We start from the raw sequence: 56,556 nt of genomic DNA, 5'->3' as shown, positions 1-56,556 counted from the left end.
ACACAGCAGTTAAGCCCTTATACGCCGAAAGTACTCGACTGGAAACGGTCCGGGAGGATAGGGAGCTGCCGGTTAGGAAAATTCCGCATCTGATGGATGCGGAATTTTTTTTGTCACTGGTCAACGGTCACTGGTCACTGGCCGTTGGAAAGAACCCGTGGCTGACGGGTTCTTTTAAATAAAAAAATGGAGGAAACCTGCTCCTGGTGGGTTTCTCCGAAGGGAAACGCAGCCTGTGGGCTGCTAACCCACCACCATTGCACAGGCGCAACGGTCCCCCGCCCTTGAAAAGGGCGGATATACGCTGGGGCTTACGCCCTTGCTTTCAGGCACAAGGGCACTGCCCGCGTGCCTGTTATCCGCCCTTTTCAAGGGCGGGGGTATCCATGCACAGCATGGGTGGTGGGTTAGCAGCACCGGCTGCGTCCTGAATCGAAGAAACTCGCCATTCGGCGGGTTTATGCCTTTGACCAACAGAGGGTCTGCTGCATCCGCAGCAGACCCTCTGTTACGTCCGTTATGCACTTTCTTACAGGAACAGTCCGGCTCCCGGCCCTACAGGCAGGCCCAGGAGGATCCAGACGCTCATGAGCAGGCTCCAGGTGATCAGGAAGGTGATGGAATAGGGGAGCATCATGGAGATCAGGGTTCCCAGTCCGGCGTCTTCCTTGTACTTCTGCATGAACACCACAATCATGGCGAAATAGCTCATGAGAGGGGTGATGATGTTGGTGGAGGAGTCCCCGATCCGGTAGGCTACCTGGGTAAGAGCCGGGGACAGGCCCAGCCGGTACATCATGGGCACGAAGATGGGCGCCATAATGGCCCATTTGGCAGAGGCGGATCCCATGAACAGGTTCAGGAAGGCGGACAGAAAGATGAACAGGATAATGAGAGGCAGACCGGTAAGGCCGGCGGCTTCCAGGGCATCGGCTCCCTTGAAGGAAACGATAAGCCCCAGGTTGGTCTTGCCGAAGTAGGCGATGAACTGGGAAGCGAAGAAGGCCAGAACCATGTATCCGCTGAGGGATTTCATGGCGGCGGTCATGGCGGCCACCAGGTCATGGGAAGTGTTGATCTTTCCCACAATCTTTCCGTACACCAGGCCTGGAATCAGGAACAGAAGCAGGATGGCGGGAATCAGGCCGTTGTGCATGAAGGCTTTCAGGGTGTACTCCCCGGTGGCTTTTTCCAGGGTGCGGAATACGGCGTTTTCCGGGAACATGAGCACCGCCATCAGGGCCACATAAACCAGCAGTGCCAGGGTGGCCCAGTTCAGGGCTTTGTTTTCCAGAGGGGTGATGGGCTGGTTGTCCGATTTGTAGATTCCAGTGTAAGTGCCCAGGTTCTTTTCCACGATTTTGTCGGTGACAAAGGTGCCTACAATGGTCAGCAGCACCGTGGAGGCGGCCAGGAAGTACCAGTTGCAGGTGGGATCCAGGACCATGTCAATGCCGGCGGCGATCAGGGCCTGGTTGGTGATCCCGGTGAGCAGGGGATCGGTGGTTCCGATCAGCAGGTTGGCGGAGAAGCCTCCGGATACCCCGGCGAAGGCGGCGGCCATGCCGGCCAGGGGATGGCGTCCTGCCATGGCGAAGATCATGGCTCCGATGGGGACTACGATCACGTATCCGGCATCAGAGGCGATGTTGGACATAACCCCGGCGAACACCACAATGGGGGTGAGAAATTTGGGGTTGGCATTCATCAGCAGTTTTTTCAGGGAGGTGTTGAACAGGCCGGACCATTCGGCTACCCCTACCCCCAGCATGGCCACCAGAACGGTGCCCAGAGGAGCGAATCCGGTGTAGTTTTTGGTGGCGGTGTCGAACATGTACCGGAGCCCTTCCGCGTTCAGCAGAGAGACGGCTTTTTTGGTGACTTCCGCCTTGGCCCTGGCGTCAAAATAGGTGACGGTCAGGCCCTGGGATGCGGCAAAATGGGAAATGACGACGACAATCAGGGAGAGAATGAAGAAAAGGATCGCAGGGTGGGGCAGTTTGTTGCCGATGATTTCCACCCCTCTCAGGAAACCTCCGATTTCCTGGGGATTTTTCTTCTGGGTTGCGTTGGACATGGATGGTGCCTCCTTTTGAGTGAAATAAAACGGTGCAGGTTGGGTACGGTCAAAAAGCATAACGGACTGAATACTATGACTATTTTAACAAAAAGTAAATAAAAAAGAAAGGTAAAAAGACAAAAATGTCTGTAAATAATGGACAATGGTACAGAACTCTCAGAAAATTAAACGGAAAATCAAGTTCTGTTATTTTTCACAATGGTTTGTGCTATAATCAATAGAAAAGCATGCAGAACCCCTGCGGAAAGGATGAAAATATCATGGATGACAAAAATCCGGACAAGCAGTCGAAGAGAGTCAGACTGTATTACATCGCAGCCATTTTGCTGATCCTGATTATCAATACGGTCATCAGTCCCATGTTCTTTCAGCCGAAAGTCCATGAGGTCAGCTATACCAATTTCCTGAACATGGTGGATGAGGGAAAAGCCACCAAGGTGGAAATCACCAAGGATCGGATTGCCCTTTTGTGCAATCAGGATGGAAAGGAACAGATTTACGTAACGGGACGGGTGGATGACCCGGAACTGGTCAGCCGGCTGGTAAAGGCCAAGGTGGAATTCTCCCAGGTAATCCCCAAACAGGAATCTCCCATTATGTCCTTCTTCAACAACTGGATCCTGCCCTTCCTGCTGTTTATGGTAATCGGCCAGCTGATCATGCGGTACCTGGGGCCTAAATTGGGCGGGGGCAACATGATGAGTTTCGGCAAAAGCAATGCCAAGGTGTACATTGCCGCCCAGACCGGCAAGACATTCAAGGATGTGGCCGGTCAGGATGAAGCCAAGGAAGCCCTCCAGGAAATCGTCAATTACCTGCACAACCCTTCCAAATACAAAGCCATCGGGGCTGTGATGCCCAAAGGGGTGCTGCTGGTGGGGCCTCCCGGCACCGGGAAAACCCTGCTGGCCAAGGCTGTAGCCGGGGAAGCCAAGGTGCCCTTCTTCTCTATCTCCGGTTCTGAGTTCATTGAAATGTTCGTGGGCATGGGGGCTGCCCGGGTCCGGGATCTGTTCAAACAGGCCCAGGAAAAGGCACCCTGTATTGTGTTCATCGATGAAATCGACGCCATCGGCAAAAAACGGGACAACGGATCCTTCGGCAGCAACGACGAACGGGAACAGACCCTGAACCAGCTGCTGTCTGAAATGGACGGGTTTGACGGCAGCAAAGGGGTCATCATCCTGGCGGCCACCAACCGGCCGGAAGTGCTGGATAAGGCACTGCTCCGTCCGGGCCGGTTCGACCGGCGGGTGCCGGTGGAACTGCCGGATCTTCAGGGAAGGGAAGCCATCCTGAAGGTCCATTCCCATGATGTGAAGATGGATCCCCAGGTGGACTTCCATACCATCGCCCTGGCTACCAGCGGTGCCTCCGGGGCGGAACTGGCCAACATCGTCAACGAAGCTGCCCTCCGGGCGGTACGGATGGGCCGTTCGGAAGTGATCCAGGAAGACCTGGAGGAGAGCGTGGAAGTGGTCATTGCCGGGGCCCAGAGAAAGGGTGCGGTGATTTCTCCGGAAGAGAAGAAGGTCATTGCCTACCACGAAATCGGCCATGCCCTGGTGGCGGCCAGCCAGAAGGATTCGGCACCGGTCCACAAGATTACCATTATCCCCCGGACCTCCGGGGCCCTGGGGTACACCATGCAGGTGGATACCCAGGAAAAGGTGCTCATGAGCCGGGAAGAACTGTACAACAAGATCGTGACCCTGACCGGGGGACGGTCTGCGGAAGAAGTGGTGTTCAACCTGGTAACCAGCGGTGCCTCAAACGACATTGAACAGGCCACCAAGCTGGCCCGGGCCATGATTACCCGGTTCGGTATGACCGATGAATTCGACATGGTGGCTCTGGAAACAGTGAACAATGCCTACCTGGGCGGGGATACCTCCCTGGCCTGTGCTCCGGAAACGGCCGCCCGGATCGACGAGGCGGTGTTCGCCGTGGTGAAGAAGGCTCACAAAGAGGCCCGGGAGATCCTGGAAGCCCATCGGGAAAAAATGGACGAACTGGCTCAGTACCTGCTGAAGAAAGAAACCATCACCGGAGACGAATTCATGGCCATTCTCCACGGGACCATGAAACAGGAAGAAACGGAGACGGTGGAAGTATCCGTCGTTCCAGAAACGACCGATGCTCCTCAAGCTTGACGGCGGACAAAAGAGGCTGCTGCACAAAACGTGCAACAGCCTCTTTTCTATGTTATAATGAGTTCTCTGCATCATGCTACAACTTTGAGAAACAGGATGAGAAAAATGGAAACACGCACGAAACCCTGGAAACAGGGAAAAAGCATTTTTGACTATATCAAAAGCAATCTGGATGAGGACGGGTTCTTTACCCGGGAGAATCTGGAGGACCGGGCGGTGGTGGCCGGGGACAGCGATGTGCTGCTGGAACCTGGTGCTGCCGACGCCTATCTGGCCAGCAACAGCCAGGCGGAAGAGGCGGCCAATCCGGTAGGGGACCAGATTTACCAGGTGCTTCGGGCCTATGCGGAAGATCCCACCCCGGAAAATGCCACCATGCTGTACATGGGGATTTCTTCCACCCCATGCATCCTTTACTACGAATCCCTGGTGGATGCCCTCAGTGAGGAACGGATTCCCCAGCCTTTGTGGGAACTGGCCCGGGAATGGCTGTATGAAGCCTCCAGCCGGGAAACGGTGAAGCTGGCCATTGTAATCTGCGGTCTGTACATGCTCAACGAGCAGGATTTGACAGTGAACTGGCAGCTGAAACAGGATCTGATGATCCTGTCCCGGTGTGAGGAATTCACCAGCTTTGTGATCTACGCGCTGGAACTGAGCCACCAGATGGAGCAGAAGGATTTGTGGGACATGCTCCAGCACACTTCCGGCTGGGGCAAGCTGTGCGCCATGCAGGCCTATGATTTCGCTGCTCCGGAAGACCAGGCCTGGCTGGTGGTCCACGGCTGCGATCTGACCATCGATTATCCGGCAGTGTCCCTGATGATCTTTTCCCGGGTGAATATCCCGGCTCTTCTGTCGGAACCCCATCTGGAACATCCCCAGTTCCAGGGGATCAGCCATATCCTGCTGAACTACCTGGCCTTCCTGTTGGGATTCCAGCAGCTGGAGGCACCGGAAGATGACAAGATGCCGGTGATCGACCTGTTTTCGGTAATGGAAAAGTTCCTGAAGCATGCCCAGGAATACCATACCGACCTGATGGACGGAGCGGCCCTCATCAATATGGCGGAAGGGCTCCGGACCATGGTGGAGGATGAATGCTGGGATTACCTGACCATGAACCAGTGCCATATCCTGATCAGCGAGCTGGAAACCCTGGTGTTCTCCCAGGACTGGCTGCCCCAGATCAGGGCCAATCTGCTGGAACCGGACGGCCGGGTGAACCTGATCGTGGTCCATATGGCCTATGCCCTGGATCTGGACATCCACCGGGAATTGTGGAACCTGCTGAAGAAGGATCCCCGGCGGACGGAGCTGTACCCGTTCCTGCTGGATACCCAGGATAAACGGCGGTTCAACCGGGTGATGAAGTTCGCCCGGGAACATGCAGACGAGTATCTTCAGGAGGAATACGTGATGGAGCCCCTGCTCCAGGCTCTGGAGGAACATCCCGGGGAAGGGGAGGACCTGCTGGAAAAGGCCCTGACCTCCATTTACGATTCCTGCCGGGGCACGGCCCTGGGGGTACTGGACAGCTGGCCGGACAAGAACTGGTCACCCCGGATGCGGCTGGCCCTGCTGAGAGCCAGGGACATGAGCCAGCATCCCCTGCTGAAACTGCGGGTGGATGTACTGCTGAAAAAAAGGACCATGGATTTCGCCAGTTTCCTGGACGTGATCCATGAGCATCAGAAATAGGGGGACTGCAAAGCAGTCCCCCTATTTCTGTCAACGGGGCTGTTGCTCTTGCAACAGCCCCGTTTTTTTATCCTATTTCCTTCACAACTACCGTCAGCGAACATCCCAGGTTCTTCCGGAACCACTTGGTCATGGCCTGGAGCTGCTGGAGCTCTACGGAGGGGGCCCGGGTGGCGGTGATGGTGAGCACAGCGCCTCCGTTCAGGATGGCAGGTTCGATGGTTTCAATGGCCCCGGTCTGGGTGTAATCCAGACATTCCGCCAGGGCCAGGAGCAGAGCGGCGTTGCTCAGCCGTTTCATGTCGATTTCCGGGATCAGCTTCCGGTAAGGCCGGTTCCGGAGATAGCCCCGGTTCACCCCGTGGTGCCAGGCGGCCAGGATGGCGGTGTACACCACATCCAGATGGTTCAGCCCGAACAGTTTGCCGTTTTCGATCAGGTAGCCGCTGTGCCGGGTGTGGTTGTAGTAGTTGATGGTGATGCCAATGTCATGAAGCAGGGCGGCGGTTTCCAGCAAAGGTTCCCACCGGGCCGGCTCCAGCTTGTGGAGGGACTGCCAGCCCTGGAACAGCTGGAGGGCGTATTTGGCCACCAGCCGGCAGTGGTCTTCGTCCGGGGAATAGAGATGGATCATGTTTTCCCGGGCGGTTTCCAGGATGTTGGGGGTAATGAGGGGCAGTTCCGTGTGTTCGTGGAGGTATTGGGAGAACAGCCCTTCCCGGAGCCCGCAGCCGGAAACAATCATCTTCCGGGCCTTGCTCCGGTCTGCCAGGGCCTTGATGATGGAGGAACCGGCAATGATCACATCCGCCCGGTCATTGGACAGGCCGGGGATCCGCCGCCGGGTGGCCAGGGTAGTGCCCGGCAGGGTCTTGTACCATTCTTTGAAGTCCTGGATGGTGAACTGGTAATTGTGGAGTTTGGAGGTGAAGTATTTGGCCCGTTTCTGTTCGATCTTCCCTACGGAACGGGCGGTGCCTCCCACCCCTACCAGAGGCAGGCCGCAGCCGGCAATCCAGGGAACCTTCTGCATCTGGTCGTTGATGGCCCGGCGCATTTTGTTCAGGGCGGCCGGATCCACCGTGTTGTTCAGCTTGAAGGTCTTGGTCAGGTTCACGCAGCCGATGGGCAGGCTGACACTGTCCACCAGCTTCCGGTCCCGGACCAGGATCACTTCCGTGGAAGCACCCCCCAGGTCGAAGATCACCGCATCTTTTACGTCGATGGTGTTGATCACGCCCAGATAGCTGAGATAGGCTTCGGTTTTCCCGGAGATGATCTCCAGGTTGATCCCGGAAGCCTGGGAAGCAGCCTTGGCCAGCCGGGCCCCGTTGGGAGCGTTCCGGATGGCGGCGGTGGCCACGGCGATGATTTCGTCTGCGTGGAAGATCCGGCACATGGAGGCGAAATTCTTCAGACAGTTGGTGGTGGCAGTGAAGGCTTCCTCCGTCAGATACCCTTTCCGGTCCGTTTTCAGGGCCAGCCGCAGCGGGTCCTTCTGGTTGTACACCAGGTTGCAGGCGTTGGAAGCATGGATCTCCATGATCACCAGACGGGCCGAGTTGGACCCCACGTCGATAATGGCAATGCGTTTCATAAAATCCCCCGATCCACACGTGTATATAAAAAAACTATACTCCGCGAACACTGTTTTTTTCTTATAATAGAAGTGTTAAACTAAAAATAGTATAACACGATTGATACACAGAGGGTAGGACAAACCGGGTTATACCCAAAGCAAGGAGGAACTTATGGCTAAGAAAAAGTTGCGGTCAGCAGCGGTGATCCATCTGGGTTCAGAGAACATCACCATGCAGCTGATTGAATACACCGGTCTGGATGACATACGGATCATTACAGAGCTGCGCAGCAAGGTCCGTTTGGGGGAAGAAACCTTCCAGACCCGGAAGATCTCCTTTGGGACCATGCTGCAGATTGTGGAGATCCTGAAAGGGTACCGGCAGGTGATGCGGGAGTACGGGGTGAAATCCTATATCCTCCAGGCCACTACCGCTGTCCGGGAAGCGGAGAACCAGCAGTATTTCCTGGACCAGGTGCTGGTGAAGACCGGCTTCCAGATCGAAGTGGTGAACATGTCCCGGGAAATCTACACCAAGATGGCGTCCCTGCTGCGGACCATGGAGACCCATGGGAAAATGCCCCTGCCCCGGGAAGGGGTGCTGCTGGCGGACATTTCCTCCGGAGGTCTGGGTCTTACCTATGTGAAAGACCGGGAAGTGAAGTTCCAGCAGAACCTCCATGTAGGGCTGGTCCGGCTGAAGGAACAGTTTACCCGGAATGAACGGTCCAGCATCCATTTTGAACAGGCCCTGAAGGAATATCTCCAGGACCGGATTGGCGTGGTGGCGGAAGAACTGGAAAACGAGACCATCAGCATGCTGGTGCTCACTGGTACGGAAAGCCAGGTGCTCCTGGACCTGTTCGGGAAGAAACGGACCCGGAAGGAAAATGTTTCCTTAACGGCGGATGAAGTGAAAGCCTTCTACCACCGGGTACACCATCTGAAAGAAAGCCAGCTGGAGAAGCTGTTCAGCCTGACCCCGGAAGAAACGGAAGTGGCCCTGCCAGCCATTACCCTGTGCCAGCTGCTGATGGAAATGTCCCGGGCCCAGCAGATCCTTATGCCGGTGGACCGGTTCGTGGACGGGATGAAGATCCTCTACATTGCCCGGCAGCTGGATCAGCAGTTCCTGGAAGAAATGCTGGACATCCAGATGAGCCTGGTCCGGAACATCGGAAACCGGTTCCACTACGACGCTCCCCATGCGGCCTGGGTGGAAAACATGTGCTGCGTGCTCTTTGACGCCCTGGCGCCGTCCCAGGGCCTGGACCAGGAGGACAAGAGCCTCCTCCGGGCGGCGGCCTACCTGCACAATATCGGGAAATACGCCTCCATGCGGACCTATGACCGGTACAACTACTATTTGATCGACAGCGCGGATCTGTTGGGCTTCAGCGTGGAACAGTGCCACACCATTGCCCAGATTTCCTACCTGTACACTCTGGACCGGCCGGAACTGGAGGGCAGCGAACCCAAGGATTTCGGCAGCGGGATCCCGCCTCTGGTGGCCAAGCTGGCCGGCATCCTCCGGCTGGCGGATTCCCTGGACATCAGCGGCCGGCAGAAGATCCGGGACTGCAAAGTGGTGATCCGGGGAAACGAACTGCGGGTCCGGGCCAAGAGCCGGGAAAACCTGGCTCTGGAGGAATGGACTTTCAGCAAACGGGGGAGTTTCTTTGAGGAAGTCTTCGGCCTGCGGCCGGTTTTAGAGAAAGCAGAGGAAAAATGATGAAAATCGATCTGAACAAACCTGAGTATTACGTGAACCGGGAACTGAGCTGGCTGAAGTTCAACCTGCGGGTGCTGCGGGAAGCGGGGGTGCGGAACCTGCCCCTTTTGGAACGGCTTCGGTTCGTGGCCATTTCCGCCTCCAACCTGGACGAATTCTTCATGGTCCGGGTGGCCGGCCTGATCGAACAGAAAGCCGCCGGGATGGACCATGTGGATGCTGCCGGGATGAATGTGGAGGACCAGCTCCGGAACATTGCCCTTTCCGCCCACAACCAGATGAAACTGAAGTACCGGTATTTCTTCGCTCTGATCAATGAGCTGGAGAAATATGCCATCCGGTTCTTCCGGGTGAAGGATGTGACTGAAGACCAGCGCCGGGAACTGGAAAACTACTACCAGGAAATGGTCTTCCCGGTGCTGACTCCCATGGCGGTGGATGCGGCCCGGCCCTTTCCCTTCCTGGCCAACAAGTCCCTGAATATCGCGGTGGAACTCCGGGACCAGAAGGGGGAACAGAAAATCGCTTTCGTCCAGGTGCCTTCCGTGCTGCCCCGGTTCATTTCCCTGGTGGGGAAGGAAGGGGAACGGGCCTATGTGTTCCTGGAAGACCTGATCATGGAACACTGCCAGGATCTGTTCAAGGGACTCACCATTGTGGACATGGTGCTCTTCCGGATCACCCGGGACAGCGACCTGGAAGTGGAGGAAGACGCCACCCAGGACCTGATGAAGGAAATCGAACGGTCCCTGCGGAAACGGAAACGGGGGGCTGCGGTGCGGCTGGAAATCAACGCCACCGACGACAAGTACCTGAAGGATTTCCTGGTAAAGAACCTGGATCTGGAACCCCGGGATGTGTATGAGATCCAGGGACCTCTGGACCTGACCTTCCTGAACAGGTTCATCGACCAGCCGGGGATGGACCAGTGGAAATTCACTCCCTACACCGGGCAGCAGCCGGAAGAGCTGCCGGATTATGACGACCTGTTCGGAAAAATCCGGGAACATGACATCCTGCTCCACCATCCCTATGAAAGCTTCGATCCCATTGTAAAGCTGGTGGCCCAGGCGGCGGACGATCCCCAGGTGCTGGCCATCAAACAGACCCTGTACCGGGTCAGCGGCAATTCTCCCCTGGTGGCGGCGCTGGCCCGGGCGGCGGAAAACGGCAAGCAGGTCACTGCCCTGGTGGAACTGAAGGCCCGGTTCGACGAAGAGAACAACATCGTCTGGGCCCGGCGGCTGGAAAAAGCCGGCTGCCACGTGATTTACGGGCTCATGGGCCTGAAGACCCATTCCAAGATCATCCTGATCGTCCGGAAGGAAGAGGACGGGATCAAACGGTATGTGCACCTGGGCACCGGGAACTACAACGACAAGACCGCCAAGCTCTATACGGACCTGGGGCTGCTGACCGCCAACGACCAGTATGGCCAGGATGCCTCCGCCTTCTTCAACGTGCTCAGCGGTTATTCGGAACCGCCGGTGTTCAACAAGCTGGTGATGGCGCCCATCGGGCTCCGGGAAAAGATCTATGAACTGGTGGACCGGGAAATCGCCCATGTGAAGAACGGGGGCACCGGGTACATCGCCGCCAAGATGAATTCCCTGATCGACCAGCCGGTGATCCGGAAGTTCTACGAAGCCTCCCAGGCCGGGGTGAAGATCGACCTGATTGTCCGGGGGATCTGCGGCCTGCGGCCGGGAATCAAGGGCGTCAGCGAGAACATCACCGTACGGTCCATTATCGGCCGCTTCCTGGAACACAGCCGGGTGTATTATTTTGCCAACAACGGCAGTGAGGAACTGTACCTGTCCAGTGCGGACATGATGCCCCGGAACCTGAACGACCGGGTGGAACTGCTGTTCCCGGTGGAACGGAAGGCTCACATCGACCGGGTGAAGGAATTCCTGGATCTGTGCCTGAAGGACAATGTGGGGGCCCATGTGATGCTGGCCAACGGTACCTGGCGCCGGGCCTATCCTCACGGCCGGAAGCGGATCAGCGTCCAGGCGGCCATGATGGACCGGGCCAAATCCCATGCCCCGAAAAAATCCATGCCCATGGAACAGCGGCTGAAGCCCATGGTCCGCAAGGAAGAATGACGGAGAGCCCTCTTTTGTGATATAATGACTTATCATAAAGAGAGGTGCGGTGCGAGAAATGGCAGTGCAAAGTGTTACCTTAAACTATAATGGACATTACGGATATTTGGATTACAACGAAGAAACCCATGAGATGACAGTCTTTATCCCAGATGAGGAAGCAGCAGCCCAGAAAGTGCGGGATTTTCTCCAGGGCCCCCGGAAACTCCAGGTCCCTACGGATGAATGCACCTACCATTTCGGAGAAGTGACCGTGGATCCCAGCCGCAGCTGGCAGGACTGCCAGCAGGCCCTGACCCGTCTGTGGGTGAATACCGGAGTGCTGGTGGAATGGAGCATGCCGCCCCGGATGACCAACGATCTGTAAGTTATACACAGAGTTATCCACTTATGAACATTTGTGTTGTGGATAATGTGGATAACATTGTCCTGACAGGGGGAAAACCGGGAAAAAACGGCCATCCAGCCTGTGGATAAATGGAAAATGCAGGAAAAAAACGGGGAGGGTGCCAAGGTGGCAAAACGGTATTATGAACTGGAAGTGGCAGGGGTGAAACGGTCCCTGCCGGTAATCAATATTTCGGATTCCCTGGCTATTGCCGGGTTCGTGATCCTGGGGGATACGGAAATCGTGGAAAAGACCGCAGCGGAACTGGCCAAAAAGGTTCCGGCGGATACAGATATCCTGATGGCGGCGGAAACCAAGGGAATCCCCCTGGTCCAGGCCATGGCCCGGATCCTGGGGATGCCCCGGTACATTGTGGCCCGGAAATCCATCAAGGCCTATATGGAACATCCTCTGGTGGTGGAGGACGAATCCATCACCACCCAGGGCAAGCAGATGCTCTGCCTCCAGGATGAGGACATTGAACGGGTCCGGGGCCACAAGGTGACGCTGGTGGACGACGTGATCAGCACCGGAGGCTCCATGAAGGCTCTGGAAGAACTGGTGGCCAAAGCCGGGGGCACCCTGAACGGAAAAATGGCCATCCTGGCCGAAGGAGATTCCATCGGCCGGAAGGACATTACCGTACTGGCCAATCTGCCGCTGTTTAAGGCGGAATAAAGTTGGTCTGTCAATGGTCAATGGTCAAATGTCAATGGCTAAAGGAAAGAACCCGCCTGAGTGGACGGGTTCTTTTATTATGCAAAATCCATATTGTGTCTGATATAGCAGCGATTATATTTTTAAATGTTAATTAAAAATTTGCTTGCAAATTTTGTCATTGGGCCATTGACCATTGACAATTGACCACGATGGGGGCCTTCATTCAGGTGAAGGCCCCCATCTGCACCATCACCATATACCACAGCGTTCCCCCTGCCATGGACAGCAGGAACTGGCGCTTCCACAGGTGGAGGAGCACCACTACGGCGATGCCGGTCAGTTCCGGGAGACCGTGGGTGCCGGTGGTGAAGGACACATCCTTGAGACAGTAGATCACCAGCAGGCCGAACACCGCTGAAGGCAGCACCGTGCCCAGGTAGCGGACCCGGGCCGGGGTGGGTTTCCCTGCCGGGAACAGAAGGAAGGGCAGGAAACGGGTGAGCTGGGTGCTGATTACGGCCAGCACCAGGATGGCAAGATGCTGGAGAAAACTCATGGCCGGGCTCCTTTCTTCTCCAGGTTCTCCTGGAGCAGCAGCAAAAGGGACAGGATGGCGCCCAGGGCCGGCAGGATAAAGTGCTTGGGACCGGCCAGGTTCAGCATCACCAGGGAGATCCCCAGTCCCAACAGGGAGCTTACATGGCTTTTTTCCTTCAGCCACTGTTCCAGGAAAATCACCACGAACATGGCGGTGAGCACAAAGCCCAGACCCTGGGTGTTGAACCGGATGCAGCCTCCGAACAGACCTCCCAGGGTGGCTCCCAGGAACCAGTACATGTGGTTCAGGAAGGTGATGAAGAACATGAACCAGCCCCGGTCCACGTTCTCCGGGATCCGGGCGGTGTAGTTGATGGAAAAGGTCTCATCACAGAGGCCGAAGATCAGGTACAGCTTTTTCCAGCCGGTGCCTTTGTACCGGTCCAGCATGGAGATCCCGTAGAAAAGATGCCGGGCATTGATCATCAGGCTTACCAGAAAGACCTGGGCCGGATCGAAGACTCCCACCATCAGGTTCACCAGGACAAATTCCACGGAACCGGAAAAAATCAGGAGGCTCATGAACATGGGGTACCAGAAGGGAAAACCGGCGGCATGCATGTAGACACCATAGGTGAGTCCCAGGAACAGGAACCCGGCAAAGATGGGCAGGGTGTGGGGAAAGGCGCAGCGCAGGGCCTGGATCCGCCGGTCACGGGACAGCTGGGGAACCAGGACAGCATAGGGCTGGGAGAAGGGAACAGTACTTTGCTTCACGGATATAACCTCCAATTCGTATCATTTGCAACACAAGCATACCATTAAAAATCCGTACAATCAATGACTAAATTGTATGGATTACAAAATTTTTTGACAGGGAATCTTCACGGCATACCGGAGAATTTTTTCGATTGCTCTTTAAAATAGGAAACAAATCCTGAAAATTCCCTTGATGCTCCATACAATATTTCATATAATTGTATGGAATACAATTACAGGAGGTCCCTATGGCCATCAACGGATTCTACAACTACCCTCTGTCCTGGAAACCGGACCGGGCCAAGCTTACCCGGCCGGTATACCTGTCCCTGGCCCGGCAGCTGAAGGAGGACATTGCCTCCGGCTGCCTGGCTCCCGGCACCCGGCTGCCGCCCCAGCGGGAACTGGCCCGGTTCCTGGGAATCAATTTTACCACCGTCACCCGGGCTTACAAGCTGTGCGAGCTGAAGGGGCTGCTCCAGGCGGTGACCGGCAGCGGTACCTTTGTAGCCTCCAGCGCCGCCCGGTCCGTGACCATTTCCACAGAACGTCCCCGGTCCGCCCTTATCGACCTGGGGTTCGAGAACCCCTTTCAGGTGTTCACGGACCAGGTCCGGGAGATCACCCGGGACATTGCCGGCCGGAAACAGTTCCCCCAGCTGCTGGATTATGCCTCTCCCACCGGTATGGTCCACCAGAAGGCGGCCGGGGTAAACTGGCTGAAGAACATAGGGGTGGAAACGGATCCGGACCATCTGATGCTGGTGTCCGGCACCCAGAACGGACTGGCCATGAGCCTGCTGGCCCTGTTCGATCCGGGGGACCGGATCGGGGTGGATACCTACACCTATGCCAATTTCATCGAACTGGCCCGGCTCCATCATCTCCAGCTGGTGGCCATCGGCAGCGATGAGGAAGGGATGCGGGCGGACCTGTTGGAGCGGCAGCACCGGCTGAATGCCCTGAAGGGAGTCTTCCTGATGCCCAGCTGCTGCAACCCTACCACCCGGATGATTTCGGAGCGGCGGAAACAGGCCCTGGCCCAGGTAATCCGCCGGGAACAGCTGATCCTCCTGGAAGACGACATCCATGCCTTCTTCACCGCCGGCACCGTGGCCGATTATGCAGGGCCCCTGGCCCGGCTGGTGCCGGAACAGAGCGTCTATGTAAGCGGCACTTCCAAACCCCTCTGTGCCGGTCTGCGGGTGGCCTACCTGGTGTATCCGGACCGGTTCCGGGAGGCCCTGCTCCAGGCTCTCTTCAATGTGAATGTGAAAACATCCTCCTTGGACGGGGAAATCATTACGGAACTGATCCTTACCGGCACCGCCAATGCCATGGTGAAGAAGAAACAGGAACTGGCGGCGGAACGGAACCGGCTGTTCTTCCGGTATTTCCCGGAACTGGAGGGTCAGGGCCATCCCCTCAGCTTCTACCGGTGGCTGCCCATACCGGATACCCGGGGAGGAGCGGAAGTGGAACAGGCCTTCCAGCAGCAGGGAATCCGGGTCTACCATTCAGACCGGTTCCTGTGCGGGAAGCGGGAAATGCAGGCTTATCTCCGGGTGGCCCTGTCCACAGAACAGGACATGGGACGGCTGGAAAAAGGACTGTCCATTTTACGGGAAAACGTGAAAAAAGCATAAATCCCCTGCTCCCCTGCTGCGTCACTGTAATGCAGGTTCACCGGGATCCGGCTGACAGTTGCTGAAAACTGAAAAAAACTTTGCTTTTTGGGTACCTCCTGCGTTAAAATGAAACGATATACTTTTGTTTCAGCGTGAGGGGGTACCTTTTTTGAAAATAATAGATCTTTTAAAGAGTCCGAAGGTTTGCGTCTCCTGTGAGCTGTTCCCACCCAAAAAAGGCAGTGAACTGGAACATGCCCAGGAAATCGTCCGGACCATTGCCATCCAGGGGGTGGACTACATGAGCGTTACCTACGGTGCCGGCGGGACTGCCGTAGGCAAAAGCGTGGCCCTGGTGTCTGAAATCGAACGGTGCGGGGTGCCGGCCCTGGCCCATCTCACCTGTGTGGGGGCCGATGAACAGAAAATCGAAGGGGTCCTGGACCAGCTGAAGGCCGCCAATGTCCAGAACGTGCTGGCTCTCCGGGGGGATCTGCCCCAGGGACAGGAACATCCTCTGGGGGACTATGCCCATGCCAGCGACCTGGTGAAAAAGATCAAAAGCTACGGGGATTTCTGCGTAGGCGGGGCCACCTATCCGGAAGGCCATCCGGAAGCAGCCGGCCTGGATGATGACCTGGAACACACCAAGATGAAGGTGGAAGCCGGGTGTGATTTCCTGGTGACCCAGATGTTCTTTGACAACAGCATGTTCTACAATTTCATGTACCGGATGCTGGCCAAGGGAATCAACGTGCCGGTGGTGGCCGGGATCATGCCGGTGACCAACCTGAAGCAGATCGAAAAGATCTTCACCCTCAGCGGTACCCCGGTGCCGGCGCCTCTGCGGGCCATGGCGGAACGGTTCGCAGACCATCCGGCGGCTCTGAAACAGGCGGGGATGGCCTATGCCATCGGCCAGATCGTGGATCTGATCGCCAACGGCTTCACCAACATCCACATCTACACCATGAACAAGCCGGACATCATCGGAGGCATCCGCAGCAACCTGTCGGAAATCATCCGCTGCTGAAAGGGGAACCAGTATGGGAAACCTGCGGATCCAGTTTGATGAAAAAGAAGCCCTCCGGTATTTCGGGGCCCGGCCGGGGGATGAACAGGCGAAAGTGACGGTGGACCGTGCCTTTCTCCAGCTCCGGAACGAAGTCCAGCCCCGGAATGTGATCCAGCAGTGGAGCTGCCGGGTGCTCCAGGGAACGGACCGGGAAAAGGGCCGGGTGATCCTGGAAGAAGGAACGGAATTTGTCAGCTCCGGTCTGGCCCGGCACCTGGAGGGCTGTGACACCCTGCTGCTGTTCGGGGCTACCCTGGGGGCCCGGGTGGATACGGCCCTGCGCCGGATCAGCATCCGGAGCATTGCCGAAGGGGCGGCGGCTCAGGCGGTGGCTGCTTCCCTGATCGAAAGTTACCTGGATCAGCAGGAAGTCCTGTGGAAGCAGGATCTGCCGGATACCTGGCAGTACCGGAGCCGGTTTTCCCCGGGGTACGGGGACTGGGACCTGACGGAACAGCAGAAGATCTTCCGTCTCCTGAACTGTCCCAAGACCATCGGCCTCACCCTGACTGCCGGAGGCATCATGGCACCCACCAAAAGCGTCACCGCCGTCATCGGCATCGACCGGAGCGGGAAAAAACCGGCGGGACCGGAAGCAAGCCGCTGCGGGAAGAAAAGCAAATGTGCTGCCTGCGGCAATGTGGACTGTCCTTTTCGTCAGGAGGAACTATGAATTTTACAGAAGCACTGCATACCAAACGGCTGTTTTTTGACGGAGCCATGGGCACCATGCTCCAGGAAGCCGGCCTGAAGCCGGGAGAACTGCCGGAAACCTGGAACCTGCACCATCCGGAGAAGGTCCGGGCCATCCATCAGGCCTATGTACGGGCTGGGGTGGATATCCTGAAAACCAACACCTTCGGGGCCAACGGCCTGAAGTTCGGTGCCGCCCACGGCCAGCCGGAAGTGGAAGAACTGGTCCGGACCGGGGTGGAAAATGCCCGGGCGGCCTTTGCCGCAGAAGGACGGGAAGGGTTCGTGGCCCTGGACCTGGGCCCTACCGGGAAACTGCTCCAGCCCTTCGGGGACCTGCCCTTTGAGGAAGCGGTCTCTCTGTACGCCGCCCAGGTGAAGGCCGGGGCTGCCGCCGGAGCGGACCTGATCCTCATCGAGACCATGAGCGACAGCTATGAAGCCAAGGCGGCCATCCTGGCGGCCAAGGAGAACTCCGATCTGCCCATTGTGTGCACCTTCACCTTTGATGAAGATGGGAAGCTGCTGAACGGGGCGGATGTGACCACGGCCTTTGTCATGGCGGAAGCCCTGGGAGCCGCGGCTGTGGGCTTCAACTGCGGCCAGGGACCTGACACTCTGGTGAAGCTGGTGTCCCGGGCCCTTAAGGCGGTGGACATCCCTCTGGTGGCCAACCCCAATGCGGGGCTGCCGGTCCAGAAGGACGGAAAGACCGTGTTCCACATCGATGCGGCCGGGTACGCACCGCTCATGGTGCCTTTTGCAGAAGCGGGGGTTTCCGTGCTGGGGGGCTGCTGCGGCACCACCCCGGACCACATTGCCCGGCTCATTGCGGCCTGCCGGGACATTCCCCTGCCGGCTCCCCGTTCCGGAGCTCCCTGTGCCATTGCCGGCTACGGCACGGCGGTGGATTTTGAAGGGATGCCGGTGATCATCGGAGAACGGATCAATCCCACGGGAAAACCCCGGCTGAAAGAGGCTCTGAAGGCCCAGAACATGGACTATGTGTGCCAACTGGCCCTGGAACAGCTGGACAAGGGAGCCCAGGTGCTGGATGTGAACGTGGGGGTGCCGGGGGTGGATGAACCGGCTCTCATCGAAAAGGTGATCCTCACCCTCCAGTCCATTACCTCTGTTCCCCTCCAGATCGACACCTCCAACATCGAAGCCATGGAACGGGGGCTCCGGGTGTACAACGGCCGTCCTCTGCTGAACTCCGTCAACGGCAAGGCGGAAAACATGGAGAAGGTCCTGCCTCTGGCCAAAAAATACGGGGCGGCTCTGGTGGGCCTGTGCCTGGATGAGGGAGGCATTGCGGACAGCCCGGAAGGCCGTCTGAAAGTGGCGGACAAAGTAATCACGGAAGCCGGGAAATACGGGATCCCTGCCAAGGATATGGTGATGGATCCTCTGGCCATGACCATCAGTACCGGAGGACAGAACGCCCAGATCGACCTGGAGGTGATCCGGCAGCTGAAGGCCCGGCACATCAAGACGGTCATGGGGGTGTCCAACATTTCCTTCGGGCTTCCCAGCCGGGATGCGGTGAACAGCGCCTTCTTCGCCCTGGCCATGGAAGCGGGGCTGTCCGCCGGGATCATCAATCCCAACAGCGGCGCCATGATGGGCGCCTACATTGCCTACGGGGCCCTCAGCGGCAAGGATGAAGGCTGCAAGAAGTATGTGGAATACTTTGCCGACGCCCCTCAGATGGTGGCCGTGGCCAAATCCCAGGGCAGCGGCAAACCGGCGGCCAAAGGGGCCCAGAAGGAATATCCCCTGGAAGAAGCCATTGTGAAAGGGCTCATCAGCCAGGTGGAAAACGGGGTCCGGAAACAGTTGGCAGAAGGCAAACCCGCCCTGGACATCATCAATGAATCCATGATCCCTGGCCTTAACATCGTAGGGGATCTGTTCGAAAAGAAAAAGCTGTTCCTGCCCCAGCTGCTGGTCAGTGCCGATGCGGCCAAGGCCGGGTTCGAGATCCTGAAGCAGTCCATTGCCACCGGAGCCAGCACGGAAAAAGGAGAACCCATTGTGGTCTGCACGGTGAAGGGGGATATCCACGACATCGGCAAAAACATCGTGAAGGTGCTCCTGGAAAACTACGGTTATCAGGTCATCGACCTGGGGAAGGATGTGCCGCCGGAAGAAGTGGTGAAAGCCGCCCGGGACCATAATGCCAGACTAGTGGGGCTCAGTGCCCTGATGACCACTACCGTGGGAGCCATGGAAGAGACCATCCGCCAGATCCGCCGGACCCTGCCGGAGTGCCGGGTGATGGTGGGAGGTGCCGTAATGACCGAGGAATACGCCCGGACCATCGGCGCGGATTTCTACGGGGCCAATGCAGTGGCCAGCGTCAGCTATGCCAACCAGCTGTTCCATAAACAATAAACAACAGTAAAAAACAAAACAACTACAGAAAGAAGAGATGCAGCATGACAAGACCTTTGATCGGTGTTTCCGGAAGCCATATGGTGGATGACCACGGCGTTTTTGCCGGGTACCACCGCTCCTATGTGAATGATGACTACATCCGTTCGGTGAACGAAGCCGGCGGGGTGGCTATCCTGGTGCCCTTTACGGAAGATGAGGAAGCCGCCCGGGAAATCATGAGCCGGGTGGACGGGCTGGTGCTCAGCGGCGGCCACGATGTGTATCCCCTCCTGTACGGAGAGGAACCCTGCCGGCAGATCGGTCCGGTGTGGCCGGCCCGGGACAAATTCGACCTGCTGCTCCTTAGGGAAGCGGAAAAGCGGGGGATCCCGGTAATGGGCATCTGCCGGGGCTGCCAGATCATCAACGTGAGCCACGGGGGGACCCTGTATCAGGACCTGTCCCTGGACAAGAACTCCTTTGTGAAGCATTCCCAGAACCAGGATCCGGCCACTCCCACCCATACGGTGGAAATCCAGGCCGGCAGCCGGGCTGCCAAAATCCTGGGCCGGACGGAATGGGTCACCAATACCCACCATCACCAGACAGTGCACCAGGTGGGCCGGGGCCTTGCCGTCACCGGACGGGCCAAGGACGGCACTGTGGAGATCATGGAAGGGACCGGTGAGGGCTATCTTATGGCTTATCAGTTCCATCCGGAAATGATGTCCATCAACAATGCCCAGGCCAAAGCCATTTTCGCTGATTTCATCGCAGCCGCCAAAGGAGGACACGCATAACATGACAGAGAAAAAAGAGAAATTCGGACTGTTCAGCATTGTGCTGCTGGGCATCAACGCCATTATCGGTACCGGGATCTTCCTTTTGCCCAACCGGGCCTATGCCCTGATGGGGCCGGCCTCCCTGGGGATCCTGCTGTTCGACGCCTTCCTGGCCGGGGCCCTGGCTCTGTGTTTTGCCGAAGCCGCCGGGTTCTTTTCCCGGAACGGGGGACCCTATCTGTACGCCAAGGCGGCCTTCGGAGATTTCTGGGGTTATGAGATCGGAGTGCTGAAACTGGTGGTGACCATCATCGCCTGGGCCGCCATGGCCGTAGGATTCGCCACCGCCCTGGGAGCCGCTTTCCCGGCTCTTTCCGGGGACGGGGCCAAGGACATCATTGCAGCCGTGCTGATCGGGGGCCTCAGCGCCCTGAACATTGCAGGGGTCAAGGCTTCCAAATATCTGAACAACATCCTGACAGTATCCAAACTGGTGCCCCTGGTGCTGTTCATCGCCCTGGGGATCTTCTTCCTCAACGGCAGCAATTTCACCCCCTTTGTACCGGCCCATCTGGAAGACGGGGCTTTTGCCAACGCCGCCATTACCATGTTCTTTGCCTTTACGGGCTTTGAAGCCATTGCAGTGGGAGCGGAAGACTACAAGGACCCCAAGAAGAACCTGCCCCGGGGCATCATCCTGACCATGGTGCTGGTGACGGTGATCTACATGCTGGTGGTGGCCATTTCCATCGGCATCCTGGGGCCGGACCTGGCTGCGGACAAGGCACCCATCCAGACCGCTTTCGGACGGGTGGTGGGTCCGGTGGGATCCTACATCATCCTGGTGGGCACCCTGTTCTCCATGGGAGGCATCAATATGGCGGAAGCCTTCATTGCCCCCCGGGCCTGCACCTCTTTGTCGGAAGACGGGATGCTGCCGGAAGTGCTGGCCAAACGGACGCCCTGGGGGACTCCTTATGTGGCCAGTATCGTCATTGCGGTGCTGAGCATTGCTCTGGCCTGGAGCGGCAGCTTCACCACCCTGGCGGCCATCAGCGCCGTATCCCGGTTCACCCAGTACCTGCCCACCTGTCTGGCGGTGATCGTGTTCCGGAAGAAATGGGCGGACCGTCCCCGGACCTACAAGATCCCCGGAGGCATCACCATTCCCGTGATTGCTATCCTTACCAGCCTGTGGATGCTGTCCAATGCCAAGACCATGCAGCTGATCTGGGGTCTGGGGGGCTGTCTGGTGATCCTGCCCTACTATTTCGTGTATGCCAGCAAAAAGAAGCGGGGCCTGATCAAAGAGAAGGAAGAGTAAAGAAAGGAATTGTATGGATCTCCAAACACTGCTGCACAAAGACAACCTGGATCGGGCAGACCTGATTGCCCTGCTGGGCCTTACCGACCCGGAAGACCGGAAGGCCCTCTACGACGCCGCCTATACGGTGAAAAGCGCTTCCGTGGGCCGGGTGGCCTATTACCGGGGCCTTCTGGAATTTTCCAACCGGTGCATCAAAAACTGCCTCTACTGCGGTATCCGCCGGGACAATGAGGAAGTGGAACGGTTCGACACCTCCCGGGAGGACATCCTGGCCATGGCCCGGTGGGCTCTGGACAACCAGTACGGGTCCTTGACCCTCCAGTCCGGTGAACGGCAGGATGAGGAATTCATCGCTTATGTGGAAAGCCTGATCCGGGACATCAAGAAGCTGGGGGACGGGAAACTGGGGCTTACCCTGTGCCTGGGGGAACAGACGGAAGATACCTACCGGCGCTGGAAGGAAGCGGGGGCCCACCGGTATCTGCTGCGGATCGAAACCAGCAATCCGGCTCTGTATGCCACCCTCCATCCTCAGGACGGGCACCATGAATGGACGGTGCGGAAGCACTGTCTGGACATCCTCCGGGACCTGGGCTACCAGGTGGGCACCGGAGTGATGATCGGCCTGCCCGGCCAGACCCTGGAAGACCTGGCGGACGACATCCTGTTCTACCGGGACATGGACATCGACATGATCGGCATGGGGCCCTATGTGGTCCACCACAACACTCCTTTGGGGAAACAGGTGGTGGCCGCCGGGGAAAACACCCCGGAAGCCCAGCAGCACCGGTTCATCCTGGGACTGAACATGATCGCCGTGACCCGGCTGTTCCTGAAAGACGTGAACATAGCAGCCACCACCGCCCTCCAGGCCCTGAACCCCCTGGGACGGGAACTGGGGCTCAAGGCCGGGGCCAACATCCTGATGCCCATTGTGACCCTGCCCAAATTCCGTCCCGACTACCTGCTCTATGACAACAAACCCTGTGTGGAAGACAGCCCGGACCAGTGCCGGAACTGCCTGTCCGCCCGGGTGGCGTCAGTGGGAGACACGGTGGGATTCGGGAAGTGGGGAGATTCCCCCCATTATTTCCGGGAGCACGGGAATGGAGCCAAAGAATAGCGGGAGCAAAAGCTTCCGCTATTCTTTTTATCTATACCAACCCCAACTTTTTATCCATTATACAAACGCCTCTCCATCCGCTACAATAAGACCCATGAAGAAACAAAACAGAGCAAAATGCTCGGAATAAAGAGAGGGGTTTTTAATCATGACTTTGCGTGCACCATTCCGTTTTGATATTGTTGGGAGTTTCCTGCGGCCGGACCGGCTGAAAGAGGCCCGGGCCCGGTTTGCCCGGGGGGAGATCGCCGCCCTGGACCTGAAGCAGGTGGAGGACGAGGAAATCGCCAAACTCATTGAAAAGCAGAAGGCCGCCGGGCTCCATGCCATTACTGACGGGGAATTCCGGCGGAGCTACTGGCACCTGGACTTTTTCTGGGGCTTCCAGGGCATCACCCATATCGAGCTGGAACAGGGCTACCTGTTCCACGGAGAAGAGACCGCCCGGGGCACTGCCATCGTCACCGGAAAAATCAGCGGGAAGGACCATCCCTTTGTGGACCATTTCAGATATGTGAAAGGGTTCGAGGACGAAAACACCCTGGCCCGGCAGACCCTGCCTGCTCCGGCTCAGCTGCTGGCGGAGCTGTACCGGGGAGACAACGGGAAAATCACTGACGCGGTATACCCGGACCGGGAAGAACTGCTCCAGGACATTGCCGCCGCCTACCGGCAGGTGTTCCGGGATCTGTATGGAGCCGGCTGCCGGAACATCCAGCTGGATGACTGCACCTGGGGCATGTTCTGTGATACGGAATACTGGAACAAACGGCAGAAGGGAGCGGTTTCTCTGAAACAGGTGGCGGAGGAGTACCTGCGGCTGAACAACCTGGCCCTGGAAGGCCGGCCTGATGACCTGGTGATCAACACCCATGTGTGCCGGGGAAACTACCATTCCACCTGGGCAGCCCGGGGCGGCTACGGTCCCATTGCTCCCCTGCTGTTCGGGAAGGAAAAAGTGGATGCCTTCTACCTGGAATTCGACGATGAACGGTCCGGGAACTTCGAACCCCTGAAGGAAGTGGCCCCCGGGAAAAAGGTGGTGCTGGGACTCATCACCACCAAGCGTCCGGAACTGGAAGACCGGGCCCAGGTGATCGCCCGGATCCGCGAAGCCGTCCAATATGTGCCCCTGGAAAACCTCTGCCTCAGCCCCCAGTGCGGTTTCGCTTCCTGCGAAATCGGCAACAAGCTGACCGAAGAACAGCAGTGGGCCAAACTGGCCCTGGTCCGCTCCATCGCCCAGGAAGTGTGGGGGGAATAACCTCTTTGGCCGCGGCCCGCGACCGGGGGTGTGAATTTTTCACACCCCCTTTTTTGATTCTCTTTTGACGGAATTCCGTGAAAACGTCTAAAAACTTCTGGTGAAAAAACTGAAATTTATTTGTTATGGACGCTTCCTTTCGACGTTTTTCAGATGAATCTTCTTTACAATGGAGCCATGAAGTCGAGAAATCAGATTCCTGCACGAAGCATGACGCAAAGGAGTGGTATTACATGATGAAGAATGAAGAAATCGGAAAAGCCATGACCATTAAACTGGAATTCCCCAACGGGCTGCCCAAACCCAAACCTTTCCAGGAAGGCATCCGTCGGGCTCCGGACCGTGGCTTCCGTCTGACTCCGGCACAGACTGAAATTGCTCTGAAAAATGCCCTGCGTTATATCCCGGAAGAATATCATGAAGAACTGATCCCGGAATTCCTGGAAGAACTGACCACCCGGGGCCGGATCTACGGCTACCGTTTCCGTCCGGAAGGCCGGATCTACGGGAAACCCATTGATGAATACAAAGGCAAATGCACCGAAGGCAAGGCCTTCCAGGTGATGATCGACAACAACCTGGACTTTGAAGTGGCTCTGTATCCTTACGAACTGGTCACCTACGGGGAAACCGGCAGCGTGTGCCATGACTGGATGCAGTACCTGCTGATCAAACGGTATCTGGAAGAAATCACTCCGGACCAGACCCTGGTCATGGAATCCGGCCATCCTCTGGGCCTGTTCCATTCCAAACCGGAAGCTCCCCGGGTAATCATCACCAACGGTCTGATGATCGGGGAATACGACAACCAGCATGACTGGGAAATCGCCGAAGAAATGGGCGTGGCCAACTATGGGCAGATGACCGCCGGCGGCTGGATGTACATCGGGCCCCAGGGCATCGTCCATGGTACCTTCAACACCATCCTGAACGCCGGCCGCATGAAACTGGGGATCCCGGAAGACGGGGACTTGGGCGGCAAGCTGTTCGTCACCTCCGGCCTGGGCGGCATGAGCGGTGCCCAGGGCAAAGCGGCGGAAATCGCCAACTGCACCGCCATTGTGGCGGAAGTGGATGCTTCCCGGATCAAGACCCGCCTGGATCAGGGCTGGATCTCCGGAGTTTCCGATTCCCTGCCGGAAGTCATTGCCATGGCCCAGAAATCCATGGCGGAAAAGAAGGGCAAATCCTTCGCATACCACGGCAACATCGTTGACCTGCTGGAATACATTGTGGACCACAACATCCATGTGGACCTGGTTTCCGACCAGACTTCCTGCCACAACGCCTACAACGGCGGCTACTGCCCTCAGGGCCTGACCTTTGAGGAACGGACCAAGATGCTGGCAGAAGATCCGGCCAAGTTCCGGGAACTGGTGGACAAGACCCTCCATGCCCACTTCGAAGCCCTGAAGAAGATCACCGCCCGGGGCGTGTACTTCTTCGACTACGGCAACTCCTTCATGAAAGCCGTGTTTGATTCCGGGGTAAAGGAAATCTCCAAGAACGGTGTGGACGACAAAGACGGGTTCATCTGGCCCTCCTACGTGGAAGACATCATGGGACCCCAGCTGTTCGACTACGGCTACGGACCCTTCCGCTGGGTATGCCTGTCCGGCAAACCGGAAGACCTGCACAAGACCGATATGGCGGCCATGAGCTGCATCGACGTGAACCGCCGGTACCAGGATCGGGACAACTACAACTGGATCCGGGATGCAGAAAAGAACAAACTGGTGGTGGGCACCCAGGCCCGTATCCTGTACCAGGATGAAGTAGGCCGTGTGAACATCGCCCTGAAATTCAACGAACTGGTCCGGAACGGGGAAATCGGGCCTGTCATGATGGGCCGTGACCATCACGACGTATCCGGTACGGACTCTCCCTTCCGGGAAACCTCCAACATCAAGGACGGCTCCAATGTAATGGCTGACATGGCAGTCCAGTGCTTCGCCGGGAACGCAGCCAGAGGCATGAGCCTGTGCGCCCTCCACAACGGCGGCGGCGTGGGCATCGGCAAAGCCATCAACGGCGGCTTCGGTCTGGTGCTGGATGGCAGCCACCGGGTGGATGAAATCATCCGCAGCTCCCTGAGCTGGGATGTAATCAGCGGTGTGGCCCGCCGGTCCTGGGCACGGAACGAACACGCCATGGAAACGGCTGTGGAATTCAACAAGACCCGTCACGGCATCGGGCAGATCACCCTGCCGTACCTGACCGACGAAAAACAGATCAAAGACGCAGTGGCCAAGGTTTATCCCAAAGCCCATGTGATCAAAGACTGATCCACAGGAACCATACAGAATCAAAGGGCTGCTGCACGGATACCGTGCAGCAACCCTTTTGTGGCAGAACTGAAGGAGGAAAGGCAATGATTGACAGACTGCTGATCAAACATGCGGCCCAGATTGTGACCCCGGAAGGGAATACCGCCCGTCATGGCCGGGAAATGAAACAGCTGAAGATCTACGAGAACCAGTCCATCCTGATTGAAAACGGGAAGATCCGCAGCATCGGGAACCAGCCGGACTGGGAGAAACTGGTGCCGGCGGACAAACAGATCGACGCCACCGGCAAGGCGGTGCTCCCCGGGTTCGTGGATTCCCACACCCACCTGGTGTTCGGGGGCTACCGGCCCGATGAATTCCTCTGGCGGATGGGCGGCATGAGCTATATGGAAATCATGGAACGGGGCGGGGGCATCCTGAACACCATGAAGGCCACCCGGGAAGCCAGCCGGGAAGAGCTGGTGGACCACAGCATGGACTTTTTGAAGAAGATGCTGGCCATGGGGGTCACCACCGTGGAAGCCAAAAGCGGCTACGGCCAGGATCATGATACGGAAATCAAACAGATGGAAGTGGTCCGGGACCTGAACGAAAAGCAGCCCATCGAGCTGGTGTCCACCTTCCTGGGGGCCCATGCGGTGCCGCCGGAATACAAGGACCGGGGGGATGACTTCATCGAATTCCTCCTGAAGGATGTAATGCCGGAAGTGGCGGAAAAACACCTGGCGGAATTCTGCGACGTGTTCTGCGAAAAAGGGGTGTTCTCCATTGAACAGAGCCGGCACCTGCTGACGGAAGCCCGGAAGATGGGCTTCAAGCTGAAAATCCATGCAGATGAGATCGTCAGCCTGGGCGGGGCGGAACTGGCCGGGGAACTCCACGCCACCAGTGCGGACCATCTGCTCCATGCTTCCGATGCAGGGATCCGGGCCATGGCGGACAACGGGGTGGTGTCCACCCTGCTGCCCACCACCGCCTTCTGTCTGAAAGAACCCTTTGCCCGGGCCCGGGAAATGATCGACGCCGGCTGCGCCGTAGCCCTGGCCACGGATTTCAACCCGGGAAGCGGCTTCACCTTCTCGGTGCCCCTCATGATCGGCCTGGCGGTGATCTACATGAAGATGAGTGCGGAAGAAGCCATCACCGCCCTGACCCTGAACGGGGCCGCGGCCCTGGACCGGGCGGACCGGATCGGTTCCCTGGAGCCGGGGAAACAGGCGGACCTGGTGATCCTCCAGTATCCGTCCTACAAATTCCTTCCCTACCATACAGGGGTCAACATTGTGGAAACCGTCATCAAAAAAGGAAAAGTGGTGGTCCGGTAAGCCTGCCGGCTGCCCTGGCTCAACAGAAGAGGGTGCTGCACATTGGGTGCAGCACCCCCTTCTTTTCTTTCTTTTCCGTTTATATTATAATAGTACTGATTACTATGACAATTTGAGGGGCCTTACGGGAGTTGGTAATTTTTACATAAAATTTCTCTGATGAGGTGTGGAAACATGACGAGTCTGATCCAAGCGCGGTTTTTAGGCGCTCCTGTTATCCAGAAAGACGGGAAGGAAATCTTCTTTCCCTATAATAAAGTCAATGCACTGGTATACTACCTGCTGGTGAAGGGCACGGTGATGCGGGATGAACTGAGCGGTGTGCTGTGGGCGGACAAGCCCGATGCCATTGCCCGGAAAAATCTCCGGAATGCCATTTACGAAACCAAGAAGATCCTGGGACCGGATGTGTTCATTTCGCCCCGGAAAGCCATTATCAAGGTGAATCCGGAAATCCGGGTCCAGGTGGATGTGAAGGAATTCGAGGTGGATCCGGGCCGGAACTTGGAACTGTATCAGGGTGCCTTCCTCCAGGGGTTCTTCATCAAGGATGCGGCAGAGTACGAAAACTGGTATCTGACGGAACGGGACCGTCTGGAAGGACTGTACATGGATGCCCTGCTCCAGAAACTGAAGGAAGCGGTGGCTGTCCGGAATCAGGCCAAGGTGACCCGGTACGGCCGGATGCTCATTGCCCATGATCCCTACGATGAATCCATCTATACCCTGCTGCTCCGGACGTATTGTGAGCAGGGAAACATGAAGCAGGCTACGGAACTGTATGAGGAAATGAAGAAGCTGTTCCGGGAAGAGCTCCAGAGCAATGTGCCTCCGGAAATCGAAGAGCTGATGAAACGGACCCTCCATGAGGAAAAGCAGGAGAAAAAAGAGCAGGGGATCCTGAAACCCCGGCCCAAAGGCAGCCTGACCGGACGGGAACGGGAACTCCAGCTGGTGAACAGGATGCTGGAAGAGTTCCTCCAGGGCAGGAACAGCGATACCCTGCTGATCCGGGGAGAAGCCGGCTGCGGCAAGACCATCCTGAAGGATGCCCTGGTGGAGGAACTGCCTCCGGAAGTGACGGTGATCCAGACCAACTGCTTCAAACCGGAACAGAACATCCTGCTCCGGCCCTGGACCGGAATCGTGGAGGGGCTGGGGAACCTGATCCGCCGGGAAAAGATCCCGGTGCCCAACATGGATCCCTCCCGGCTGTATGAACTGTTCCCCCAGATGGACATGAGCGGGGACCGGGAAGCGGGACTGGCGGAAATCAAGGATCTGCTGAAATTCGACGCCATTTTCCACACCCTCTACACGGTGATGGAAAATGTGGGGGAAAGCCGGCAGCTGCTGTTTATCTTTGAGGACATCCAGTGGATGGATCCTCTCAGCCTGTCTTTGTTGAGCAGTCTGATCCTCCACAAGAAATCCTCCCGGTTCATGTTCCTGCTGACCGCCCAGCCTTCCCAGGACAAGAACTATCAGAAATTCGAGACCTCCGTCTCCATGTACCACAAGCTCCGGCTGTTGGAACTGGCCCCCCTGGACAGGGAGACCGTCCGGCTCTTTGCCCTGGACATGGAACTGCCGGTGCCGGTGGATGACCATCTGGTGGACCGGCTGCTGGAAGAATCGGAAGGGAACCTGTTCCTGCTCCGGGAATGCCTGAAGGCCCTCAAGACCACCGGCAGTCTGGAAAACCTGACGGAAAACATGCGGAATATTTTCAAATCCAACTGTTTCGCTCTTACCGATGACCAGCGGAAGATCCTGGACTTCATTTCCCTGTTCTACGACGGGGCGCCTCTGGCCATGATCTCGGAATACATGCATATGAACAGCCTCCAGGCCCTGGAAAACCTGGAGGTGCTCCGGAACAACAACTTCATCCGGCCGGTGCCCCAGCAGCCGGAAGTGATCTATGAAATTGTCCAGCAGAAGCTGAAAGAATACATCCACCAGCAGATCTCCCTGGAAAAACAGAAGATCCTCCACAGCTACATCGCCGGACTCTGGGAAAAGCGGCTTACCCATTCCCCCCAGGACATCCGGCTGTACCACCATCTGGAATACCATTACCAGGAGGCCGGAGAACTGGTGAACATGGGCCGGTACAAACTGAAGATCCTTATGTATTATCTGAACTTCAGCAATGAACTGTTCCCTGTGCTCAGCAGTGCGGATATTATGCCCGACGATGACAAGAGCCGGTACATCGAGTCCAATCTGGGCAAATTCCTGGCGGAAGTGGACGAGATGATGCACACCATCAAGCGGACCTGCGGGGAGACTCCGGAAGTCCGGGACCTGGAAATGAACTACCTGCACCTGATGGGCCGGCACTACATCCGGGTGGGAGAATACGAAAAAGGGGTCCGGAACATTCTGAGCCTGATCGAACAGGCGGCAGAAGTCCACAACCGGGACTACATGCTCATGGGCTATAAGCAGATGATCTACTACGATATCCAGATCGGCAACACGGAAGAAATGAAGAACTATCTGGAAGTGGCCCTGAACCTGGCGGACGAATGCAACTACCACAAGGAAATGGGGATCCTGCTCCGGCTCAAGGGCCTCAACATGATCATGCAGGGGAATTTCCCGGAAGCAGAACGGCTGCTGAAGGAATCCATCTCCACCTTCATGGTGACCCAGAATGTCCAGCGGCGCTATGCCCTGAACATTGCCGGAGCCTACAACTACCTGGGGGAGATCCGTCGGGGAGAGGGAAAGTTCCAGGAGGCCCTGGACTGCTACGACAAGGCCCTGGACTATGCCAGGGATCAGGAAGCCTACAGTTCCTGGGTGGTCTTTTCCTGCAATGCAGGGGTCACCTGTTACAATATGGGGCAGTTCGACCGGGCCAAAAAGTATTTTCTCCAGGCCTATGAACTGTTCCCCCGGTATGTGTTCTACTGGCGTCATCCCATAGTGGAATCCTACCTGGCCCTTTTGTCCATGCGGGAAGGAAAGGAAAAGGAGGCGGTCCGGTTCCTGGATGATGCTCTCCACAAACTGGGGAACATGAACAATCCCCGGGAGGCAGGCTATGTATACATGGCCATCGCCCTTTTGAAGAAGGACCATCCGGACAGCGGGATCGCCCGCCATTACGAAGGGAGCCTGGGGTCCTATGCCACCCGGGCCCTCCAGGTGCTGGATCCCTACCGGGACACCTGGGAACGGAAGCAGATGGAAGCGTTGTTTTGAGAAATCAAAGGAGGAATGAACCATGGTAACGTTGAAGAAAGTGGCGGAAGTCCTGGAAGCCCAGGTGGTTTCCGGACAGGAAGGGATGGACCGGACGGTGAACCAGGCCTGCGGCAGCGACATGATGAGCGATGTGCTGGCCTATGCCAAGGAAGATTTTGTACTGCTCACCGGGCTCCTGAACATCCAGGTGGTCCGGACGGCGGACGTGAGCGATGCAGCGGCTCTGATCTTTGTCCGGGACAAGCATCCGGAACAGGATGTGCTGCTGGCGGCCCGGAGCAAGGGGATCCCGGTGCTCTACACCCGGTGCACCATGTTCGAGGCCTGCGGCCGGCTGTATGAGCTGGGGCTCCGGGGCTGCTCCGGCAAGGACCGGAAATAGCCGTCATGGAGGAAAAATACACGGTGATCCCCAATGACTTTGAACGGGCCGGGGCGGCTTCCACATCCCTGAAAGGAATGCTCAAGCAGCTGGGACTGGCTCCGGAACTGATCCGGCGGATCGCCATCGGAACCTATGAAGGGGAAATGAACTGTCTGATCCATGGGGGCGGGGGAGAGATCCGGGCCGATCTGGATCCGGAAAAGGTCACCATCACCATCGAGGACCATGGCCCCGGGATCCCGGATGTGGAAAAAGCCATGCAGGAAGGCTGGTCCACTGCGTCCGCCAAGATCCGGGCCATGGGGTTCGGGGCCGGCATGGGGCTGCCCAACATGAAGAAAGTTTCCGATGCCATGAAAATCGATACCCAGGTGGGGAAAGGGACCCGGGTGACCCTGGAGTTCCGGCTGGCCCACTGAGTAAGGGGAAGGAAAAGCAGGTGAAAACCGGTGAGTGAAGCCTATCTCAATTCGGTCCGAGTCAACCGGGAAAAATGCACCGGGTGCCTGATCTGTGTGAAGGAATGTCTGGTCCAGGCCATCCGGGTCCGGCAGGGAAAAGCGGTGATCCTTTCGGACCGGTGCATCGACTGCGGGGAGTGCATCCGCTGCTGTCCCACCCGGGCCATGGAAGGATGGGCGGACCCGCTGACGGAACTGAAGAAGTACAAAGTGAACATTGCTCTGGCCACCCCTTCCTTTTACGCCCAGTTCGACGGGAACATCGCCGCCTCCGTGATCTGGGAGGGGCTCCGGGAACTGGGGTTCGACACGGTGTTCGACGTGGCTTTGGCCGGGGACTATATCAGCGACGAAATGGAGCGGTACATCGCCCATTACAAGGGCCCCTTCCCCCTGATCTCCTCCGCCTGCCCGGCGGTGCTCCGGCTGATCCAGACCAAGTATCCGGAACTGGTGAAGCAGGTGCTCCCGGTACTGGCACCGGCGGAAGCGGCGGCCATCTATACCCGGCGGGAAACCACCCGGCGGCTGCAACTGGCCCCGGAGGAAGTGGGGATCTGGTTCATTTCTCCCTGCCCCGCCAAGGGCACCAACATCCACCAGTCCGTGGACGTGGCCCACACGGCGGTCACCGGATCCTTCACCATTTCTTCCATCTATGGGCCTCTGACCCAGGCCATCAAGCATGTGCAGGAAACCCGGTATGAGGTGCCGGAAGCCACCCTGGGCTCTTCCTACAGCCTCAGCTGGGGAAGCTGGCGGGGGGAACTGGAATCCACCGGCCTGACCAATGCCCTGGCGGCCCAGGGGCCGGAAGAGGTGGACGAACTGCTGGAACAGGTAAGCATGGCCAAACTCAGCGATGTGCGGTACGTGTGCTGTTACAGCTGTGCAGGGGGCTGCATCGGAGGGCCCTGTGTGGCGGTGAACAAGTACGTGGCCGCCAAGAATCTCCGGGTGCGGGTGGACCGCCGGCGGAACCGGGAAAATGCGGACCGGGAGACCGCCATGGCCCGCTGCCGGATCATCGAGGATTTCCCGGCTTCCTGGAAGTACATCAAGCCCCTGGAACCCCGGCCCCATCCGCCCCTGGCCAGGGATTTCGGCGAGGCCCTGGAGAAGATGGGCCAGCTGAAGAAACTGGAAAAAGAGTTCCCCCAGCTGGACTGCGGGGCCTGCGGAGCCCCCACCTGCCGGGCTTTTGCGGAAGACGTGGTCCGGGGCTATGGAGAAAAGGAGGGGTGCATCTTCCTGCGAAAGAAAAAGGAAAAATGAGGAAAAATCAGAGAATGTTCAAAAAATAACAGAAAAAGGACAGCTGTCCGGTTAAATTTCCAGAGCTGTCATGTCCTTTTTCCTTGCAAGTTGGCGGAAATATTGTTATTATTTATGACGTGGATTCTATTTTTAAATATTCAGATAGAATCTCCAGACGAGAAGCCTATCAGGCAAACAGGAGGAAGAGCAAATGATCGATATTACGGATCGAGTCCATTGTGCCGCAGCACTCAGCAAGATCACCACAGCTGAAAAAGCGGCAGAAATGATTCAAGACGGCATGAACCTGGGCATGAGCGGATTTACCCCTTCCGGGTATCCCAAAGCAGTACCCCTGGCTCTGGCTGCCAGAGGAAAGGAACATCCCTTTAAAGTCAATGTCTGGACTGTGCTCCCTGGACCTGAAATCGATACGGCCATGGTGGAGGCAGGGATCGTAGGCAACCGGATGCCCTACCAGACCGACAAAAACTGCCGGAACGCCATCAACAACGGCCAGATCCGGTATCTGGACACCCATATCAGCACCTTCAACCAGATGGCCCGGTTCGGCTTCCTGCCGGATCACCGGGATGTGGATGTGGCCATCATCGAAGCCTGCTCCATCAAGGACCTGGGCAAAGGGAAGATCGGCATCATCCCCACCACCAGCCTGGGGGGCAGCTGCGGCTATGTCCAGAGCGCCAAGAAAGTCATCGTGGAAGTGAACGTAACCCAGCCTCTGGGCCTGGAAGGGATGCACGACTGCTATGTGCCCCTGGATCCTCCCTACCGGAAGATCATTCCCATCGAACGGCCGGAAGACCGGGTAGGGACTCCCTACATTCCCTGCGACCTGGACAAGGTGGCAGCCATCGTTCCCTGCGATATCCCCGATACCCCCAGCAAACTGGCGGCCATTACCGATGATGCCCGGGCCATGGGGGGCAACCTGGTGGAATTCCTGAAAAACGAAGTAAAGGCCGGCCGGCTGCCCAAGAACCTGCTGCCCCTCCAGTCCGGGGTAGGGTCCGTGGCCAACGCGGTGATCAACGGCCTGGTCCATTCTGATTTCGAAGACCTGACCGTATACACGGAAGTGATCCAGGACGGTATGTTCGACCTGATCGATGCCGGGAAACTGCGGGTGGCTTCCGGGGCATCCCTGACCATGTCCGCTGAAGTCCAGAAGAGATTCTACAGCAACCTGGACAAATACAAATCCCATCTGATCCTCCGGCCCCAGGAAATTTCCAACAACCCGGAAGTGGTCCGCCGGCTGGGTGTCATCGCCATGAACACCGCCATCGAAGTGGACCTGTATGGGAACGTGAACTCTTCCCATATCAACGGCACCAACCTGATGAACGGCATCGGCGGCAGCGGGGACTTTGCCCGGAACGGCTATCTGTCCATCTTCTTCGCCGAATCCGAACGGAAGGGCGGCAAGATCAGTTCTGTAGTGCCTTTCTGCTCCCATATCGACAACTGCGAACACGATGTGGATGTGATTGTATCCGAACGGGGTGTGGCTGACCTGAGAGGCCTGTCCCCCAAAGAAAGAGCACCCATCATCATCGACCAGATCGCCAGCCCCAGATACCAGCCCATCCTGAAGGATTATTTCGAACGGGCTTGTGTGGCCTGCCACAACAGCCAGACCCCTCACATCCTGTCCGAAGCCTTCTCCTTCCATGAAAGAATGCTGAAAAACGGCACCATGGAGAAGGAATAAGAGGGTTTTCCAGCGATATTTTCCGAAAACCGGTGGCAACAGGGTCATATTTATGTTACAATTACCGTGTTTTGGTTTCGCTGCAGCCAAGAATCCTTGAAGGAGGTGCGTATTTTTGACCACACAGGAAAAAATTGAAGATATGTTTGCCCGCTACGAGAAAATCGAAGCAGGCGGAGGCGCCAAAAGAGTCGGCAAACAGCATGATGCCGGTAAAATGACTGCCCGGGAACGGATAAAGTCGTTCTTAGATGAGGGAAGTTTTGTAGAACTGGATAAATTTGTAGAACATCGCTGCTCCAACTTCGGCCAGGAAAAGAAATATCTGGCCGGGGACGGGGTGGTGACAGGCTACGGCACGGTTAACGGACGGACGGTGTTCGTTTACGCCCAGGATTTCACCGTGGAAGGGGGATCCCTGGGGGAAATGCACGCCAACAAGATCGCCAAGGTCCAGGCCATGGCCTTGAAGACCGGGGCACCCATCGTGGGCATGGAAGATTCCGGCGGTGCCCGGATCCAGGAAGCCACGGACGCCCTGGCCGGGTTCGGGAAAATGTTCAAGCAGAATACCCTGGCTTCCGGGGTGATTCCCCAGATTTCCGCCATCATGGGTCCCTGCGCCGGGGGTGCGGTATACAGTCCGGCTCTTACGGACTTCATCTACATGGTGAAGAAGAATTCCAAGATGTTCATTACCGGACCGGAAGTGGTGAAGACCGTGACCGGCGAGGAAGTGGGCCAGGAAGACCTGGGAGGCACCTTTACCCACTGCACCCGCAGCGGGGTGGCGGACTTCCCGGCGGAAAACGATGCGGACTGCCTGGAACAGATCCGGTACCTGCTCAGTTTCCTGCCCAGCAACAACCGGGAGAATCCTCCGGTCTATGACACCGGGGACAGCGCTTACCGGATGGATGAAAGCCTGAACACCATCATTCCTGACGGTCCTCAGATGCCCTATGATATGTACAAAGTCATCCGCAGCATCGTGGACAACGGGGAATATGTGGAACCTCACCGGATGTATGCCCGGAACATCATCACCTGCCTGGCACGGATGGACGGATCCACGGTGGGGATCATCGCCAACCAGCCCCGGATCATGGCCGGGTGCCTGGATATCAACGCTTCTGACAAGGCGGCCCGGTTCATCCGCTTCTGCGATGCTTTCCGGATCCCTCTGATCAATATCGTGGATGTGCCCGGGTTCCTGCCGGGAACGGACCAGGAATACGGCGGCATCATCCGTCACGGGGCCAAGATGCTCTATGCCTACTGCGAAGCCACGGTGCCCAAGATCACCCTGGTGACCCGGAAGGCCTATGGGGGTGCTTATCTGGCCATGTGTGCCCAGGACTTGGGTGCCGATCATGTGATTGCCTGGCCCACGGCGGAAATCGCCGTCATGGGACCCCAGGGGGCTGCCAAGATCATCTTCCGGAAAGACCCGGATGTGGAACAGAAGACCCAGGAGTACATCACCAACTTTGCCACTCCTTATTATGCCGCCAAGCACGGGATGGTGGAAATGGTCATCGAACCCAAGACCACCCGTCCCACGCTGATCAAAGCGCTGCGTATGTTAAAATCAAAGCAGGAAGACCGGCCAACTAAGAAACACGGTAACATTCCTCTGTGATTTTGATATAAACCATTCATCATGAGGGAAGAGAGGTGAAACGTTCATGACCGACAATCCTTGGCTGATTATGATGATCAACATGACCATCGTATTCGGCGTGCTGATTGTGCTGGGAATCCTGATGGTGCTGATCCATGCTGTCGATCCCACCAAGAAAGTTCAGGGAAAAAAAAAGCCTGTAGTTGCTAAACCAGCGCCTTCCGCTGCTGCCAGCAAACGGCAGGAAGAGGAAAAAGTGGCTGCCATGGCAGCTGTCCTGGCCCTGGTCCAGGATGAAGACGATATGATTGCAGCTGCCCTGAGTGCTGCCATCGCCGAACACAAAAGAAAAATGGAGCCGATGAATCTGCCCCATCATTCTTTCTGATGAACTGTTGAGGGACGGTTCATTATCCACAAAATCAAACAACTTGAAAACTGTTTAGGAGGGTATTCTCATGAGAAAATTTAATGTTAACGTTAACGGTACTGTTTACACCGTAGAAGTTGAAGAAGTTGGCGGCGCTGTAACCGCAGCTCCTGCTGCCCCTGCCGCTCCTGCTGCTGCTCCTGCTCCGGCTCCTGTAGCTGCTGCTCCTGCTGCTGCTCCCGCTCCGGCTCCTGCCGCTGCTCCTGCTGCTGCTCCTGCTCCCGCTGCCAAACCGGCCGCTGCTGCTCCTGCCGGCTCCGTAACCGTATCCGCTCCCATGCCCGGCAAGATTCTGTCCGTTAACGTAAAACCCGGCGACAAAGTGGAAGCCGGCGATGTTCTGCTGATCCTGGAAGCTATGAAGATGCAGAATGAAATCATGGCTCCTGAAGATGGCACGGTTTCCGAAGTCCGCGTAAACGCTGGCGATACCGTAGCCACCGGCGACGTAATGGTTATTCTCTAATCATCGTCTCCGAACATAAAGGAGGATTTTAGAACATGGATGCTTTTGTGGTAGCCCTGACCTCTGTCATCCAGGACAGTGGGTTTGTGGCTTTTACCTGGGGCAATGCCGTGATGATGCTGGTAGGGTGCATCCTGCTGTACCTGGCCATCGTCAAAGGCTTTGAACCCCTGCTGCTGAGCCCGATCGCCTTCGGGTGCATTCTGGCCAACGTACCCCGGACCGGGTTCGAAACCGATCCCGGCGTTATGCAGCTGATCCTGGGCGGGATCAAATACGAAATCTTCCCTCCGCTGATTTTCATGGGCGTAGGGGCCATGACCGACTTTGGTCCGCTGATTGCCAACCCCAAGACCCTGCTGCTGGGTGCTGCTGCCCAGATCGGTGTGTTTGTGGCTCTGCTGGGGGCCATGCTCCTGGGCTTCAATGTGAAGGAAGCTTCCGCCATCGGGATCATCGGTGGTGCTGACGGCCCGACTTCCATTTACCTGGCTTCCAAGATGGCTCCCCATCTGCTGGGCGCCATCGCCGTGGCCGCTTATTCCTACATGTCCCTGGTGCCTCTGATCCAGCCGCCTGTGATGAAACTGTTCACCTCCAAGGAAGAACGGAAGATCAAAATGGCCCAGCTGCGTACGGTGACCCACTTTGAAAAAGTGGTGTTCCCCATTGTCACCACCATTTTCATTTCCCTGCTGCTGCCTTCCGTATGCTCTTTGATCGGGATGCTGATGCTGGGGAACCTGTTCACCGAATCTGGCTGTATGGACCGTCTGTCTGACACGGCACAAAATGCCCTGATGAACAGTGTGACCATCATGCTGGCCACCGGTACCGGCCTGACCATGAAGGCCGAAAGCTTCCTGACCTTGCAGACCATCGAAATCATCTGCCTGGGTCTGGTTGCCTTTATCGGCGGCACCGCCGGCGGTGTGCTGTTCGGCAAGCTGATGAGCAAGCTGGACGGCGGCAAGACCAACCCGCTGATCGGTTCTGCTGGTGTATCCGCAGTGCCTATGGCTGCCCGTGTGTCCCAGGTTGTGGGACAGCAGGCTGACCCTGGCAACTTCCTGCTGATGCACGCCATGGGCCCCAACGTGGCCGGTGTTATCGGTACGGCTGTTGCAGCCGGTACCATGCTGGCCATGGTGGGCGGCAAATAAAAAACAAAAGTTTTTTGAGCTGTTGCTTCGGCAGCAGCTCTTTTTTTGCAGAAAACACCTTTCTATTGGGGGGATTTTTGCTATAATAAAAGGGATATGTTTTTTTGTCGGCGGAAAAGCCCAAAGGAGAATATTTTGGAAGCATACAAGGAATTTTCGACAACCAGCCGGGAGCGGAGACTGTATCAGTGGGGGACCCTGGCTCTCATTGCCCTCAGCTGGGCCTATGAAGGGTATCATACTTTTGCTCTGGGCCAATTGAGTATCATGGGCTGGGGGTACAACCTGCTGTTTGTGATCCTCTGGTGCTGGCGCTGCCTGTTCCAGTACAGCATCCAGCTCACCAGCGACAAGCTGATCGTGGTCATGTACGGCCTGGGGCTGGAACGGCGGATGACCGTTTACCTGAAGGACCTGGAAAGTTTTTCCAACCATTACAAACGGAGCTTTTTCCGGAAGACCTCCATTAAAAAATATGTCCACCGGTATTCTTCCGTGGATCCCAATCCCCAGCGGATCCTGGTGTACCGGGAGAATGGAAAACTCTGCGGCCTGCTGTTCAAATCCAGCGATGAGCTGATGGACCGGCTGGCCCGGCGGTTCCCCAAACAGTACCTGGAATTTCCAGAATAACAAAGGAGTCATAGTATGAGCAACAACAATGTGTATGTGGGAAAGGTCATCGCAGTCAACAAACAGCGGGCCAAGGTGAAAATCGAACAGAGACCGGGGGAACAGCGGCCCAAGATGCTGGACTGCTGGAATGCCTGCGAAGCCAAACGGGGCACCCGGGTGATCGTGGGGAAACAGTCCCTGGATGAAAAGAAGGCCCAGATGATCGTGTACGGGATCCCGGTGCTCACCGCCCTGGCCGGTGCGGCTTTCGGCCGGGCCATAGCCCATTTTTTCTCTGCTCCCGTGTGGCAGATCGTGGTGCTCAGCACTCTGGTGTGGCTGGCCCTGGGGCTGGTCTATGCCCGGAACTTCAAGAAGAGTGTCCGGACCAAGGTGGAACAGTGGACCATCACCGGCTATTTCAGCGATGGGGAGATTTACGACGCCAAAGGGAAAAAAGTGGAGGTTTAAACCATGTTGGGGAAAAACCATCTGACCCTGCTGCTGGTCCTGGCAGCCGGTGCCGTCATGGGAGGCCTTCTGGGGGACAGTCTCCAGGCTTCCCAGCCTCTGGGCGGAGCCACCGATTTCCTGGTGCGGAAATATCAGGTGCTGACCATTCCCCCTTCCACCATGGACCTTTATGTGGCCAAGGTGACCGCCGGTGTGGAATTTTCTCCCAATCTGGCAGCCATCCTGGGCATGATCCTGGCAGGGATTCTGTTTCACAAGTTATAGGAGAATGCTCGTTATGGAACTGATACTGGCCTCCGGTTCACCCCGGCGCCTGGAACTGCTCCGGCAGATCGGCCTGGAGCCCCGGGTGGTGGTGAGCCGGGGAGAAGAAGAAAAAAACGATGCCACCCCGGAACAGCTGGTGCTGGCCAACGCGCTGGCCAAAGGCCGGGAAGTCCGGGACCGGCTGGGGGACCGGGTGCCCATCCTGGCGGCGGACACGGTGGTGGCCCTGGACGGGGAGATCCTGGGAAAACCCCGGGACAGGGCGGAAGCAGCCCGCATGCTCCGGAAACTCAGCGGCCGGACCCACCGGGTACTGACAGGGATGGCCCTGTTCTTCCAAGGACAGGTCCGGACCCATGTGGAGACCACGAAGGTGGAGTTTTCTCCTCTTTCTGAAAAAGACATTGCCTGGTACATTGCTACCGGGGAACCCCTGGACAAGGCCGGAGCCTACGGCATCCAGGGGAAAGCCGCCTTGTTCATTCCTTCCATCCAGGGGTCCTACACCAATGTGGTGGGACTCCCTCTTGCCCCTTTGAAGAAATTATTTGCAGAATTGGACGTGACAAGACATGACACACTATCTGATCCGGGAGATGCTTCCGGAGGAACGGCCCCGGGAACGGCTCCTGGCCAAGGGACCTGAAGCCCTTGCCATTACGGAACTGCTGGCCATCCTGATCGGCACCGGGAGAAAGGAACATTCGGCCCTGGATATTGCCCGGGAACTGACGGGGGATCTGCTGAAGGATGCCCGGCTGGCCCGGACCCAGGACCCCCGGGAACTGACCCGGATTGCCGGCATCGGGCCTGCCAAGGCTGCGGTGATCCTGGCGGCCCTGGAACTGGGACGGCGGCTGGCAGGGGCGGAAACCCAACCCTTCCAGACCATCCACTGTCCGGAAGACGGAGCCATGCTGGTGATGCCCCGGCTCCGGTATGAGAATCATGAACATTTTCTGGTGGTGCTGCTGAACAGCAAGGGGAAGGTCACTGGCATCGAACCCATTTCTGAGGGGTCTCTCAATGCCTCAGTGGTCCATCCCCGGGAGGCTTTTGCCCCGGCGCTGCTCCACCATGCAGCCGCCATCCTGGCGGTCCACAACCATCCTTCCGGGGACCCCACCCCCAGCCGGGAGGACAGGAGCCTGACCCGGACCCTGTGGGATACGGGGAAGGTGATGGGGATCCCTCTGGTGGATCATCTGATCATTGGAGACGGGGTCTATTACAGTTTCAAGGAACACGGATTGTTGTAAAAGGAGGAACATGGCATGCTGGATCTAATGGGATCTTTTTCCACGGATCTGGGAGTGGATCTGGGCACGGACCATACCCGGATCTGTCTCCGGGACGAGGGTATCGTACTGGACCAACCCACCGCCGTGGCCCTGGACCGGGGCCGGAGAAAGATCCTGGCCCTGGGTCAGGAGGCCCGGCAGATGCTGGGACGGACCCCGGAGGGAATCCAGGTGGTCCGGCCGCTCCAGGACGGGGTCATCGCCGACTTCGACCTGACCCGGCAGATGCTCAGGGGATTCCTCCGCCAGGCCCTGGGGAAACGGCCTTTGTTCCGGCCCCGGCTGGTGCTTACGGTGCCCTGCGGGGTGAACAGCGTGGAGCGCCGGGCGGTGCTGGATGCGGCCATGGAAGCGGGAGCCGGGGAGGCTTACCTGTTGGAAGCCCCTCTGGCGGCAGCCCTGGGAGCCGGGATCCCGGTCCGGGAGACCAAAAGCTGCCTGGTGGTGGATATGGGGGCAGGGGCCACGGAAGCGGCGGTGCTCACCCAGGGAAAGATTGCTCTCAGCCGGCTCCTCCGCCAGGGAGGACGGAGCCTGGACCAGGCCCTTGTCCAGTACAGCCGGAAAAAGTATAATCTTCTTATCGGGACCCTCCAGGCGGAGCAGGTGAAGATCGAGATCGGCACGGTCCGGGAGACTGCGCCTCCGGCCTATATGGACCTTCGGGGCCGGGACCTGATCACCGGGCTCCCCCGGCGGGTGACCATCGATCAGAACCAGCTCCGGGAGGCCCTGTGGGAACCGGTCCACAAGATGGTGAACTGTGTCCTGGCCCTCCTGGAACAGCTGCCAGACCTGCTGGCCCGGGATGTGGCGGAACGGGGCATCGTCCTTACAGGGGGCGGAGCCCTGCTGCGGAATTTTGACTGGCTCCTGGCCCGGGAAACCGGCCTGAAAGTGTGGGTGGCGGAAAACGCCCTGACCTGCGGAGCCAAGGGAACCGGCATTGCCGCCGGGAATATGAATCTGTTCCGGAAGGGACCCCGTCCCCGCCGGAACGTGTAAATGGAGAGAAGCAGTGCGAATGAGGAAGGAACAGAAAGTCAGACTGGGGGTATTGGCGGCGGCCATCCTGCTGGTGGTGGGGCTGGTATGGGATGCTTTCCACCGGTTCCCTGCCGTGAATACGGTGCTGACCACCCTGACCCGGCCCATCAGCTTTGTGGTGGGAGGCATCGGCGGCGGTTTCAAAGGCACCGGGAATTATTTTGCCTCCAAGACGGCCCTGGAAAAGGAAAATGCCGCCCTGAAAAAGGAAAATGAAGAGCTGCGCCAGAACAATGCGGAACTGATCGGCATGAAGGCGGAGAACCAGCGGCTGGGGAAACTGCTGAAGTTCAGCAGCCTCCATCCCCAGTGGAACATGGTGTCCGCCAAGGTGATCAGCCGGGATCTGGGAGATTTCAAGGATGTGATCCTCATCGACCGGGGAAAAGATGACGGGCTCCAGGTGAACATGCCGGTGGTGAATGCCTCCGGGCTCATCGGCATTGTGGACGGAGTCTATCCCCACATGGCCAAGGTGCTGCTGATTTCCAGTCCCCGGAGCCGGATCGGGGGCCTGAACCTCCGGGGGGATTCCCGGGCGGCGGGAATCGTCAACGGGGTGGCCGGACCGGATCTGCTGCTGGAAATGCGGAATCTCAGCCGGAATGCGGACATCCTGCCCGGAGACACCATTGTGACCAGCGGCTACAGCGGCTACCATCCGGAAGGGCTGGTGATCGGTACCGTGGAAGATGTCCAGATGGATACCGGCGGCCTTACCAAAATGGCCACCATCGCTCCTTCCGTGGATTACAGCCATCTGGAAGAAGCCCGGGTCATCACCAACTTCCAGGGGTTTGCGGATTTCCTCCGTAACGAGGGGAAAGATCCGGATGCCCAGTCCGGCAAAGGAGGGAAATAATGGTGATCGTTGCCCTTGCCTGGCTGTTTTTCACCCTGTTTCTGTTCACTCTGGAAAATCACTGGTTCCTCTTTTTCAACACCACCCAGTCCCCGGACTTGCTGCTGTTGTTTCTCCTGCTCTATGCCATGGACCAGGGGAAACGGAACGGCGCAGTGTATGGACTGGGTATTGGTGCTTTATTGGACGTTGTCACCTTCAGCTATTTCGGCTGGCACATGGTGACCCGGGCGGCCCTGGGGTACCTGATCGGAAAGAACCGGGTGAACATGTTCGTGGACCGGCTGCCCACCTATCTGATCCTCACCGCTCTGGTGACCCTGCTGCTCCAGGTGGCCCGGGGACTGTTCCTGTGCGTGATGCTGGGCCGTTGGCTGCCGATCCTGCCCCTGGCCCTCCAGACCCTGAAGCTTATGGGGTGGAACCTGGTCCTGGCCCCTGTCATGTGGTTCCTGTACCACAGACTGAAGAAACGGGTCCGCAGCCGTATGGATTATTACTATCATCTGTAGGAGTCTGCCGTGCTGAATAAAAAATATGCTTACCGTCTGGAGTTCATGATGGTCACCGGCATCCTGGTGATCCTGATCCTCATCGGACGGATGTTCTATCTGCAAATCGTCAAGGGATCCACTTACCGCCGGCAGGCGGAAGGGAACCGGACCCGCTATACCCGGATCCTGGCCCCCCGGGGCATCATCTATGACTGCAACGGGGAAGAACTGGCCAACAACAAGCCCGGGGTCATGGTGTCCCTGGTGCGCCGGACCGACGGGTACCGGGAAGAGACCCTGGAACGGCTGAGCCAGCTGCTGAACCTGCCTCTGGAAGACATCAAGGAGACCATCCGTCTCTCCGGAGGCAGTTCGGAACCCATCCGTCTGGTCCGGAACGCCTCTCCGGAAGTGGTGGACAAGGTGGAGGAAAACCTTCGCTATCTGCCCGGGGTGATGCTGGAAGTCCAGCCGGTGCGGAATTATCCCAACAAGGGACTGGCAGTCCATGCCCTGGGCTATGTGGGAGAAATCAGTGATTATGAGATCTCCCAGGGAGCCTACAGTGAACTGAAGGCCGGGGACATCATCGGGAAATTCGGCCTGGAAAACTACTACGATTCCTATCTCCGGGGAGAAGACGGCAGCTACCGGGAAGAAGTGGACGTGGCAGGCCGGGTGGTCCAGATCATGGACAAAGTGGATCCCAAACCGGGCCAGGGGCTGGTGCTCACCCTCGACGCCAAGCTCCAGCGGATCGCCGAAGAGGCGGTGGACCGGCAGCTGAAGGCCATCGGGGCCCGGGGCTGCGCCGTGGTGGCCCTGGATCCCAACAACGGGGAAGTGAAGGCCCTGGTGTCCCGTCCCGGATTCGATCCCAACTGGTTTGTCAACGGGATCAGCGAAAAGAACTGGAAATACCTGAATACGGATCCCTTCCATCCCATGACCGACAAGGTCATCGCCGGGGAATATCCTCCCGGATCCACCTTCAAGATCGTCACCGGGTCCGCGGCCCTGGAAGAAAAGAAAGTGACCCCGGATGAACTGATCTACGACTCCGGCCGCCACTGGCTCATCGACATGCGGAACGCCGGAGGGGAAGCCCTGGGGTACATCAACTTCAAACGGGCCCTGGCCGCTTCCGACAACGTGTACTTCTACGAAATGGGGAACCGGGTGGGCATCGACCTGCTGGACAAATACGCCCGGGAATTCGGCTTCGGCCAGACCACGGGCATCGACCTCCACGGGGAGGCCCAGGGACTCATCGCCACCCCGGAATACAAGAAGAAGGTCTTTGATGACGAATGGTACCTGGGGGATACCTTCAACACTGCCATCGGTCAGGGCTTCACCCTGGCCACCCCCATCCAGGTGGCGGAAATGCTCAGTGCCGTGGCCACCGACGGGAAACGGTACAAGCCCCATCTGGTAAGCAAGATCCTCAATGACGACGGCAGCGTGGCCAAGACCTTCGAGCCGGAGGAAGAGGGGAAACTGCCCATTTCTGAATCCACCCTGAAGCTGATCCAGGACGGCCTGGAAGCCGTAACGGAAGAAGGGGGCACTGCCGCCTTCCTGAAGAACCTGCCGGTGCCGGTGGCCGGGAAAACCGGTACCGCCGAAAACCCCCACGGACTGGAACACGGCTGGTTCATCGCCTATGCCCCGGCCAAGAAGCCCCAGCTGGTGGTGGTGTGCATTGTGGAACAGGGCAGCTACGGCACCATTTCCGCAGCCCCCATTGTCAAGAGCATCCTGGAATACGTGTTCACCGATCCCCGGGTGCGGCGGCAGGGCAGCAAGAAATAAGGAGAAACCATGCGCTGGCATTTTTCGTTGAAAAAATATTTTCGGAATATCGACAAACCCCTGCTGATCAGCGTCCTGCTGCTGATCGCCATCGGGGTGGTGCTCATCGGCAGTGCCACCCATGCCAACATCCCCGGGCCCAGACGGTACAGCTTCGTCCTGCGCCAGCTGAGCTTTGCGGCCATCAACCTGGTGCTGGGGGTCTTCCTCATGCGGTTCGACTACCGGATCCTGAAGAGCCTGGCCCGGCCTCTGTACATCTTCAACATCCTCATGCTGCTGGCGGTGATGCTGGTGGGGAAAAGCGCCCTGGGAGCCCAGCGCTGGCTCCAGCTGGGGCCCATCAGCATCCAGCCCAGTGAGTTTGCCAAAGCCATTATGATCATCAGCCTGTCCTCCTTTGTGGACGACCGGCTGCCCCTTTTGACGGATTTCCGAAGCTGGCTGCCGGTGTTCGGCTATGTGCTGCTGCCCTTCCTGTTCGTTATGAAGCAGCCGGACCTGGGGACTTCCCTGGTGTTTCTGGCCATCCTCCTGGGCACCATGATCGTCTGCGGCTTCCGGATCCGGTATTTCCTGATCATGGGAGGCCTGGGACTGGCTTCGGCGCCTCTGGTGTGGAAAATGCTCCACGAGTACCAGCGGAACCGGATCCGGGTGTTCCTGAACCCGGGACTGGAACCCTACGGCAGCGGCTATCACGTGATCCAGTCCATGATTGCCATCGGTTCCGGGCTTTTTGCCGGCAAGGGGCTTTTTGCCGGTACCCAGAGCCAGCTGAACTTCCTGCCGGAAAACCATACGGACTTTATCTTCGCAGTGGCCGGGGAGGAATTCGGCTTCATCGGCACTACCATTATCCTGCTGCTCTACGGGGTGGTGATCTACCGGGGCCTTTCCATTGCCCTCCATGCGTCCGATGATTTTGGAACCCTGCTGGCCGTGGGAGTGGTCTCTATGTTCCTGTTCCACATCCTGGTCAATGTGGGGATGACCAGCGGCATTATGCCGGTCACGGGGGTGCCCCTGCCTTTCATGAGCTACGGGGTCAGCTCTCTTACCACCAATATGCTCATGGTGACCCTGCTGCTGAACATCAATGCCCATCACCAGACCCTGCGTTTTCATTAAGGAGATATTATGCGAAAAGACTTACCCATCGACATACTCAGTGCTGTGGAAAAACCCGCCCGGTACACCGGCATGGAATTCGGCAGCATCGTAAAGCCGGAAGAGGAAACGGAGGTTTCCTTCTGTCTGGCCTTCCCGGATACCTACGAAATCGGCATGAGCTATCTGGGCTACAAGATCCTCTACGAAATCCTCAACAAGCTGCCCAAAGTGGCGGCAGAGCGGGCCTTTGCCCCCTGGGTGGACATGGAAGCCAAAATGCGGGAACGGGGGCTGGTGCTCTCCAGCCTGGAAAACACCCGGCCTTTGAAGGATTTCGACCTGCTGGGGTTCACCCTTCTGTATGAAATGTCCTATTCCAACATCCTGAACATGCTGGACCTGGGCGGGGTGCCCATCCTGGCCAAAGACCGGACCCTGGAGGATCCCTTTGTATGTGCCGGGGGCTGCTGCGTGTTCAACAGTGAACCCCTGGCGGATTTCCTGGACTTCTGCATGCTGGGAGACGGGGAAAAGATCATCCAGGAAGTGACCCTGCTGTACCGGGACTGGAAGCGGGAAGGCAAACCCGGGGGCCGGCTTGGCTTCCTGCGCCGGGTGTCCCGGATCCAGGGGGTCTACGTACCTTCTTTCTATGAAATCACCTACGGTCCCGACGGCACTATTACCGGGAAAAAGCCTCTGGAGCCCACGGCGCCGGAAGTGGTGTACAAACGGGTGGAACAGGACCTGGACGGGCTGGATTTCCCCACCCATCCCATTGTGCCCTACAGTGACACGGTCCACGACCGGATCATGCTGGAACTGTTCCGGGGCTGCAGCCGGGGCTGCCGGTTCTGCAACGCCGGGATCATCTATCGGCCGGTCCGGGAACGGAAACCGGAAACGGTGATGGAGCTGGCCAAACAGCTGGTACCTGCCACCGGCTACAACGAAATCTCCCTGTTCTCCCTGAGCACCGCGGATTATTCCCATCTGGAACCTCTCATCCGGGAACTGCTGGGAGATTTCCGGAAGGACCGGGTCAGCGTGTCCCTGCCTTCCCTGCGGATCGACAGCTTCTCCGTGAAGCTGGCCCAGGAAGTCCAGGCGGTGCGGAAAAGCGGCCTGACCTTTGCTCCGGAAGCCGGGAGCCAGCGGATGCGGGATGTGATCAACAAAGGGGTCACGGAAGAAAATCTCATGAACGCGGTGGGGGCCGCCTTTGAAAACGGCTGGTCCCAGGTGAAGCTGTACTTCATGATCGGTCTGCCTACGGAAACGGACGAAGACGTGCTGGCCATTGCCAAACTGGCCCAGAAGGTCCAGTGGAAGTACAAGGAAGTTACCGGCCACATGGGGGCCAAAGTCACTGTCAGCGTGTCCAACTTCGTGCCCAAGCCCTACACCCCCTTCCAGTGGGTGGGCCAGAACACCAAGGGGGAATTTGACCGGAAGCACATGCTGCTGAAGAACGCCTTTGCCAATCTGAAGAACATCCACTTTCAGTACCATGATTCCCGGACCAGCCTGATGGAAGGGGTCCTGGCCCGGGGAGACCGGCGGCTGGGAAAGGCCATTTACCTGGCCTGGCAGAGGGGCGCCAAATTCGACAGCTGGACGGAATTATTCGATTATGACCGGTGGGCCCAGGCCATTGCCGATGCAGGCCTGACCCCGGATTTCTACAACAGCCGGCCCCGGGGGAAAGAGGAAATCTTCCCTTGGGAACACACCAGCTGCGGGGTGAGCCGACAGTTCCTGTGGAGTGAATACGAAAAAGCCCAGGAGGCGGCCCTGACTCATGACTGCCGCCGGGATACCTGCACCGGCTGCGGGGTCTGCCAGAAACTGGGCGTGAAGATCATCGACTGGAAGGAGGGAGAAGTATGAAACTGCGGCTGCAGATCACCAAGGAACCGGGGATCCGGTTCATCTCCCATCTGGAATACCAGAGGAGCATCGAAAAGGCCCTCCGTCGGTCCGGGATCCCGGTGGCCTATTCGGAAGGGTTCAACCCCCATATGAAGTTTTCCCTGGCCTCCGCCCTCAGCGTGGGAGTCACCAGCTCCTGCGAGTTTGCGGAAATCCGCCTGGCGGAAGAACGGCCCCTGGAGGAGCTGCTGGACAAGATCGCCCGGGCCCTGCCCATGGGCATCCACATTGTCCGGGGGGACCTGACCGATGACAAGGCTCCCAAGCTCATGGCCCGGGCCCAGGGTGCCTCCTACCAGGTGAAGGTCCCCTGTGCCGCCGATCCTTCTGCCCAGCTGGCCGCCTTTGCCGCTGCGCCGGAAGTTCCCTACACCAAGACCCACAAAAAAGGCAAGGGGAAACCCAAGACCATCGATGTGAAATACTTCATTCCCCAGGTGGAGGCCCGGTGGCAGGAGGGAATCCTGGACCTGTCCTTTGATATCCGGATCACCCCCACCGGCAGCATGAAGGCGTCGGAATTCCTCCAGGTGCTGGAGGACCAGTTCCAGGTCCCTCTCACCGTGGTCCAGGCGGATATCCGCCGGGTGGATCTTTACAGCCGGGATGAAGCCGGCCGGAAGGTTCCCCTGATCGGGGAAGGCTGAGGGCTGCCATGAATACGATCTTTGTCAGTGTCCGTCCGGAAGAAACCAGGATGGGCACCGTGGAAGAGGACCGGCTCCGGGATTATGCGGTGGAGCGGAGCAGTAACGACAACCTGGTGGGCAATGTGTACCGGGCCCGGGTGTGCAATGTGGTGCCCGGGATCCAGGCAGCCTTTGTGGACCTGAACACCGGGAAGAACGGGTTCCTGACCCTGAAAAAGGGAGAAAAGCTCTCCGAAGGCCAGATGCTTTTGGTCCAGGTGGTGAAGGACGCCAGGGGGAACAAGGGTCCGGCGGTGACCCGGGAGATCACCCTTCCCGGCCGGTATGTGGTGCTGGAACCCTACGGCAGCCGGGTGAGCCTGTCCCGGAAGATCAGCTGCAAAACCAAGCGGAAGGAGCTCCGGGAATGGGCCCGGGAGCTGCTGCCGGAAAATATGGGACTGGTGCTCCGGACGGCAGCAGCCCATGCAGAGGAAAGCGAGATCCGGGCCGATCTGGAACAGCTGCTCCGGAACTGGGAGGTGCTGGTCCGCCGGAGCAAAGTGGGCCGGGGACCCCAGCTGCTGTACCGGGAACTGGACCTGGCCATCCGGCTGGTCCGGGATTATGTGACGGACCGGGTGGAACGGATCATCGTGGACGATGAGAAGACCTGTCAGCGGCTCCAGGAAATGCTCCGGGACATGGGGCTGCCCCAGATCCAGGTGAAGCTGTACAAGGGGAAAGAAGACCTGTTCACCTTCTACCGGCTGGATGAGGATATCGAAAGCCTTTCCGACCGGGTGGTGTGGCTGCCGGGGGGCGGCTACCTGGTCTTCGACTATACGGAAGCCATGACCGTCATCGACGTGAACAGCGGGAAATTCTCCACGGGAGCGGACCGGGATGCCACCAGTATGGCCACCAACCGGGAAGCAGCCCGGGAAATCGCCCGGCAGCTCCGGCTCCGGGACATCGGAGGCATCATCGTGGCGGATTTCATCGACATGGACCGGGAAGAGGAACAGGGGGAGATCCTCCAGATCCTGAAGAAAGAATTCGCCTGGGACAAAATGAAGCCAAAGGTCATCGACCTGACCCATCTGAACCTGGTGGAAATGACCCGGATGAAGGCCCGGAAGAATCTGTCCAGCATCCTGTACACCACCTGCCCCATGTGCGGAGGCAGCGGCCGGGTGGAAGCTCCGGAAACCGTCTATGTGGAGATCCGCCGGCGGCTCCGGAGCCTGTTCCTCCAGGGAAAGATGAGCCACAGCCTGCTGCTTACCGTCCATCCTGTGGTATACGGCTGGCTGCGCCAGCAGGGGTTGGGGGACATGGAACGGGAATTCCACTGCACCCTGAAGCTGGCCAGCGACCCATCCCTGGAAATCGGGGTGTTTACCCTTCTGACCGCAGACCAGGAAGGGACAGGAAGAGAGGGTGACCGGGAATGAAACTGACGATTCCATCCTATGTGAAAACCGTTATGGATGTGCTCCAGTCCCATGGGTTCGAAGCCCATGTGGTGGGAGGCGCTGTCCGGGACATGCTCCTGGGCCGGGTCCCGGACGATTATGACGTGGTCACCAACGCCCGGCCGGAACAGATCCTCCGGACCGCGGAAGACGCGGGGATCCCGGTGGTCAGTGAGCTGGGACAGAACTTCGGGGTGGTGATCCTCCGGGTGGAGCGCCACGGGGTGGAAGTGGCCGCCTACCGGAATGAAACCTACGGCAGCGCTGACGCCCACCGGCCGGCGGAAGTCTGGTACTGCAGGACTCTGGAAGAGGATCTGAGCCGGCGGGATTTCACCATCAATGCCCTGGCGGTGGACCAGAACGGACACATCACCGACTGCTTCCAGGGGCTGGATGATCTGCGGGGCCGGGTTCTCCGCACTGTGGGGGATCCGGACCGGCGGTTCTCGGAAGATGCCCTGCGGATGTTCCGGGCCTGCCGGTTCGTGGGACAGCTGGGCTTTGCTCCGGATCCTTCCATCCTGCCTGCCATGGGCCGGAACCTGAAGAAGGTGCCGGGACTGTCTCTGGAGCGGGTGCGGACAGAATTGAACAAGCTGCTCATGGGGACCTATGCGGGAGAAGGCATGGACCTGATGGTGAAAAGCGGACTGGCGGCGGAGAGCTGCCGGGTCCGGCGGAAAGGCCAGTATGAAACGGTGCCCATCCTGCCGGAACTGATCCATCTGGTGGGATTAGGCCAGAACCCCCAGTTCCATCCCTATGATGTGTGGAAGCACACGGCAGTGGCCCTGGACAAAGGGGACCGGAGCCTGGAAGTGGGATGGGGAATCCTGCTCCATGACGTGGCCAAGGGCCTGGAAGGGGTCCGGGGCATCAACAAAGAAGGACAGCCCTGCGACCACGGCCATGAAGTGGTGGGCGCCGCCCTGGCCCGGCAGATCCTGGAACGGCTCCAGCTGCCCCGGGAGGTGGTGGACCGGGTGGCCTGGCTGGTGAAGAACCACATGCACTTCGGGTTCATCAGCGCCCAGGAGGACAGCAAGACCTGGCACTGGCTCCGGAAGGAGGCCCGCAGCGGCCATTTCCGGGTAAACAAGGAGATGGCGGAAGCCTTCAAACAGCTTACGGCCGTGTGCGTGGCGGATGTGGCCGCCACCAATGCGGCCCAGAATGACGTGATCCATGCCCAGATGTACGGAAAACGGTTGGTGAAGATGGCCTATCTCATGCCCGTCCACACCTCCGATCTGGACTTTTCCGGGAAGGACGCTCTGACCCTGGGGGCCCGCCCGGACCAGTTGAAGGAGCTGATGCCGGTGCTCCTCCGGCGGGTCCAGGACCGGATGCTGGAAAATAATCCGGAACAGCTGGCCCAGGCGGCTCAAAAGTGGCTGGAACGGCAAAAAAAACTGTATTGACAATGCATGGTTGAAGAAAAAGAAGGTGTTTCAGAGAAAACACCTTCTTTTTTGTGTAACTTTTGCAATAAAAAAGGTGCAAAAAGAGAAATTTTCTCATAAGTTATTAGAATTTTTATATATTTGCAAAAAAAAACTACAAATAATCTCCCGGGAGATTTAAAAAAAAAATTATTTGTGTTATAATCATTCCGTACACTGAATACAGTAGGTTCAGCCGGAATGCGAATGTAAAAAATATTCACAAAGGGGGATGGTTATTTCTTAGAGGAGGATTCCGGCAGTTTCACAAACTAGGAAGGATTTTAAGGAGGTTTTTGCTTTGAGTAAAGTAATGACGTTAAAAGACGCAATCGCCAAGTATGTGCACAGTGGTGATCACATTGCTCTGGGTGGCTTTACGACTGACCGTAAACCCTATGCGGCTGTGTTTGAAATCCTGAGACAGGGCATCACGGACCTGACCGGTCTGGGCGGTGCTGCCGGCGGCGACTGGGATATGCTGATCGGCAACGGCCGTGTGAAAGCCTACATCAACTGCTATACCGCCAACTCCGGTGTAACCAACGTTTCCAGACGGTTCAGAAAATGGTTCGAAGCCGGCAAGCTGACCATGGAAGACTATTCCCAGGATGTTATCTACATGATGTGGCATGCCGCTGCTCTGGGCCTGCCCTTCCTGCCTGTAACCCTGATGCAGGGCTCCGGCCTCACCGATGAATGGGGCATCAGCAAGGAAGTCCGGAAGACCCTGGACAAAGTTCCTGATGACAAGTTCAAATACATCGACAACCCCTTCAAACCGGGTGAAAAAGTGGTGGCTGTTCCTGTTCCTCAGATCGATGTGGCCATCATCCACGCTCAGCAGGCTTCTCCTGATGGCACCGTACGCATCTGGGGCGGCAAATTCCAGGATGTGGATATTGCGGAAGCAGCCAAATACACCATCGTTACCTGCGAAGAGATCATCTCCAATGAAGAAATCAGAAGAGATCCCACCAAGAACGACATTCCCGGCATGTGCGTAGATGCCGTTGTCCTGGCTCCTTACGGTGCTCATCCGTCTCAGTGCTATGGCCTGTATGACTACGACAACCCGTTCCTGAAAGTCTATGACCAGGTCTCCAAGACCCAGGAAGACTTCGATGCTTTCTGCAAAGAATGGGTGTTCGACCTGAAGGATCATGACGAATACCTGAACAAACTGGGTGCCACTCGTCTGATCAACCTGAAGGTTGTTCCCGGTCTGGGCTATCACATTGACATGACGAAGGAGGACAAATAACAATGGCTGATTACACGAATTATACCAATAAGGAAATGCAGGCTGTGACCATTGCCAAACAGATCAAAAATGGTCAGGTTGTAACGGTTGGTACCGGTCTGCCTCTGATCGGCGCCAGCGTGGCCAAGAGAGTTTATGCTCCTGACTGCCACATCATCGTGGAAAGCGGTCTGATGGACTGCTCCCCTGTGGAAGTTCCCCGTTCCGTTGGTGACCTGCGGTTCATGGCTCACTGCGGCTGCATCTGGCCGAATGTCCGGTTCGTCGGCTTCGAAATCAACGAATACCTGCACAAGGCCAACCGTCTGATCGCCTTCATCGGCGGCGCTCAGATCGACCCCTACGGCAACGTGAACTCCACCTCCATCGGCGACTACCATCATCCGAAAACCCGTTTCACCGGGTCCGGCGGCGCTAACGGCATTGCCACCTATTCCAACACCATCATTATGATGCAGCATGAAAAACGCAGATTCATGCAGAAAATCGACTATGTGACCAGCCCGGGCTGGATCGACGGCCCTGGCGGACGTGAAAGACTGGGTCTGCCCGGCGATGTTGGACCTCAGCTGGTAGTAACCGACAAAGGGATCCTGAAATTCGACGAAAAGACCAAACGGATGTATCTGGCTGCCTACTATCCCACTTCTTCTCCGGAAGACGTCCTGGAAAACACCGGGTTCGACCTGGATGTATCCAAGGCTGTGGAACTGGAAGCTCCGGATCCGGCAGTTATCAAACTGATCCGTGAAGAAATCGACCCGGGCCAGGCTTTCATCAAAGTCCCTGCTCCGGAAGCAAAATAAGACATTCGGGAGGAAGAAGTTAAATGGGTTTTTACTCTATGCCTAGATATTTCCAACAAATGCCTCAGGTGGGCAAACCCCTGAAAAAGGTGGATGCCGCCAATGAAGAACAGCTGAAAAAGATCGAAGAAGAGATCCATCAGCTGATCAAAGCCGCTCAGGAAGCCGGCAAGGCAGATGCTGATGTAAACAAGAGAGGGGAACTGACCGCTCTCCAGAGAATTGAAAAACTGGTAGAACCGGGCTCCTGGAGACCCCTGAACACCCTGTTCAATCCTCAGGGCAACAAGAACGGCTCCGTGGCCATCGTCAAGGGCCTGGGCCGTGTAAACGGCAAATGGTGCGTAGTGGTGGCTTCCGACAACAAGAAGCTGGCCGGCGCCTGGGTCCCTGGCCAGGCTGAATGCCTGCTGCGGGCTTCCGACACTGCCAAGACCCTGCACGTGCCTCTGGTGTATGTGCTGAACTGCTCCGGCGTTAAGTTCGACGAACAGGAAAAGGTATACCCCAACCGTCGTGGCGGCGGTACTCCCTTCTTCCGGAACGCTGAACTGAACCAGCTGGGCATTCCCGTCATCGTGGGCATCTACGGCACCAACCCTGCCGGCGGCGGCTATCATTCCATCAGCCCCACGGTGATCATTGCCCATGAAAAAGCCAACATGGCTGTAGGCGGCGCCGGCATTATGGGCGGCATGAACCCCAAAGGCCATGTGGACCTGGAATATGCCAACGAAATCGCTGACATGGTGGACCGTACCGGCAAGACCGAACCTCCGGGAGCTGTCGACATCCACTACACCGAAACCGGTTTCATCCGGGAAGTCTATGCTTCCGAAGAAGGCGTTCTGGAAGGGATCAAGAAGTATGTAGGCATGCTGCCCAAATACGATCCTGAATTCTTCCGGGTGGACGATCCGAAAGCACCGGCATTCCCGGCTGACGATCTGTACACCATGGTTCCCCTGAACGACAAACGGGCTTATGACATCTACAATGTTATCGGCCGTCTGTTCGACAACAGCGAAATGCGGGAATACAAGAAAGGCTACGGTCCTGAAATGGTTACCGGCCTGGCCAAAGTCAACGGCCTGCTGGTGGGCGTTGTGGCCAACGTCCAGGGCCTGTTGATGAACTACCCTGAATACAAGGCTGCCGGCTCTGTGGGTATCGGCGGCAAGCTGTACCGTCAGGGTCTGGTGAAGATGAATGAATTCGTCACTCTCTGCGCCAGAGACCGTCTGCCCATTGTCTGGATCCAGGACACCACCGGGATCGATGTGGGCAACGATGCGGAAAAGGCTGAACTGCTGGGTCTGGGCCAGTCCCTGATCTACTCCATCCAGACTTCCCACATCCCTCAATTCGAAATCACCCTGAGAAAGGGCACCGCTGCTGCACACTATGTACTGGGCGGGCCTCAGGGCAACGATACCAACGCCTTCTCCATCGGTACGGCCGCTACAGAAATCGCCGTTATGAACGGTGAAACCGCCGCTACCGCCATGTACTCCCGGAGACTGGCCAAAGACCGGAAAGCCGGCAAGGATCTGCAGCCGACCATCGACAAGATGAACAACCTGATCCAGGCTTTCTACACCAAATCTCGTCCGAAAGTCTGCGCCGAACTGGGTCTGGTAGACGAAATCGTAGACATGAACAAAATCCGCGGGTATGTGGAAGCCTTCACGGAAGCTGCTTATCAGAATCCGGAAAGCATCTGCCCGTTCCATCAGATGCTGCTGCCTCGTGCCATCAGAGAGTTCGAGACTTTCGTAAAGAAATAATCCTTACGGAGGAACTGTTTTAATGAGTATCTATACCTTGGGAATCGATGTTGGATCTACTGCATCCAAGTGCATTATCCTGAAAGACGGAAAAGAGATCGTGGCAAAATCCCTGGTAGACGTGGGGACCGGAACTTCCGGTCCCGCACGTTCTATTGCGGAAGTCCTGGAAAATGCCCACATGAAAAAAGAAGACATGGCCTTTACCCTGGCTACCGGTTACGGGCGCAATTCGCTGGAAGGCATTGCCGACAAGCAGATGAGCGAACTGAGCTGTCATGCCATGGGCGCCAGCTTTATCTGGCCCAACGTCCATACGGTCATCGATATCGGTGGTCAGGACGTGAAAGTCATCCATGTGGAAAACGGGACCATGACCAATTTCCAGATGAATGATAAATGCGCTGCCGGTACTGGCCGTTTCCTGGATGTTATGGCCAATATCCTGGAAGTGAAGGTTTCTGACCTGGCTGCACTGGGAGCCAAATCCACCAAACGGGTGGCCATCAGCTCCACCTGCACCGTATTTGCTGAAAGTGAAGTCATCAGCCAGCTGTCCAAAGGAACCGACAAGGACGACATCATTGCCGGGATCCATCGTTCCGTGGCCAGCCGTGTCATTGGCCTTGCCAACCGGGTGGGGGTTGTGAAGGATGTTGTGATGACCGGCGGTGTGGCCCAGAACTATGGCGTGAGAGAGGCTCTGGAAGAAGGCCTTGGTGTGGAAATCAAGACTTCTCCCCTGGCTCAGTACAACGGCGCCCTGGGTGCCGCTTTGTACGCGTATAAAAAAGCAGCCAAATAAGCTGCATACCATGTAAAGAAGGAAGGATCATTATGCCAAAGAAAGTAAGCCCTGGCGTTCAGGCATTGAGAGATGTTGTTGAAAAGGTTTACAGAGAACTG

General features: G+C 57.5%; 49 protein-coding genes (1 of these 49 cut by a window edge). 45 read left to right on the top strand and 4 right to left on the bottom strand.

The features are described from left to right. The coding region (locus ACTQY5_RS05690; protein WP_441368915.1) for a hypothetical protein at nucleotides 1–182 on the top strand (182 nt) is incomplete at its 5' end. Nucleotides 183–529: 347 nt separating this feature from the next. Here ACTQY5_RS05690 and ACTQY5_RS05685 read toward each other — a convergent pair. Further along, nucleotides 530–2,077 carry an AbgT family transporter gene (locus ACTQY5_RS05685; protein WP_288310902.1) on the bottom strand — a complete coding sequence of 516 codons (1,548 nt, stop codon included), beginning with the start codon at nucleotides 2,075–2,077 and terminating at the stop codon, nucleotides 530–532. A gap of 263 nt (nucleotides 2,078–2,340) precedes the next feature. On the opposite strand from ACTQY5_RS05685, the gene ftsH reads away from it, so the two are divergent. Together ftsH and ACTQY5_RS05675 are read left to right on the top strand one after the other, a co-directional pair. Beyond that, the gene (gene ftsH / locus ACTQY5_RS05680) at nucleotides 2,341–4,233 is read left to right on the top strand and encodes an ATP-dependent zinc metalloprotease FtsH (RefSeq protein ID WP_022487717.1); all 1,893 of its coding nucleotides are present in this window, start codon (nucleotides 2,341–2,343) and stop codon (nucleotides 4,231–4,233) included. A gap of 105 nt (nucleotides 4,234–4,338) precedes the next feature. Beyond that, nucleotides 4,339–5,934, top strand: a complete 1,596-nt coding sequence (locus tag ACTQY5_RS05675) for a hypothetical protein (RefSeq protein ID WP_154487859.1) — start codon at nucleotides 4,339–4,341, stop codon at nucleotides 5,932–5,934. A gap of 67 nt (nucleotides 5,935–6,001) precedes the next feature. Here the strand turns inward: ACTQY5_RS05675 and ACTQY5_RS05670 are convergent, their stop codons facing one another. Then, nucleotides 6,002–7,531: a Ppx/GppA phosphatase family protein gene (locus tag ACTQY5_RS05670; RefSeq protein WP_154487858.1), complete on the bottom strand. Its 1,530-nt coding sequence runs from the start codon at nucleotides 7,529–7,531 to the stop codon at nucleotides 6,002–6,004. Nucleotides 7,532–7,685: 154 nt separating this feature from the next. Between ACTQY5_RS05670 and ACTQY5_RS05665 the strand changes: the two genes are divergently transcribed. From ACTQY5_RS05665 to ACTQY5_RS05650, 4 genes are all read left to right on the top strand, one after another. Further along, nucleotides 7,686–9,245 (top strand): Ppx/GppA phosphatase family protein, encoded by a 1,560-nt coding sequence (locus ACTQY5_RS05665; RefSeq protein ID WP_154487857.1) that lies wholly within the window; start codon nucleotides 7,686–7,688, stop codon nucleotides 9,243–9,245. Then, entirely contained in the window at nucleotides 9,245–11,353 is a 2,109-nt protein-coding gene (locus ACTQY5_RS05660) for an RNA degradosome polyphosphate kinase (RefSeq protein ID WP_154487872.1), read from the top strand. Before ACTQY5_RS05665 ends, ACTQY5_RS05660 begins: the two co-directional genes overlap by 1 nt. A gap of 133 nt (nucleotides 11,354–11,486) precedes the next feature. Then, nucleotides 11,487–11,720, top strand: a complete 234-nt coding sequence (locus tag ACTQY5_RS05655) for a hypothetical protein (RefSeq protein ID WP_229778420.1) — start codon at nucleotides 11,487–11,489, stop codon at nucleotides 11,718–11,720. Nucleotides 11,721–11,867: 147 nt separating this feature from the next. Further along, on the top strand, nucleotides 11,868–12,419 hold the full coding sequence (locus tag ACTQY5_RS05650) for a phosphoribosyltransferase family protein (protein WP_279127995.1): 552 nt from the start codon (nucleotides 11,868–11,870) through the stop codon (nucleotides 12,417–12,419). A 205-nt stretch (nucleotides 12,420–12,624) separates the two neighbouring features. On the opposite strand, the gene ACTQY5_RS05645 is transcribed toward ACTQY5_RS05650, so the two are convergent. Both ACTQY5_RS05645 and ACTQY5_RS05640 read right to left on the bottom strand, forming a co-directional pair. Then, nucleotides 12,625–12,957: a branched-chain amino acid transporter permease gene (locus ACTQY5_RS05645; protein ID WP_022487710.1), complete on the bottom strand. Its 333-nt coding sequence runs from the start codon at nucleotides 12,955–12,957 to the stop codon at nucleotides 12,625–12,627. After that, nucleotides 12,954–13,721, bottom strand: a complete 768-nt coding sequence (locus ACTQY5_RS05640; protein ID WP_374047554.1) for an AzlC family ABC transporter permease — start codon at nucleotides 13,719–13,721, stop codon at nucleotides 12,954–12,956. Before ACTQY5_RS05640 ends, ACTQY5_RS05645 begins: the two co-directional genes overlap by 4 nt. A 224-nt stretch (nucleotides 13,722–13,945) precedes the next feature. Here ACTQY5_RS05640 and ACTQY5_RS05635 point away from each other — a divergent pair, with 224 nt between their 5' ends. The 38 genes from ACTQY5_RS05635 to hgdA all read left to right on the top strand — a co-directional run. Beyond that, nucleotides 13,946–15,343, top strand: coding sequence for an aminotransferase-like domain-containing protein (locus ACTQY5_RS05635; protein ID WP_022487708.1), 1,398 nt, complete (start codon nucleotides 13,946–13,948; stop codon nucleotides 15,341–15,343). 151 nt (nucleotides 15,344–15,494) lie between these two features. Beyond that, nucleotides 15,495–16,358 (top strand): methylenetetrahydrofolate reductase, encoded by an 864-nt coding sequence (locus tag ACTQY5_RS05630; protein WP_022487707.1) that lies wholly within the window; start codon nucleotides 15,495–15,497, stop codon nucleotides 16,356–16,358. 13 nt (nucleotides 16,359–16,371) lie between these two features. Continuing rightward, nucleotides 16,372–17,073, top strand: coding sequence for a vitamin B12 dependent-methionine synthase activation domain-containing protein (locus tag ACTQY5_RS05625; protein WP_022487706.1), 702 nt, complete (start codon nucleotides 16,372–16,374; stop codon nucleotides 17,071–17,073). Continuing rightward, complete coding sequence (locus ACTQY5_RS05620; protein WP_441368914.1) at nucleotides 17,070–19,490, top strand: homocysteine S-methyltransferase family protein; 2,421 nt, start codon at nucleotides 17,070–17,072, stop codon at nucleotides 19,488–19,490. Before ACTQY5_RS05625 ends, ACTQY5_RS05620 begins: the two co-directional genes overlap by 4 nt. A gap of 44 nt (nucleotides 19,491–19,534) precedes the next feature. Continuing rightward, complete coding sequence (locus ACTQY5_RS05615; protein ID WP_022487704.1) at nucleotides 19,535–20,272, top strand: gamma-glutamyl-gamma-aminobutyrate hydrolase family protein; 738 nt, start codon at nucleotides 19,535–19,537, stop codon at nucleotides 20,270–20,272. Between the two features lies 1 nt (nucleotide 20,273). Next, nucleotides 20,274–21,578 (top strand): APC family permease, encoded by a 1,305-nt coding sequence (locus tag ACTQY5_RS05610; protein WP_022487703.1) that lies wholly within the window; start codon nucleotides 20,274–20,276, stop codon nucleotides 21,576–21,578. Between the two features lie 13 nt (nucleotides 21,579–21,591). Next, nucleotides 21,592–22,704, top strand: coding sequence for a [FeFe] hydrogenase H-cluster radical SAM maturase HydE (gene hydE, locus ACTQY5_RS05605; RefSeq protein ID WP_441368913.1), 1,113 nt, complete (start codon nucleotides 21,592–21,594; stop codon nucleotides 22,702–22,704). 148 nt (nucleotides 22,705–22,852) lie between these two features. Then, nucleotides 22,853–23,968 carry a 5-methyltetrahydropteroyltriglutamate--homocysteine S-methyltransferase gene (locus tag ACTQY5_RS05600; RefSeq protein WP_022487701.1) on the top strand — a complete coding sequence of 372 codons (1,116 nt, stop codon included), beginning with the start codon at nucleotides 22,853–22,855 and terminating at the stop codon, nucleotides 23,966–23,968. Nucleotides 23,969–24,204: 236 nt separating this feature from the next. After that, nucleotides 24,205–26,253 (top strand): urocanate hydratase, encoded by a 2,049-nt coding sequence (locus tag ACTQY5_RS05595; protein WP_370834549.1) that lies wholly within the window; start codon nucleotides 24,205–24,207, stop codon nucleotides 26,251–26,253. Nucleotides 26,254–26,339: 86 nt separating this feature from the next. Further along, a complete protein-coding gene (gene hutI, locus ACTQY5_RS05590) occupies nucleotides 26,340–27,581 on the top strand; it encodes an imidazolonepropionase (protein ID WP_022487699.1) in 1,242 nt (413 codons plus the stop codon). Between the two features lie 174 nt (nucleotides 27,582–27,755). After that, the gene (locus ACTQY5_RS05585; protein ID WP_288310893.1) at nucleotides 27,756–30,797 is read left to right on the top strand and encodes a tetratricopeptide repeat protein; all 3,042 of its coding nucleotides are present in this window, start codon (nucleotides 27,756–27,758) and stop codon (nucleotides 30,795–30,797) included. Nucleotides 30,798–30,819: 22 nt separating this feature from the next. Further along, nucleotides 30,820–31,182, top strand: coding sequence for a DRTGG domain-containing protein (locus ACTQY5_RS05580; protein WP_022487697.1), 363 nt, complete (start codon nucleotides 30,820–30,822; stop codon nucleotides 31,180–31,182). A gap of 5 nt (nucleotides 31,183–31,187) precedes the next feature. After that, complete coding sequence (locus tag ACTQY5_RS05575) at nucleotides 31,188–31,604, top strand: ATP-binding protein (RefSeq protein WP_302574112.1); 417 nt, start codon at nucleotides 31,188–31,190, stop codon at nucleotides 31,602–31,604. 30 nt (nucleotides 31,605–31,634) lie between these two features. After that, on the top strand, nucleotides 31,635–32,921 hold the full coding sequence (locus tag ACTQY5_RS05570) for a [Fe-Fe] hydrogenase large subunit C-terminal domain-containing protein (protein WP_022487695.1): 1,287 nt from the start codon (nucleotides 31,635–31,637) through the stop codon (nucleotides 32,919–32,921). 193 nt (nucleotides 32,922–33,114) lie between these two features. Continuing rightward, a complete protein-coding gene (locus ACTQY5_RS05565; RefSeq protein WP_022487694.1) occupies nucleotides 33,115–34,638 on the top strand; it encodes a succinate CoA transferase in 1,524 nt (507 codons plus the stop codon). Nucleotides 34,639–34,780: 142 nt separating this feature from the next. Continuing rightward, nucleotides 34,781–36,280, top strand: a complete 1,500-nt coding sequence (gene mmdA / locus ACTQY5_RS05560) for a methylmalonyl-CoA decarboxylase subunit alpha (RefSeq protein WP_195839608.1) — start codon at nucleotides 34,781–34,783, stop codon at nucleotides 36,278–36,280. Between the two features lie 46 nt (nucleotides 36,281–36,326). Further along, nucleotides 36,327–36,650 carry a sodium ion-translocating glutaconyl-CoA decarboxylase subunit delta gene (gene gcdD, locus ACTQY5_RS05555; protein ID WP_012939173.1) on the top strand — a complete coding sequence of 108 codons (324 nt, stop codon included), beginning with the start codon at nucleotides 36,327–36,329 and terminating at the stop codon, nucleotides 36,648–36,650. Between the two features lie 70 nt (nucleotides 36,651–36,720). After that, complete coding sequence (gcdC, locus tag ACTQY5_RS05550; RefSeq protein ID WP_022487692.1) at nucleotides 36,721–37,158, top strand: sodium ion-translocating glutaconyl-CoA decarboxylase subunit gamma; 438 nt, start codon at nucleotides 36,721–36,723, stop codon at nucleotides 37,156–37,158. 35 nt (nucleotides 37,159–37,193) lie between these two features. Then, the gene (gene gcdB, locus ACTQY5_RS05545) at nucleotides 37,194–38,321 is read left to right on the top strand and encodes a sodium ion-translocating glutaconyl-CoA decarboxylase subunit beta (RefSeq protein WP_012939171.1); all 1,128 of its coding nucleotides are present in this window, start codon (nucleotides 37,194–37,196) and stop codon (nucleotides 38,319–38,321) included. A gap of 135 nt (nucleotides 38,322–38,456) precedes the next feature. Next, nucleotides 38,457–38,954: a hypothetical protein gene (locus ACTQY5_RS05540; protein WP_022487691.1), complete on the top strand. Its 498-nt coding sequence runs from the start codon at nucleotides 38,457–38,459 to the stop codon at nucleotides 38,952–38,954. Between the two features lie 15 nt (nucleotides 38,955–38,969). Continuing rightward, nucleotides 38,970–39,407 carry a SoxR reducing system RseC family protein gene (locus tag ACTQY5_RS05535; RefSeq protein ID WP_022487690.1) on the top strand — a complete coding sequence of 146 codons (438 nt, stop codon included), beginning with the start codon at nucleotides 38,970–38,972 and terminating at the stop codon, nucleotides 39,405–39,407. A gap of 3 nt (nucleotides 39,408–39,410) precedes the next feature. Next, on the top strand, nucleotides 39,411–39,674 hold the full coding sequence (locus ACTQY5_RS05530) for a DUF4321 domain-containing protein (RefSeq protein ID WP_022487689.1): 264 nt from the start codon (nucleotides 39,411–39,413) through the stop codon (nucleotides 39,672–39,674). 13 nt (nucleotides 39,675–39,687) lie between these two features. Further along, nucleotides 39,688–40,323, top strand: coding sequence for a Maf family protein (locus ACTQY5_RS05525; RefSeq protein WP_022487688.1), 636 nt, complete (start codon nucleotides 39,688–39,690; stop codon nucleotides 40,321–40,323). Beyond that, nucleotides 40,250–40,936, top strand: coding sequence for a RadC family protein (gene radC, locus ACTQY5_RS05520; protein WP_154487851.1), 687 nt, complete (start codon nucleotides 40,250–40,252; stop codon nucleotides 40,934–40,936). The genes ACTQY5_RS05525 and radC overlap by 74 nt, the downstream gene beginning before the upstream one ends. A 15-nt stretch (nucleotides 40,937–40,951) precedes the next feature. After that, a complete protein-coding gene (locus tag ACTQY5_RS05515) occupies nucleotides 40,952–41,983 on the top strand; it encodes a rod shape-determining protein (RefSeq protein WP_022487686.1) in 1,032 nt (343 codons plus the stop codon). Nucleotides 41,984–42,002: 19 nt separating this feature from the next. Next, complete coding sequence (gene mreC, locus ACTQY5_RS05510; RefSeq protein ID WP_154487850.1) at nucleotides 42,003–42,887, top strand: rod shape-determining protein MreC; 885 nt, start codon at nucleotides 42,003–42,005, stop codon at nucleotides 42,885–42,887. Continuing rightward, a complete protein-coding gene (gene mreD, locus ACTQY5_RS05505; RefSeq protein ID WP_022487684.1) occupies nucleotides 42,887–43,399 on the top strand; it encodes a rod shape-determining protein MreD in 513 nt (170 codons plus the stop codon). The genes mreC and mreD overlap by 1 nt, the downstream gene beginning before the upstream one ends. 9 nt (nucleotides 43,400–43,408) lie before the next feature. Next, nucleotides 43,409–45,196, top strand: coding sequence for a penicillin-binding protein 2 (gene mrdA, locus ACTQY5_RS05500; protein WP_279127964.1), 1,788 nt, complete (start codon nucleotides 43,409–43,411; stop codon nucleotides 45,194–45,196). A gap of 9 nt (nucleotides 45,197–45,205) precedes the next feature. After that, nucleotides 45,206–46,327, top strand: a complete 1,122-nt coding sequence (gene rodA, locus ACTQY5_RS05495; protein ID WP_022487682.1) for a rod shape-determining protein RodA — start codon at nucleotides 45,206–45,208, stop codon at nucleotides 46,325–46,327. Nucleotides 46,328–46,336: 9 nt separating this feature from the next. Next, on the top strand, nucleotides 46,337–48,199 hold the full coding sequence (locus ACTQY5_RS05490; protein ID WP_441368912.1) for a TIGR03960 family B12-binding radical SAM protein: 1,863 nt from the start codon (nucleotides 46,337–46,339) through the stop codon (nucleotides 48,197–48,199). Next, nucleotides 48,196–48,888 carry a TIGR03936 family radical SAM-associated protein gene (locus ACTQY5_RS05485; RefSeq protein ID WP_022487680.1) on the top strand — a complete coding sequence of 231 codons (693 nt, stop codon included), beginning with the start codon at nucleotides 48,196–48,198 and terminating at the stop codon, nucleotides 48,886–48,888. The genes ACTQY5_RS05490 and ACTQY5_RS05485 overlap by 4 nt, the downstream gene beginning before the upstream one ends. Nucleotides 48,889–48,896: 8 nt before the next feature. Next, nucleotides 48,897–50,327 carry an Rne/Rng family ribonuclease gene (locus ACTQY5_RS05480; protein ID WP_022487679.1) on the top strand — a complete coding sequence of 477 codons (1,431 nt, stop codon included), beginning with the start codon at nucleotides 48,897–48,899 and terminating at the stop codon, nucleotides 50,325–50,327. Beyond that, nucleotides 50,324–51,772 carry a CCA tRNA nucleotidyltransferase gene (locus tag ACTQY5_RS05475; RefSeq protein ID WP_154487849.1) on the top strand — a complete coding sequence of 483 codons (1,449 nt, stop codon included), beginning with the start codon at nucleotides 50,324–50,326 and terminating at the stop codon, nucleotides 51,770–51,772. The genes ACTQY5_RS05480 and ACTQY5_RS05475 overlap by 4 nt, the downstream gene beginning before the upstream one ends. A gap of 322 nt (nucleotides 51,773–52,094) precedes the next feature. Further along, complete coding sequence (gene gctA / locus ACTQY5_RS05470) at nucleotides 52,095–53,057, top strand: glutaconate CoA-transferase subunit A (protein ID WP_022487677.1); 963 nt, start codon at nucleotides 52,095–52,097, stop codon at nucleotides 53,055–53,057. A 2-nt stretch (nucleotides 53,058–53,059) separates the two neighbouring features. Next, the gene (gene gctB / locus ACTQY5_RS05465; protein WP_022487676.1) at nucleotides 53,060–53,863 is read left to right on the top strand and encodes a glutaconate CoA-transferase subunit B; all 804 of its coding nucleotides are present in this window, start codon (nucleotides 53,060–53,062) and stop codon (nucleotides 53,861–53,863) included. Between the two features lie 23 nt (nucleotides 53,864–53,886). After that, nucleotides 53,887–55,650: a sodium ion-translocating glutaconyl-CoA decarboxylase subunit alpha gene (gene gcdA, locus ACTQY5_RS05460; RefSeq protein WP_022487675.1), complete on the top strand. Its 1,764-nt coding sequence runs from the start codon at nucleotides 53,887–53,889 to the stop codon at nucleotides 55,648–55,650. Between the two features lie 22 nt (nucleotides 55,651–55,672). Further along, complete coding sequence (hgdC, locus tag ACTQY5_RS05455) at nucleotides 55,673–56,455, top strand: (R)-2-hydroxyglutaryl-CoA dehydratase activase HgdC (RefSeq protein WP_022487674.1); 783 nt, start codon at nucleotides 55,673–55,675, stop codon at nucleotides 56,453–56,455. Nucleotides 56,456–56,487: 32 nt separating this feature from the next. Then, on the top strand, nucleotides 56,488–56,556 hold the 5' end (the start) of the coding sequence (hgdA, locus tag ACTQY5_RS05450; RefSeq protein WP_279127953.1) for a (R)-2-hydroxyglutaryl-CoA dehydratase subunit alpha. 1,365 nt of this gene lie beyond the right edge of the window; 69 of the gene's 1,434 nt are visible here — the first part of the coding sequence; the start codon lies at nucleotides 56,488–56,490; its stop codon lies beyond the right edge, outside the window.

The organism is Acidaminococcus sp. HCP3S3_H5, from assembly GCF_052122235.1.
Lineage (GTDB): Bacteria > Bacillota > Negativicutes > Acidaminococcales > Acidaminococcaceae > Acidaminococcus.
The sequence above is the reverse complement of the archived record's forward strand: the minus strand, read 5'-3'. Positions and strand labels throughout refer to the sequence as shown.

What these genes read in the sequence shown, in the direction of transcription:
- ACTQY5_RS05610 (WP_022487703.1), top strand. Translation starts at nt 20,274, where the DNA reads ATGACAGAGAAAAAAGAGAAATTCGGACTGTTCAGCATTGTGCTGCTG.
- ACTQY5_RS05660 (WP_154487872.1), top strand. Translation starts at nt 9,245, where the DNA reads ATGAAAATCGATCTGAACAAACCTGAGTATTACGTGAACCGGGAACTG.
- hydE (WP_441368913.1), top strand. Translation starts at nt 21,592, where the DNA reads ATGGATCTCCAAACACTGCTGCACAAAGACAACCTGGATCGGGCAGAC.
- gcdB (WP_012939171.1), top strand. Translation starts at nt 37,194, where the DNA reads ATGGATGCTTTTGTGGTAGCCCTGACCTCTGTCATCCAGGACAGTGGG.
- ACTQY5_RS05485 (WP_022487680.1), top strand. Translation starts at nt 48,196, where the DNA reads ATGAAACTGCGGCTGCAGATCACCAAGGAACCGGGGATCCGGTTCATC.
- ACTQY5_RS05525 (WP_022487688.1), top strand. Translation starts at nt 39,688, where the DNA reads ATGGAACTGATACTGGCCTCCGGTTCACCCCGGCGCCTGGAACTGCTC.
- ACTQY5_RS05670 (WP_154487858.1), bottom strand. Translation starts at nt 7,531, where the DNA reads ATGAAACGCATTGCCATTATCGACGTGGGGTCCAACTCGGCCCGTCTG.
- radC (WP_154487851.1), top strand. Translation starts at nt 40,250, where the DNA reads ATGACACACTATCTGATCCGGGAGATGCTTCCGGAGGAACGGCCCCGG.
- ACTQY5_RS05565 (WP_022487694.1), top strand. Translation starts at nt 33,115, where the DNA reads ATGATCGATATTACGGATCGAGTCCATTGTGCCGCAGCACTCAGCAAG.
- ACTQY5_RS05665 (WP_154487857.1), top strand. Translation starts at nt 7,686, where the DNA reads ATGGCTAAGAAAAAGTTGCGGTCAGCAGCGGTGATCCATCTGGGTTCA.
- rodA (WP_022487682.1), top strand. Translation starts at nt 45,206, where the DNA reads ATGCGCTGGCATTTTTCGTTGAAAAAATATTTTCGGAATATCGACAAA.
- ACTQY5_RS05620 (WP_441368914.1), top strand. Translation starts at nt 17,070, where the DNA reads ATGAATTTTACAGAAGCACTGCATACCAAACGGCTGTTTTTTGACGGA.
- ACTQY5_RS05475 (WP_154487849.1), top strand. Translation starts at nt 50,324, where the DNA reads ATGAAACTGACGATTCCATCCTATGTGAAAACCGTTATGGATGTGCTC.
- ACTQY5_RS05535 (WP_022487690.1), top strand. Translation starts at nt 38,970, where the DNA reads ATGAGCAACAACAATGTGTATGTGGGAAAGGTCATCGCAGTCAACAAA.
- mreD (WP_022487684.1), top strand. Translation starts at nt 42,887, where the DNA reads ATGGTGATCGTTGCCCTTGCCTGGCTGTTTTTCACCCTGTTTCTGTTC.
- ACTQY5_RS05515 (WP_022487686.1), top strand. Translation starts at nt 40,952, where the DNA reads ATGCTGGATCTAATGGGATCTTTTTCCACGGATCTGGGAGTGGATCTG.
- hutI (WP_022487699.1), top strand. Translation starts at nt 26,340, where the DNA reads ATGATTGACAGACTGCTGATCAAACATGCGGCCCAGATTGTGACCCCG.
- ACTQY5_RS05685 (WP_288310902.1), bottom strand. Translation starts at nt 2,077, where the DNA reads ATGTCCAACGCAACCCAGAAGAAAAATCCCCAGGAAATCGGAGGTTTC.
- ACTQY5_RS05585 (WP_288310893.1), top strand. Translation starts at nt 27,756, where the DNA reads ATGACGAGTCTGATCCAAGCGCGGTTTTTAGGCGCTCCTGTTATCCAG.
- ACTQY5_RS05675 (WP_154487859.1), top strand. Translation starts at nt 4,339, where the DNA reads ATGGAAACACGCACGAAACCCTGGAAACAGGGAAAAAGCATTTTTGAC.
- ftsH (WP_022487717.1), top strand. Translation starts at nt 2,341, where the DNA reads ATGGATGACAAAAATCCGGACAAGCAGTCGAAGAGAGTCAGACTGTAT.
- ACTQY5_RS05575 (WP_302574112.1), top strand. Translation starts at nt 31,188, where the DNA reads ATGGAGGAAAAATACACGGTGATCCCCAATGACTTTGAACGGGCCGGG.
- mmdA (WP_195839608.1), top strand. Translation starts at nt 34,781, where the DNA reads ATGTTTGCCCGCTACGAGAAAATCGAAGCAGGCGGAGGCGCCAAAAGA.
- hgdC (WP_022487674.1), top strand. Translation starts at nt 55,673, where the DNA reads ATGAGTATCTATACCTTGGGAATCGATGTTGGATCTACTGCATCCAAG.
- ACTQY5_RS05600 (WP_022487701.1), top strand. Translation starts at nt 22,853, where the DNA reads ATGACTTTGCGTGCACCATTCCGTTTTGATATTGTTGGGAGTTTCCTG.
- gcdA (WP_022487675.1), top strand. Translation starts at nt 53,887, where the DNA reads ATGGGTTTTTACTCTATGCCTAGATATTTCCAACAAATGCCTCAGGTG.
- gcdD (WP_012939173.1), top strand. Translation starts at nt 36,327, where the DNA reads ATGACCGACAATCCTTGGCTGATTATGATGATCAACATGACCATCGTA.
- ACTQY5_RS05635 (WP_022487708.1), top strand. Translation starts at nt 13,946, where the DNA reads ATGGCCATCAACGGATTCTACAACTACCCTCTGTCCTGGAAACCGGAC.
- ACTQY5_RS05530 (WP_022487689.1), top strand. Translation starts at nt 39,411, where the DNA reads ATGTTGGGGAAAAACCATCTGACCCTGCTGCTGGTCCTGGCAGCCGGT.
- ACTQY5_RS05580 (WP_022487697.1), top strand. Translation starts at nt 30,820, where the DNA reads ATGGTAACGTTGAAGAAAGTGGCGGAAGTCCTGGAAGCCCAGGTGGTT.
- ACTQY5_RS05595 (WP_370834549.1), top strand. Translation starts at nt 24,205, where the DNA reads ATGAAGAATGAAGAAATCGGAAAAGCCATGACCATTAAACTGGAATTC.
- ACTQY5_RS05655 (WP_229778420.1), top strand. Translation starts at nt 11,487, where the DNA reads ATGACAGTCTTTATCCCAGATGAGGAAGCAGCAGCCCAGAAAGTGCGG.
- ACTQY5_RS05615 (WP_022487704.1), top strand. Translation starts at nt 19,535, where the DNA reads ATGACAAGACCTTTGATCGGTGTTTCCGGAAGCCATATGGTGGATGAC.
- gctB (WP_022487676.1), top strand. Translation starts at nt 53,060, where the DNA reads ATGGCTGATTACACGAATTATACCAATAAGGAAATGCAGGCTGTGACC.
- ACTQY5_RS05645 (WP_022487710.1), bottom strand. Translation starts at nt 12,957, where the DNA reads ATGAGTTTTCTCCAGCATCTTGCCATCCTGGTGCTGGCCGTAATCAGC.
- ACTQY5_RS05490 (WP_441368912.1), top strand. Translation starts at nt 46,337, where the DNA reads ATGCGAAAAGACTTACCCATCGACATACTCAGTGCTGTGGAAAAACCC.
- gcdC (WP_022487692.1), top strand. Translation starts at nt 36,721, where the DNA reads ATGAGAAAATTTAATGTTAACGTTAACGGTACTGTTTACACCGTAGAA.
- ACTQY5_RS05625 (WP_022487706.1), top strand. Translation starts at nt 16,372, where the DNA reads ATGGGAAACCTGCGGATCCAGTTTGATGAAAAAGAAGCCCTCCGGTAT.
- mreC (WP_154487850.1), top strand. Translation starts at nt 42,003, where the DNA reads ATGAGGAAGGAACAGAAAGTCAGACTGGGGGTATTGGCGGCGGCCATC.
- ACTQY5_RS05480 (WP_022487679.1), top strand. Translation starts at nt 48,897, where the DNA reads ATGAATACGATCTTTGTCAGTGTCCGTCCGGAAGAAACCAGGATGGGC.